Consider the following 56,463-nt stretch of genomic DNA (forward strand, 5'->3'; position numbering starts at 1 on the left):
ATTGCTGATGGCCAGCGCGGGCGCGGCGGTGTCCCGCTGAACGGCGGCCAGCAGCGAGCGGGCGACGCCGCGGCGCCGATGCGGCGGCGCAACCGCCAGTTCCGCGACGTCGCCGGCGGCGGAGTAAAGCGCGTAGCCCAGCAAATCGCCGTTCTGTTTCGCCGTCATCAAGAGCAGCGGCGGCCGCGCGCGCTCCAGGCTGTCGCGGCTATTGGGCACGGCGGGCTCGCTGTGTAGGGGCCAGCGCGGCCATTGCGAGCGGTCAGCGGCTTCGCAGCGCCAGCCGGGCGCGGCGTCCACGGCCAGCGCGTGTTCAATGCGGTAACAGTCCAGCCGGCGGCGTGGGCGGAAGCCCAGCTTCAGATAGGCGGCCATGGCCGCGGCGTTGTCGCTGATCACCTCCAGCTGTTGACGCTGTATGCCCCGGCTGGCCAGCCGCCGGCTGACCGCGGCGGCCATCGCCTGCAGCAGGCCTTGGCGGCGCGCGTCGGGCGTGACGCCGGTGGCGACGCAATAGCCGATCGGGCCGGCCTCGTCGCAGTGCACGCCGGCCAGCCACAGACCGACGAGCGCGCCGTCGCGCCAGGCGCCGATGCTCAACTCCGGGCGCCAGCCGCGCCGATGCAGCATGGCGGCCAGCTGTTCTTCGTCCATTTGCATGGGCAGCAGGTAGTCGCTGAATGCCAGCCTGAAGGCTTGATGGATGAGGGGGAAATCGATCAGGGACAGGCTGTGCAGGCGCATGGACGGGCTCGGGTCAATTAGGGATGGGCTGATTATGCGCGGCGACGGCGCGGCGCGGCCGGCGCTGTCGTGAATTGGATACAAAAGACTAAATTCAGCGATGACAGCCGACGACGATGCGTCTAGACTATAGCCATGCGCATTGTGCGTGTTTCAGAGGGAGGCGAAGTATGGATGGATTGAGTCAGATCAGCGGGCAGGGCGTGTCCAACAGCATCCAGATCTACGCATTGAAAAAAGCCATGTCGGCGCAGTCGCAGTCGGCTTTGAGCTTGGTGCAAGGCGCGTCCGACAATATGGCGCAGGCCCAGGCCAGCAATCCGGCCCATCTGGGGCAGAATATCGATACCCGCGCCTGAGACGGCGGGGTGACTGGAAAAGCGGCCTAGGCCGCTTTTTTTATTGCCGGGTTCAGAACCTGTTCACGATGCGCATATGAGCATTTCGAAGCGGTGCTCGCCGCGCCACGTCTCATGACGCGCAGCAGATCGTAAACAGGTTATCAGGCGCTGAGCGCCTGATCCCAGTCTTCCGGAAATTGCCGTTCCAGCCAGTTCGCCAGCCATTCCGCCGCGCTCTCCCAGCGCGTGTCCAGCATCATCATATGGCCAAGATGGGGCAGGATGTCCGCCGCCACGTCCAGACGCCGCGCGGTGGCCACCACATCTTCCGGCCCCACCAGCTGGTCTTCGGCCGCGCCCAGCACCAGCGCCGGCAGCCGCGCCAGCGGCCGGTTGGCCAGCGGGTTGATCAGGGTCATGTCCATCAGCGCTCGCTGGCTTTCCTGCTGGCAACGGCTGATCAGCAGTTCCACCGCCGATTCCGGCGCGTCCGGCGACAGCAGCATGTCCTTCAGTTCGATGAACTCCGGATCGTACAGGCCGTGCTGGTACATATTGAGCTTGAGAAACAGCGCCGGCGCCTGCGTCAGCAGCCGCAGGCTGGACGAGGCGAGCCCCCCGGGCGGGACCGAGGCCAGTAAGGCCGCGCCGGGCAGCTTGCGGCGGCTCAGGTATTGCTGCACCACGTAGCCGCCCATGGAGTGGCCCACCATCACCGGCGCGGCCGGCAATTGCTTGAGCGCCGCGTCGAGATTGCGCACATAGTCGTCGACGCCGATCGCGGCCAGGTAATCCCGGCCCTCGCTGCCGCCGTGTCCCTCCAGGCTCAGCGCCCAGCAATCGTAGCCTTGCCGGGCGAACCAGGGCATGAAGTATTCCCGCCAGCACCAGGCGCCGCAAAAGGCACCGTGCACGAACAACAACGGCGGCGCGAGACGCGCCGCCGTTGGCGCCGGGGCTTGATGCAGCAGCTCCAGGCGCGGGGACATCACAGCACTTCGGCGGCGTGGTCCGCCAGCCGCGAGCGCTCGCCGCGCTGCAGCGTGATGTGGCCGGAATGGCCCCAGCCCTTGAAGCGGTCCACCACATAGGTCAGGCCGGAACTGCCCTCGGTCAGGTAGGGGGTGTCGATCTGCGAGATATTGCCCAGGCAGACCACCTTGGTGCCGGGGCCGGCGCGGGTGATCAGGGTCTTCATCTGCTTGGGCGTCAGGTTTTGCGCCTCGTCGATGATCAGGTATTTGTTGAGGAAGGTGCGGCCGCGCATGAAGTTCAGCGATTTGACCTTGATGCGGGAGCGGATCAGGTCGCGGGTGGCGGCGCGGCCCCAGTCGCCGCCGTCGTCGTCGCTCTTGTTGAGCACGTCCAGATTATCCTCCAGCGCGCCCATCCACGGCGCCATCTTTTCCTCTTCGGTACCGGGCAGGAAGCCGATGTCCTCGCCCACCGGCACGGTGACCCGGGTCATGATGATTTCGGAGTACAGCTTCTGTTCCAGCGTCATCGCCAGGCCGGCGGCCAGCGTCAGCAGCGTCTTGCCGGTGCCGGCCTGGCCCAGCAGGGTGATGAAGTCCACCTCCGGGTCCATCAGCAGATTGAGGGCGAAGTTCTGCTCGCGGTTGCGCGCGGTGATGCCCCAGACATTGTTCTTGTGGTGGCTGTAGTCCTTCAGCGTCTGCAGTACCGCGGTCTTGCCCTCCACCTGGGTCACGCGCGCCTGCAGCGGCTGGGCGCCTTCCTGCCACAGCATCTGGTTGACGTAGAGGTTCTGACCGTCCGGGCCCTTGACCTGATAGTAGCTGCGGCCCTGTTCCTGCCAGGACTTCATGTCCTTGCCGTTGCGCTCCCAGAAGCTTTCGTCGATTTCCCGGGTGCCGGTGTAGAGCAGGTCGGTGTCTTCCAGCACCTTGTCGTTGAAATAGTCTTCCGCGTCCAGGCCCAGCGCGCGGGCCTTGATGCGCATATTGATGTCTTTGGACACCAGGATCACCGAGCGGCCTTGCTGCAACTCCTTCAGGGCCATCACGATGCCGAGGATCTGGTTGTCGGCCTTGCCCACCGGCAGAGACGGCGGCAGCACGCTGTGTATCGCCTGGGTCTGCAGGATCAGCTTGCCGGCGGCGGCGTCGCGGCTGGCGCTCTTCAGCGGAATGCCGGATTCGATCTTGGCTTCGGCCCCGCTGACGATCTCATCTAGGAAACGGCTGGCCTGGGGCGCGGTGCGCGCGGGCCCCCCCACTTCGGACATCCCCTTCTTGTGGGTGTCCAGTTCTTCCAGCGTGATGATGGGGATGAACACATCGTGTTCTTCGAAGCGATACAAGCAGGTGGGGTCGTGCAGCAGCACGTTGGTGTCGAGAACAAACAGCTTGCTGGCGCTGATTTTTTTGCGGCTGGCCATGATGATCCCCTGGTTTTATCGCGGGGCGGGCCGGGAATCGGCCGACCCCGTCGCGGTTTTTAGAGCGTCTTGACGAAGTCCAGCACCGCCGCGGCGTGGCCTGGCACTTTGACGCCGCGCCATTCGCGCGCGATGTCGCCGTTCCGGCCAATCACGAAGGTGCTGCGTTCAATCCCTCTGACCTGTTTGCCATACATATTCTTCATCTTGATGACGCCAAACAGATTGCAAACAACCTCCTCTGCATCGGACAACAATTCGAATGGTAGCTCCAGCTTGGCTTTGAAGTTCTCGTGAGACTTCAGGCTGTCGCGGGAAATGCCGACAACGGTGGCGCCGGCGGCGGCAAATTCGGCGTGCAGATCGCGGAAATCCATGGTTTCGTTGGTGCAGCCGGGGGTGTTGTCTTTGGGGTAGAAGTAGATCACCAGCGGCTTGGGGCTGCTGGACAGCTGAAACGAGACGCCGGCGGTGCCGGGCAGGGTGAAGTCGGGGCAAGCAATGCCGGACATGCAGTAACTCCTGTGGTGGAACTGGGTTGGTGCGTCCGCCTTGTTTTGAGATTAGCGGATTCCCGCCCGGTTAGACAATGGGAATGGGTAACGAAATTTTCACGGCGCGTGTTCCCGCCGCAGCAGCACCAAGAGCGCGCCGGCGCCGCCCATGGATTCGCCGGCCTCGCAAAAGGCCAGCACATCGGGATGGTGCTTGAGCCAGGCGCGCACCATGCGCTTGAGTACGGGCTGGCCGTTGGAGCCGAAGCCCTTGCCGTGTATCACCCGCACGCAGGGGCCGTGGCGCCGCGCCTGGTGCAGGAACAGCGCCAAGGCGTCCTGGGCCTGGTAGCGGTCGCAGCCGTGCAGGTCGAGCTGGCGGCAGACCGGCCAGAAGCCTGCGCGCAGCTTTTTCAGCGTGGCGGAGGGCATGCCGGGGCGGGCGAAATGGGCGTCGATCTCGGCCGGTTCGAACCAGCCCACCATCTGCTGCAGCAAGGCCTGTTGCACCGCTTCCGACGTCTGGCCGTGCTGATGGCGGCGGCGCGGATGCGGGCTGGGCTTGGGGCGAGGGCTGGCGTGGCGGTTGTCCGGCTTCAGTGGCTTGACGTCGCGGAACAGCTGGCGGAAATCCGGTTCCGGTTCGGCCGGCGGCGCGGCGGAAACGGAAACGCCAGCCGGCGCGCGGGAGTCGCGCACCTGCTGGCGCAGGCCTTGCAAGGCTTTCTTGAAGGCTTTCAAGTGTTTACTTCAGGCTGTCCAGGTAACGTTCCGCGTCCAGGGCGGCCTGGCAGCCGGAGGCCGCGCTGGTCACCGCCTGGCGGTAGATGTGGTCCTGCACGTCGCCGGCGGCGAACACGCCCGCCGCGCTGGTGGCGGTGGCGTTGCCCTCGCGGCCGCTCTTGGTGATCAGGTAGCCGGTGCCGTCCATTTCCAGCTGGCCTTTGAAGATCTCGGTGTTCGGCTGGTGGCCGATGGCGACGAAGAGGCCCATTACCTTGATTTCTTCGGTGGAGGCGTCCTGCATGGACTTCAGGCGCAGGCCGGTGACGCCGGAAGCATCGCCCAGCACTTCGTCCAGGGTGGCGTTCAGCTTCAGGCTGATCTTGCCTTCCTTGACGCGGTCCATCAGCTTGTCGATCAGAATCTTCTCGGCGCGGAAGGTTTCGCGGCGGTGGATCAGGGTCACGTGCTTGGCGATGTTGGCCAGATACAGCGCTTCTTCCACCGCGGTGTTGCCGCCGCCGATCACCGCCACGTCCTGGTTGCGGTAGAAGAAGCCGTCGCAGGTGGCGCAGGCGGACACGCCCTTGCCCTTGAACGCTTCTTCGGAGGCCAGGCCCAGGTATTTGGCCGAGGCGCCGGTGGCGATGATCAGCGCGTCGCAGGTGTATTCGCCGGCGTCGCCCACCAGGCGGATCGGTTTTTCATGCAGATGGGTGGTGTGGATGTGGTCGAACAGGATTTCGGTGCCGAAGCGCTCGGCGTGCTGCTGAAAGCGCTGCATCAGTTCCGGGCCCATCACGCCGGCGGCGTCCGCGGGCCAGTTGTCCACGTCGGTGGTGGTCATCAACTGGCCGCCTTGCGCCAGGCCGGTGACCAGCACCGGCTTCAGGTTGGCGCGCGCCGCGTAAACGGCGGCGGTGTAGCCGGCGGGGCCGGAGCCAAGAATCAGCAGGGGGCTGTGGCGAGTCGTGGTCATGATGTTTTCCTGTGTGAGAAGCGGGTAATGAAACCGATTGCGTCAAACCGGGGCGGCCGGTTGGGCGCCGAGGTCGAGTCGTTCAGTTCTGAAGTATGGTGTCTGTCCGTCGGAATCCAAGAGCAAGAGCGGACTATTCAGCCAGCGGGCCCGCGCGCGGGCGCCAGCGTTTCGGCTGACAATATACAAGAGCGGCGGGGCAAGGTTAAGCGTTGGCTTGATTGGAATATTCAACATTGCTGATTGAATTCCTTTATCGCCGTTCCCGGCCGTCCTATCGGCCGGGCTTGGTTCTGGCTGAAATCATTTGCGCATTCACGCGTCGATTCAAAAGCTTGCCGTTTTTCGGGGCGCCGTCATGCCGGAATCCGCGGCGGGGCTAGGCCCGCTTGGCCCGCCGCGGCCGCGCGGCGGCTACTTGCCAGCACCGGCCGCGTGCTATACTGTCCGTTTTCGCGTTGGGTGCGTGGTGTAACTCCGCGCAGCGCCACCTCTGAGGTGAGGCAATGTCCTTCGTGTCTGCCGATCCGTGGCGTCGTACCGTCCCAGATGACTAAACCTGTCACACACTTAAGGATTTAACATGCAAGTACAGCTGGAAACATTGAGCAATCTTGAGCGCCGCATGAATATCGCCCTGCCGATGGCGGCCATCGACACGCAAGTGGCCGAGCGCCTGAAGCGCGTGGCCCGCAACGCCAAGATTCAAGGTTTCCGCCCGGGCAAGGCTCCGCTGAAGATCGTGGAAATGAACTACGGCGCCCAGGTGCGTGAAGAAGTGATGGGTGAACAGGTTCAACAGGGTTTCTACTCCGCCGTGAGCGAGCAGAAGCTGCGCGTTGCCGGCTACCCGCGCTTCGAGCCGGTAGCCGCCGGCGACGACAAGGAAAACTTCAAGTTCGCCGCCACTTTCGAGGTTTACCCGGAAGTGAAGGTTGGCGAGCTGGCCGGCAAGGAAGTGGAAAAGCCGCTGACCCCGGTGACCGACGCCGAAATCGAGAAAACCATCGATATCCTGCGCAAGCAGCGCACCCGCTACAACCGCGTTGAGCGCGAAGCCGCCACCGGCGACCGCGTGATCATCGACTTCAAGGGCGCCATCGACGGCGTGCTCTTCGAAGGCGGTTCTTCCGAGAACTTCCCCTTCGTGCTGGGCCAAGGCCAGATGCTGGCTGAGTTTGAAGCGGGCGTCGCCGGCATGAAGGAAGGCGACATCAAGAGCGTGGAAGTGAGCTTCCCCGAGGATTACCACGGCAAGGATGTGGCCGGCAAAACCGCCGTGTTCGAAATCCTGCTGAAGAACGTGGCTGAAGCCGTGCTGCCGGAAGTGAACGAAGAGTTCGCCAAGCTGCTGGGCATCGCCGACGGCGACGTTGAGAAAATGCGCGCTGAAATCCGCAAGAACGTGGAGCGCGAAGTGAAGCGCCGTCTGCAGGCCCGCACCAAGGAAAACGTGATGCAGGCGCTGTTGGACGCCACCGAGATCGAACTGCCGAAAGCCCTGGTCAGCCTGGAAATCGGCCGTCTGGTCGAGCAAGCCCGTCGCGACATGCAGCAACGCGGCATGAACGTCAAAGACATGCCGTTCCCGCCGGAACTGTTCGCTCAGCAAGCCGAGCGCCGCGTGGCTCTGGGCCTGATCCTGTCCGAAGTGGTGGAATCCAACAAGCTGGAAGCCAAGCAGGACCAAGTCAAGGCCATGATCACCGAGTTCGCCGACAGCTACGAAGATCCGGCTGAAGTGCTGACCTGGTATTACGCCAGCCCGGACCGCCTGGAAGGCCCGACTTCCATGGTACTGGAAGACAATGTGGTTGAATTTGTGCTGTCCAAGGCCAATGTTGTAGAGAAAGAACTGTCCTTCGACGCCCTGATGGGCAACAACGCCTGATAACAGCTGGAGTGGCCGATGAAATCGATGATGGAACCTCAAGGTCTGGGCCTGGTGCCCATGGTGGTGGAACAGAGCGGCCGCGGCGAGCGCGCGTATGACATCTACTCGCGTCTGCTGAAGGAACGCATCGTGTTCCTGGTGGGCCCTGTCACGGATGAGTCGGCCAACCTGGTTGTGGCGCAGATGTTGTTCCTTGAATCGGAAAATCCGGACAAGGACATCCACTTCTACATCAACTCGCCGGGTGGGTCGATTACCGCGGGCATGTCCATTTACGACACGATGAACTTCATCAAGCCGGATGTTTCCACCTTGTGTATTGGCCAGGCCGCCAGCATGGGCGCCTTCCTGCTCGCCGCCGGCGCGCAGGGCAAGCGCTTCGCGCTGGCCAATAGCCGGGTGATGATTCACCAGCCGCTGCTGTACGGCGGCGGCCTGTCCGGCCAGGTCACCGATATCGAGATCCATGCTCGCGAACTGGTCAAAGTCAAGGCCAAGATGAACGAGCTGCTGGCCAAACATAGCGGCCAGCAACTGGAGCGGGTGATCGCCGACACCGAGCGCGACAACTTCATGTCCGCCGACGAGGCACAGGCCTACGGCTTGATCGACAAAGTGCTGACGTCCCACAAGGACGTGAAAGCTTAAGGAGCGATGGAATCCGCCAATGGCTGATAAGAACAGCAATGAAAAGCTTCTCTACTGCTCTTTCTGCGGCAAGAGCCAGCATGAAGTCCAACGCCTGATCGCCGGGCCGCAGGTCTTCATCTGCAACGAATGCGTCGAGCTGTGCAACGACATCATTCGCGAGGAGCTGGAGAAGGGCGTCGGCGACGCCGCGTCCTCCTCCGAAGACAGTCCGCTGCCTACGCCTCAGGAAATCCGCGCGGATCTCGACCAATACATCATTGGTCAGGATTTCGCCAAGAAGACCCTGTCGGTGGCGGTGTACAACCACTACAAGCGTCTGAGCAGCCCGGCAAGCAAGAGCGAGGTCGAGCTGGCCAAGAGCAATATCCTGCTGATCGGTCCGACCGGTTCCGGCAAGACCTTGCTCGCCCAGTCTCTGGCCCGCCTGCTGGACGTGCCCTTCGTCATCGCCGACGCCACCACGCTGACCGAAGCGGGTTACGTGGGCGAGGATGTCGAGCACATCATCCAGAAGCTGCTGCAAAAATGCGACTACGACGTGGACAAGGCCCAGCGCGGCATCGTCTACATCGACGAGATCGACAAGATCTCGCGCAAGTCGGAAAACCCGTCCATCACCCGCGACGTATCGGGCGAGGGCGTGCAGCAGGCTTTGCTGAAGCTGATCGAGGGCACCGTGGCCTCGATTCCGCCGCAGGGCGGCCGCAAGCATCCGAATCAGGAATTCATCCAGGTGGACACCACCAATATCCTGTTCATTTGCGGCGGCGCTTTCGACGGGCTGGAGAAGATCATTCGCCAGCGCTCGGAAAAGGGCGGCATCGGCTTCGGCGCCGACATCAGCTCCAAGGACGACGGCAAGAGCTTGTCCATGTTGTTCCAGGAAGTGGAGCCGCAGGATCTGATCCGTTTCGGTCTTATTCCCGAGCTGATCGGTCGGCTGCCGGTGGCGGCCACGCTGGAGGAGCTGGACGAAGAGGCGCTGGTCACCATTCTGACCCAGCCGAAGAACGCGCTGATCAAGCAGTATCAGAAGCTGTTCTCGATGGAGTCGGTGGAGCTGGAAGTGCGTCCGTCCGCCTTGCGGGTGATCGCCAAGCAGGCGCTGAGCCGCAAGACCGGCGCGCGCGGTTTGCGCTCCATCCTGGAACGGGCGCTGCTCGACACCATGTACGAGCTGCCGTCCATGGCCGACGTGGAAAAAGTCGTGGTGGATGAAAAGGTTATCGACAAGGGCGACAAACCGCTGTTCATTTATCGCGACAAGGACGACAAGGCGCAATCGGCCTGATTGTCCGCCGCGACTCCGGAGACCGCCCAAACCGGGCGGTTTTTTATTTGTAGAGCCGGAAATCTGATTTAGTATGGGGGTGTTGAATTTTACTGTCCGCCCCCCATCTCCCAAGCATTGTTTCATAAGCAAGGTTAGGTGATATGCCGCAACCCGCAGAACTCAAAGAAGAAGCCACGCTGCCATTGCTGCCGCTGCGCGACGTGGTGGTCTTCCCCCATATGGTGATCCCGTTGTTCGTCGGCCGCGCCAAGTCCATCCGCGCGCTGGAACTGGCGATGGACGAGGGCAAGCAAATCCTCTTGGTGGCGCAGCGTTCCGCCTCCAAGGACGAACCGTCCGCCGACGACCTGTATCAAGTCGGCACCATCGCTTCGGTATTGCAGATGCTCAAGCTGCCGGACGGCACCGTCAAGGTGCTGGTCGAAGGCCGTCAGCGCGCGATGATCGAATCGGTGGGCGAAGAAAACGAATGCTTCGTCGGCGCCTTCAAGCCGCTGAGCCCGGAGGCCGAGGAATCGACCGAAACCGAGGCGATGCGCCGCGCGCTGCTCGCGCAGTTCGAGCAGTACGTCAAGCTGAACAAGAAGATTCCGCCGGAAGTGTTGAACTCGCTGGCCGGCATCGACCGCGCCGGCCGCATGGCCGACACCATCATCGCCCACCTGCCGCTGAAGCTGGAACAGAAGCAGGAAGTGCTGGAGATGTTCGACGTACAGCAGCGTCTCGAGCACCTGATGTCGCAGCTGGAAGGCGAAATCGACATCCTGCAGGTGGAAAAACGCATCCGCGGCCGCGTCAAGCGGCAGATGGAAAAGAGCCAGCGCGAGTACTATCTGAACGAGCAGGTCAAGGCGATTCAGAAAGAGCTGGGCGAGATGGACGAGGTCAGCGACCTCGACGAGCTGGAAAACAAGATCAAGGTCGCCGGCATGAGCAAGGAGGGTCGCGAGAAGGCGATGTCCGAGCTCAAGAAGCTGCGCATGATGTCGCCGATGTCGGCGGAAGCCACCGTGGTGCGCAACTACATCGACACCCTGCTCGAACTGCCGTGGAAGAAGAAGACCAAGATCAGCAAGGACGTGGCCAAGGCCGAGGAAGTGCTGGACGAGGATCACTTCGGCCTGGAGAAGGTCAAGGAGCGGATTCTGGAGTACCTGGCGGTGCAACAGCGCGTCGACAAGCTCAAGGCGCCGATTCTGTGCCTGGTGGGGCCGCCGGGCGTGGGCAAGACCTCGCTGGGCCAGTCCCTGGCGCGCGCCACCAACCGCAAGTTCGTGCGCATGGCGCTGGGCGGGGTGCGCGACGAGTCCGAGATCCGCGGCCATCGCCGCACCTATATCGGCTCCATGCCGGGCAAGGTGCTGCAGAACATGAGCAAGGCGGCGGTGAAGAACCCGCTGTTCCTGCTGGACGAAGTGGACAAGATGGGCGCGGATTTCCGCGGCGATCCGTCGTCGGCCTTGCTGGAGGTCTTGGACCCGGAGCAGAACCACTCCTTCATCGACCATTACGCCGAAGTCGAATTCGACTTGTCCGACGTGATGTTCGTGGCCACCGCCAACTCGCTGAACATTCCGCCGGCGCTGCTGGACCGGATGGAAATCATTCGTCTCGCCGGCTACACCGAGGACGAAAAGGTCAATATCGCCACCAAATACCTGCTGCCCAAGCAAATGAAGGCCAACGGCGTGCAGGAGGGCGAGCTGGCGGTGCAGGAGACCGCGCTGCGCGACATCGTGCGCTACTACACCCGTGAAGCCGGCGTGCGCAGCCTGGACCGCGAAATCGCCAAGATCTGCCGCAAGGTGGTGACCAGCGCCTCGCTGAAGGCCGGCAAGGCGAGCAAGGTGACCGTCAGCGGCCGCAACCTGGACAAATTCCTGGGCGTGCGCCGTTTCGATTACGGCATCGCCGAGGACGAGAACCGCATCGGCCAGGTCACCGGCCTGGCGTGGACCGAGGTGGGCGGCGAACTGCTGACCATCGAGGCGGTGTCGCTGCCGGGCAAGGGCAATATCATCCGCACCGGTCAGCTGGGCGAGGTGATGCAGGAGTCCATCACCGCGGCGATGAGCGTGGTGCGCAGCCGCGCGCGTTCGCTGGGCATCAAGCCGGACTTCTACGAGAAGAGCGATATGCACATCCACGTGCCGGAAGGCGCGACGCCCAAAGACGGGCCCAGCGCCGGCATCGCGATGACCACGGCCCTGGTGTCCATCCTGACAGGCATTCCGGTGCGCGCCGACGTGGCGATGACCGGCGAGATCACGCTGCGCGGCGAGGTATTGCCCATCGGCGGCCTGAAAGAGAAGCTGCTGGCGGCGCATCGCGGCGGGATCAAGCACGTGTTGATCCCCAAAGGCAACGAAAAAGATTTGGTTGAAATTCCCGCCAATATCAAGCATAAAATCGAAATCCATGCCGTTAAGTGGATAGACGAAGTCTTGGCTTTGGCCTTGGAGCGGCAACCGGAGCCTTTGTCGGAAGAAGAAAAGCCGGCGGAGGAGTTGCGAGGGACGCAGGAGGCAGCGCAAGGCGTGTCCGTGATGAAGCATTAAGAATCATGGTCTTAGCCGAACGCTGAATAACTTGTGTTCAAGCGGCTTTCCAGTGTGTTTGCGAAATGGCAAAATGCCCGTCAAAGCCGCTTGACACAAGGATTTCGCCCTTGCTATAAAGCAAGCGGTTTTTATCCGAATTACGTAGACCGAGAACGACGAAAGGGGACTTACGTGAACAAGTCTGAACTGATTGACGCTATTGCCGCTGAGGCCGATATCTCCAAAGCCGCCGCCGCCAAGGCGCTGGACGGCATGGTGGCCGCTGTAACCGACGCTCTGAAAAAGGGCGACACCGTGACCCTGGTGGGCTTCGGCACCTTCTACGTTGGCGAACGCGCTGAACGCAGCGGCCGCAACCCGAAGACCGGCGCCACCATCAAGATCCCGGCAGCTCGTTCGCCGAAGTTCCGTGCTGGCAAGGCACTGAAAGACGCGCTATAATTAGCGGCCTTGGCAGCCCCTAGCGGCTGGCAAGGTGTTTCGAGGGGCGTTTAGCTCAGTTGGTAGAGCGTCTGCCTTACAAGCAGAATGTCGGCGGTTCGACTCCGTCAACGCCCACCAAAGTTTCGGTTGGAGTGGTAGTTCAGTTGGTTAGAATACCGGCCTGTCACGCCGGGGGTCGCGGGTTCGAGTCCCGTCCGCTCCGCCAGAACTCACAAAAAGGTGAACGAAATACAGCGTTCACCTTTTTTTTTGACAAGGGTGGCTCAAGCCAATCGCCATGTTCGAGTTTGTCCAGAACAATAAAGTCTTCATTCAGGTTGTATTGGGAGCTGTTGCGTTGACCTTCGTGGGCTTCGGCGTGGGCAGCTATGAAGCAGCTTCCGACGACCCTTATCTCGCCAAGGTAGGTTCCGCCAAGATTTACAAGCGCGATCTGGATCGAGCCTTGGAGGGCCAGCCCACCGATCCGGCCAGCCGCCAGGCCGCGCTGGAAAACCTGATCCGCCAGGAACTGCTGCTGTCCGACGCACATGACCGCGGCGTCACCGTCAGCCCCGAGCAGCTGCGCAAAGTCATCGCCTCCATTCCCGCCTTCCAGGACAACGGCAAGTTCAGCCCGGAACGCTATCGCGAATTCCTGCAAAACCGCTACCCGTCTCCTGAAGCCTTCGAAACCCAGGTCAAGCGCGACATCGTGCTGCAAAGCCAGCTGACCGGCATCGCCGGCACCGAGTTCGTCGCCGGCACCGTGGTCAACCGTCTGGCCGGCCTGTTGGGCGAGGGCCGCGAAGTGCGCTCTTTGCTGTTGAAGCCGGCGGATTTCGCCGCCGAGGTCAAGACCGACGACGCCGCGCTCAAGGCCTTCTACGACGCCAACCTGAAGCGTTTCCGCGTGCCGGAGCGGGTCAAGCTCGACTACGTGCTGCTGTCCCAGGACGCCTTGGCCCAAGGCCTTAAGCCCAGCGACGCCGAGCTGCAGAAATACTACGAAGAACACAAGGCCGAGTTCAGCAACGAACAGCGCCGCGCCTCCCATATCTTGCTGACGGTGGCCAAGGACGCCAAGCCGGAGCAGAAGGCCAAGATCAAGGCCGAAGCCGAGGCCTTGCTGAAGGATGTGCGCGCCAATCCGGCCCGTTTCGCCGAACTGGCCAAGGCCAAGTCGCAAGATCCGGGCTCCGCGGCCAATGGCGGCGATCTGGGTTTCTTCGGTCACGGCATGATGGTCAAGCCTTTCGACGACGCGGTGTTCCGCATGAAGCCGGGCCAGATCAGCGAAGTGATCGAAACCGAGTTCGGTTATCACATCATCAAGCTGGACGAAGTGAAGGCTCAGGACTTCGCCGAAGTGAAGGCGGCTATCGCCGAGAAGCTGCAGCGTCAGCAGGCGGGCAGCCTGTTCCGCAGCCAGGCCGACAAACTGACCGAACTGGCCTACCAGCAGGGCGATTCGCTGAAGGCGCTGCAAGAGCAGCTGAAGCTGCAGCCGCAGCATTCCGATTGGCTGAGCCGCGGCAAGCCGGCGGCGGACCCGCTGCTCAACAGCCCCAAGGTGCTTGAGGCTGCGTTCAGCGAAGACGTGCTGAAGAAGAAGCACAATAGCGAGCCGGTGGACATCGGCAACAGCCGCCTGTTGGTGGTGCGCGTGGCCGAACATCAGCCGGAGCGTCAGCAGACGATGGACGAGGTGCGCGAGGTGATCAAGGCCGAGCTGGTGGCCAAGGAAGGCGCCAAGCTGGCCGAGAAGAAGGGCCAGGCGCTGTTGGCTGAGCTGAAGGCGGGCAAGGGCGAGGGCAAGGCTTGGAGCGAAGCCAAGACCCTGCTGCGCCGCGATCCGGCCGGTCTGCCCATCGCCGACGCGCGGGCGGTGTTCGCCGCTCAGGCGGGCAAGCTGCCGGCCTTCGCCGGCGCCAAGCGCGACAACGGCGAATACGCGCTCTATCGCATCGACAAGGTGATTCCGGCGCCGACGGCCAGCGAGGCCGAACGCGGCCAGCTGAGCGCGATCCTGGGCGAGATGAACGCCAACGCCCAGCTGTCCAGCTATCTGGACACCTTGCGTCAGAAGTACAGCGTGACGATGGGCAAGCAGGGTTTGTCCGACGCGCAATAAGTCCGGTTTGAATGATGTCCGATCGCCGCCGTCAGCGTTTGCTGGCGGCGGTTTTTCATATGCCGCGCGCTGATTTTCTTATAAGTTTGAGCGCTAAGCGGACGATTTTTTTGAGCGGGATGAGATAATTTCAATCTTTTTTAGTCGGAACTATTGACTGGAAACGAAAATAGATGTTCAATCATAAACAAATTTAGTCGCCGATTTGAACACAGCTTGCGGGCGTAAAACAGCTAAAGCGTGGGTAAGCAGCCCCAGACGTGATCCAGCATCTGCTTACAGTAATCTCGATTCCGCAGTGATTCCGAAGATTCCCATGCAAGGCCCGCCAAGTTCATTGGCGGGCCTTGTGTTTTTGGAGTATTTGGAATGATTCATCTGCAAAATGTTCGTAAGCGTTTCCGTCACCCCGAGGGGGGCTGGTTCGATGCGGTCACGGACACCTCTCTCACGATTCGTCCGGGCGAAGTCTTCGGGCTGATCGGCTTTTCCGGCGCCGGCAAATCCACCTTGCTGCGCCTGATCAATCTGCTGGAGCGTCCGGACCACGGCGCCGTCATCGTCGACGGCGAAGACCTGACCAGCCTGTCCGCCAAGGCCTTGCGCCGCGCGCGCCAGAATATCGGCATGGTGTTCCAGCAATTCAATTTGATGGCCAACCGCACCGTGGCCGGCAACGTCGCCTTCCCGCTGGAAGTGGCGGGCTGGGCCAAGGCGGATATCGACAAGCGCGTCCATGAATGCCTGGAAGTGGTGGCCCTCTTGGACCGCGCCAATCACTATCCGGCGCAATTGTCCGGCGGCCAGAAGCAGCGCGTCGGCATCGCCCGCGCGCTGGCGCCCAATCCCAAAGTCATCCTGGCCGACGAGCCCACCTCGGCGCTGGACCCGAAAACCACTCAAGCCGTGCTGGATTGTCTGAAGGACATCAATCAACGCTTTGGCGTCACCATCGTCATCGTCACCCACGAGATGGGCGTGGTGAGGGCGATCTGCCATCGCGCGGCGGCCCTGGACGCCGGCCGGGTGGTGGAAGTGGTGGATGTGTCGAATAACGAGGTGGCGGCGGATTCCGATCTGGCGCGCTCGCTGCTGGAGGCCGCGTAATGGATGCCGCAACCCTGAACGAAGCATTGCAAAACCTGGTGAGCATGGGGCCGGAAATCTGGCAGGCTTTCCAGGAAACGCTGGTGATGCTGGGCATAGGCCTGAGCGCGGCCGTCTTGCTGGGCGGTCCGCTCGGCATCGTGCTCTACCTGACCCAGCCGGGCCAGCAGTTCGCCAACCGCGCGCTGAACGGCGTGCTGGGCTGGGTGGTGAACCTGGTGCGTTCCTTCCCCTTCATTATCCTGATGGTGTCGCTGGTGCCGCTGACGCGAGCGCTGGTGGGCAGCACCATCGGTCCGGTGGCGGCTTCGGTGCCGTTGGCCTTTGCCGCGATTCCGTATTTCGGCCGTCTGGTCGAGCAGACGCTGCGCGAAATTCCGCGCGGCGTGGTGGAGGCGGCCGAGGCGATGGGCGCCAGCCCGCTGCAGATCATCTGCAAGGTCTTGCTCAACGAGGCGCGCTCCGGCCTGATTTCCAGTCTGACCATTCTGACCATCAGCTTCCTGAGCTATACCGCGGTGGCGGGAGTGGTGGGCGGCGGCGGCATCGGCGATCTGGCCATCCGTTACGGCTACTACCGTTATCAGACCGATGTGATGGTGGCCATGGTGCTGATGCTGGTGGCGCTGGTGCAAGTCATCCAGCTGCTGGGCAACCGGCTGGCCGCCAAGCTGGACAAACGTTGACATCCGCCGGCGCCAGGCGCCGGCAGGGCTAAGCTTTTACCTATCAATGGACAAGCAGGAGAAACAAATGCGTAGATTCGTGATCAAGGCAGTGGCGGCGTCGGTATTGGGCTTGGCGACGGCGGGCGCGGCGCTGGCGGCGGACCCGGCCAAGAAGGACATCGTGATCGGCACCACCGTCGGCGATTTCGGCGATATGGTCAAGCAATCGATCAAGCCCATCCTGGAAAAGCAGGGTTACAAGGTCAAGCTGGTGGAGTTCACCGATTACGTGCGTCCTAACCTGGCCTTGCAGGAAGGCGCGCTGGACGTGAATGTGTTCCAGCACAAGCCCTATCTGGACAACTTCGTCAAAGAGCACAAGCTGAACCTGAAAGAAGCGTTCCAGGTACCGACCGCGCCGCTGGGCATCTACGCCGGCAAGATCAAGGCGCTGAAAGACGTCAAAGTGGGTTCCACCGTGGCCGCCCCCAACGATCCGTCCAATTTCGCCCGCGCGCTGGTGATGCTGGCCGATCTGGGCTGGGTCAAGCTGAAGCCGGGCATCAACCCGCTGACCGCTTCCGAGCGCGACATCGCCGTCAATGTGAAGAAGATCAAGATCATTCCGCTGGAAGCCGCGCAACTGCCGCGTTCGCGCAGCGATGTGGACTTCTCGGTGATCAACGGCAATTACGCCACCAGCTCCGGCATCAAGCTGACCGAGGCGATCTATCAGGAAAAGAGCTACGCCTACGTCAACTGGGGCGCGGTGCGCACGGCGGACCTGGCCAAGCCCTGGGCCAAGGACGTGGTGGCGGCTTACAACTCGCCGGCGTTCAAGGCTTTCGCCAAGCAGAAGTACGCGGGCTACAAGCTGCCGCAGAATTGGAACTAAGCGCAGGCGCTTATTCGCGCGCCGGCAGACGGCCGGCGGCGCAGGATTTCTTGTAACACTCCTGGCTACAAGACTTGATGGGAGGGCTTTGCCCTCCCAATTTTTTTGCGCGCTTAAAACGTGTTTACGATCTCGCGAGCGAAGGTGAGACAAGGCGAAAACCGCTGAGAAAGCGGAGTGTACACACGGTACATGAGCATTTCGAAGCGGCACTCACCGTGTAACGCTCCACAACGCGCAGCAGATCGTAAACAGGTTCTCAGGCCCGCTGACAAAACCTCTGATCCTGCATTGCGCCTCCTTGTCGTACTACTGGTACTGTCTGCGTCGGCGCGCCTTGGCTCAGGTGCGCTGCGCGGTTTTGTTAAGGCTCTTATTTCAGATAGGAGCGCAAGACGCCCACCACCTGTTCCAGGTCCCGGCTGCGCTGCAGCGGGTCGTCGGCCTCAGGGCCCAGATGTTCGCGCAGATGGCCCTCCATCACTTCCATCATCAGCCCATTGACGGCGCCGCGCACCGCGGCGATCTGTTGCAGCACGGCCGAGCAATCGACTTCCTGTTCCAGCGCGCGTTCCAGCGCTTCCGCCTGGCCCTTGATGCGGCGGACGCGGGTCAATAATTTCTTCTTGTCTTTCACGGTATGCGGCATGCGCGCGGCTTCCTTCTATTGATAATATACTGGGGTATAGTATATTGACGCCAATCCGCCGCCGGACGCGTTGATTCCAATCGTTCACGGCGGCCAAATGGAACTCATTGTAAAGAAGGTCAAAGATGCCGCCAATCGCCGAGCTGATCCAACAGGGCAACATCAATCTCTGGCTGTTCATTCCGTCCGCCATCCTGTTAGGCGCGCTGCACGGGCTGGAGCCCGGGCACTCCAAGACCATGATGGCGTCTTTCATCATCGCCATCCGCGGCAGCATAGGCCAGGCGGTGCTGCTGGGCTTGTGCGCGGCCTTGTCGCATTCGCTGATCGTCTGGCTGCTGGCGGCGCTGGCGCTCCAATACGGCAATCAGTTGATCGCCGAACAGGCGGAGCCGTATCTGATGCTGTTTTCCGCCGTAGTGGTTTTGGCGGTGGCGGCCTGGATGTTGTGGCGCACCCGGCGGGACAATCTGGCGGCGCGGGCCATGCGGCGGCCGCCAAACGGCGGCAGCATGATAGACACCGGCCATGGTCTGGTCGAGGCCTTGCTTCTGCGCGAGGACGGTCTGCGCGTGGCCTTGTACCAGTACGGCGCCGGCCTGCGACGGCTGAAACCCGATGGGCGCGGCTTGGCTCTGGCGTGGCAAGGCGAGGAGGAGGCCGGGGAACTGGCTTTCGAAACTGAGGGGGAGTATCTGCTCAGCCCGCTCTTGCCGGCAGGGGCGATGGCGAAGGCCTTGCTCCTAAGCCATGGCGGTCACGTTCATCGCTATCCCGTGCGTTTCGCGCCGGCGGCCGGCGCCGAGGGAGCGGGGACGTATCGCCGGGCGGTGAGCGCGGGACCGGCCAAGCCGGCGCGAAGAGCGACGGCGACGCTGCCCGCCTATCAGGACGCGCATGAACGCGCGCACGCCGAGCACATCCAGCGGCGCTTCGCCGGCAGGAAGGTGGGTAATGCGCAGATCGCCTTGTTCGGCCTGACCGGCGGGCTGATACCGTGTCCGGCCTCGGTGACCATTTTGCTGCTATGCCTGCATCTGAAGCGCTTCTCCCTGGGCGCCACCATGGTGGCTTCGTTCAGCCTGGGGCTGGCCTTGGCGCTGGTCAGCGTCGGCGTGCTGGCGGCCTGGGGCGTGCGCCAGGCGGGCGCCCGCTTCGGCGGCCTGGGCGAGTGGGCGCGGCGCGCGCCCTATCTGTCCGCCGGCCTGATGTTCCTGGTGGGCTTGGCGATGGCCGCGCAGGCCGCGCGCGGCCTCGCCGCTTAGCGCTTGTTCAAGGTCTGCCGCGCTTCGTGGGGCGCGGCGCGGCCCAGGTAACGTCCCAGCCAGCGGTCTTGTTCCCACAGCATGTGCAATATCGATTCGCGAGCGCGGTAGCCGTGGCTTTCCGCCGGCAGGGTCACTAGCCGCGCAACCGCGCCCAGGCCTTGTAGCGCCTGGTATAGACGCTCGCTTTGCAGCGGGAAGGTGCCTGGGTTGTTGTCCATTTCGCCGTGGATCAGCAAGAGCGGGTCCTTGATCTGATTGGCGTAGTTGAACGGCGACATGGCTTGATAAACCTCTTTGGCCTGCCAGAAATTGCGTTCCTCCGATTGGAAGCCGAAGGGCGTCAGCGTCCGGTTGTAGGCGCCGGAGCGGGCGATGCCGGCATGGAACAGCCGGGTGTGCGCCAGCAGGTTGGCGCTCATGAAGGCGCCGTAGGAATGGCCGCCGACGGCGATGCGGGCCGGGTCGGCCACGCCCAGGCGCACCACTTCGTCCACCGCGGCCTGGGCGTTCATTTTCAGCTGCGGCAGATAGCTGTCGTTCGGCTCTTTCTCGCCTTCGCCGACGATGGGCATGCCCGGATCGTCCAGCACCGCGTAGCCGCGCGCCAGCATGGCCAGCGGTCCCCAATAGCTGATCCGATTGAAGCGGTAGGGCGATTCCGTCACCTGGCTCGCCGCGGCGGCGGTTTTGAACTCGGTGGGATAGGCCCACATCAGCAGCGGCAGTGGGCCGTCGCGCTTAGCCTCGTAGCCGGGCGGCAAATAGAGGGTGGCGGTCAGCGCCACGCCGTCGGCGCGCCGGTAGCGCAGCAGTGTCTTGGCGACGTCCTTCAATTGCGGCGCCGGGTGCGGCACATGGGTCAGCGCCAGCGGTCCGGACGCTTGCCCCAGCGCCAGACGGTAGAGATTGGGCGGCTGGCTGACGGATTCGCGGCTGAGCAGCAGGTCCCGGCCTGCGTCGTCCAGCAGCGCCGCCGGCCGTTCGAACCAGGGCGCTTGCGATTGCCACAGCCGCGTGGCGCGTTTGTCGTCCAGCGCGTAGCGGTCGACGAAGGGGCGGTCGCCTTCGGGGCCGGCGCCTTCGCCCAATAGATAGATGGCCTTGCCGTCCGGCGTGGTTTGCAGCACGGATTGTCCGTTGGCGTTGCTGATCATGGCCGCCTCGCCGGGGTCGCTGTAGCGGTCTTCCGATTTGCGGCTGCTCAGCAGTTCCGGCGGCCGGTCCTGGTCGGGGCGCGCGCGCCAGACTTTCAGTTCACGGCTTTTCCACCAGTGTTCGCGCACCAGGGCCAGGTCGCCGCGGCCCCAGCGGACGTCGGCGAAGCGGCTGGCCAGCCGCTGCAGCTGCCGCGGCGCTTGCTGGAAGGGCGCGGCTTGCAGATAGAGCGCGTCGCGTTCGGCGGCGTTTTGTCCGGGGTCGCCGCCGTCCAGCGCTTCGACCCAAAACAGGCTGGCCGGCGCGTCGGCGCGCCAGGCGATTTCGCGCGGGCCGGTCTCCACCGCGTCGTTGCCGGAAGGCATGCGTTCCAGCAGCGGCCGCTGGGTCACGGTATGCGCGATGCGGCCTTGCCGGTCCAATACGTCGACGCGCTTGGGGAAGCGGGAGATCGGCACCAGGCCGGAGTAGGGGCGTTGCAGGCGGGTGGCCAGCAGGTATTGGCGATTGGGCGAAGCGCTGACGCCGAGATAGCGGTCGGGTTGGCCGATGGGGCTGAGCTTGCCGTCCAGGCTGAGCAAGGCCAATTGGCTTTGCAGCTGGTAGTCCAGCAGGTCGGCGTCGTAGGGGGTCTTGAGCAGGTCGGGATAGGTCCGGGTCTGGGACGGCGCGCCACCTTCGCTTTGCTGGATATTGGGGCCGCTCGGAGCCTGGGGCGGCCGCGGCGCCGGGCCCTGTTTCGCCGGCACGCGCTTGATCAGCAGCTGTTCGCCGAACCAGGCGAAGCCGGGGCCGGTGGCGGCGTTGAGGTGGACCTCGCCCAGCCGGCGCGCGCGGGCGTCGGCCACGTCCAACAGCCACAGCTCCACGCCCTTGGCGCCCCATAGGCTGAAAGCCACGCGGCTTTCGTCGGCGGACCAGGCGCTGTCGGCGATGCGGGCCCCGGCGGGCAGGCCGCGCACCGCGCGGCTGCGGCCCTGTTTCACGTCCAGCAGGCTTAGCGCGTTGCCGAAGTCGAAACGGCTGGCGGCGCGCATGGCGGGGTTCAGACGCAAGCCGGCCAGCTTGAGTTCGGGCTGGGCGACGTCGGCGATGCCGGGCAGACCGGGGCGATGGATTTGTAGCAGGGTCCGGCGCTTGGGGCCCAGGCTTTGCAAGGGCGGGCGCGGCGCGTCCACCAGGGCGCGCAATTCGGCGGGCGGGGTCTGATAGCCCTGTTCGGTGGCGCTTGACGGCGCCGCGGCCAGCAGGCCGGCGATCAGCGGCGCGCCGGCCAGCAGCGGAATACGAGGGGGCATGCGGGGCTCCTGTGAGGGATGGCGGGCAAGCGGAAAAACTTGCCCTAGTCTCGCAGGAGCGTCAAGGCGCGCCGCGCGCGGGCGGCGGAAGGCGCGAGCGCCCTAGAGCGGCGCGGGAACGCTAAGTAGTTCTTTTTGTTGCGGATTGGCCGGCGTCACCGGGTAGTCGAAGAACTGCAGCGTCAGGCCGCCGCCGTCCGCGCTGAAGCGGGCCGGGAAGCCCAGCGGCAGCGTGGTCTTGTCGTGGACATGACCAAAAGGAATGCCTGTCAGCACCGGAACGCCGGTCAGACGGCGGATTTCCGCCAGCACCGCGTCCAGGGTGTAGCCGGGGTCGTAGAGGTCGACCTGGCGGCTCATATTGAAATCGCCGATGAAAATGGCGCGCTGTTTGGCCAGCACGCCGGCCAGATGCAGCTGCTGCAGCATGCGTTCGATGCGGTAGGGCTGTTCGGCGACGTCCTCCAGGAACAGCAGGCCGCCCTTGATGTCCGGCAGATAGGGTGTGCCGACCAGGCTGCTGAGCACGCTGAGGTTGCCGCCCCAGAACACGCCTTCGCCGCTGGCGTTGTGGCGCTGCGGCGCGTCGACGCGCAGCTGGCGGTTGGCCGTGGTGGTGGTGGTCAGGAATTCGTTGAGGGTGAAGGCGCTGGGTTGTTTGGCGCCGAAGTCGCTGACCATGGGGCCGGCGAAGCTGCCCAGCCCGCCCTTGGCCAGCAAGGCCAGCTGAATGGCGGTGAAATCGCTGTAGCCGATCAGCTGGCTGCCGGATTCGCGCAGCAGCGGGCAGAGCCGGCCGTAGTCGATGTGGGGCAGCAGCCGCGTGGCGCCGTAGCCGCCGCGGCCGGCCACCAGCAGCTGCGGCGCGCTGCGGCGCGAGATCAGCTGATTGAGGTCGGCCAGCCTTTGCGCGTCGCTGCCGGCGAAACGCTGATGGCGGCGGTCCAGCGCCTGGACATTTTCCAGCTGATAGCCGGCCAGGCGCAGCCGCTCCACGGCTTGCTGCTTTTGGCGCGCGTCCGGCAGCGGGCCGGAGCAGGCGGTGAAATAGAGGCTGCTGCCGACGGCTGCCGGCGCGGGAAGGGATTGGTCAACCATGGTGCGACATCCTTGCAAGAGGCCAAGGCCGGCGCTGAGCGCGCCCATCTGGAGTAGTTGGCGACGAGAGTATTGAATGCGGGCAGTCATTGAATCCGGGGCCGAAGGGCCGGTGCAAACGGGGTTCGACAGCGCGAGGCTGCGTGAGTTGCGTCAGTATACGGCAAACGCCGCGACGGCGCAGAGCGCCGCCGCCGGCGTCGCCGCGCTCAAGCCAGCAGATTGGCCAGGCTGGAGGTGGACTGCTGCATGGCCGACAGCTCGCTGTTGAGCGCGGTGTATTCGTTCAGCAGCGAGCTTTTCTCGTTGGCCAACTGGTTGTTGAGCTGAGCCTGCAGATTGGTTTCGTCGTTGATCTTGACGTTGATGTCGCCCTGATCGGCGGTGATCATGCCGTTGGGGCCCAGCAGATTGTTGATGGCGGTGTTGAAGGCGTTGGCGTAGCCGTTGTTCTGGGCGTTGCCGAACAGATTGGCCACAGCGCCGGGATCGGCGTTCAGCGCGGTGGTGAAGGCGCTGGAATCCAGTTTCAGCGTGCCGTCCGCCTGCTGGGTGATGCCGACCTGGGCCAGATAGGCGTAAGAGGAGGAGGCGTTGACGCCCGGCACCGGCGTGCTGAGCAGGCCGGACAGCTGCTCTTGCAGGCCGATGACGTCGCTATTGTTCTTCATGCTGCCGTTGAGGGCGGCGTTGCTGGCGCTGATCACCTGGTTGTAGGCGCTGACGAAGGTTTGCAGCGTGGAGGTGACGTTGGCGGTGTTCTGGCTCATGTTCAGCGTCACCTGGCCCAGCTTGTTGAGGTTGACCGTGGCGCCGTTGATCACATTGCTCAGGGTGTTGCTGCTGCTGGACACATTGACGCCGTTGACGGTGAGCAAGGCGTCCTGGGCCGCCGCGGATTCGCCGGCGGCCGCGCCGCTCTGGCTCAGGCCGGCCAGAGTGTTGCCGGACGCGGCGCCGCTGTCGCTGCCGCCGGCGGCGATGCTGAAGGCGTTGGCGGGGCCGGATTGCGCGGAGGCCAGTACCAGCGAGAACTTGCTGTTGTACTCCACCACCGAGGCGTTGACGCCGATGCCGGCGCTATTGATGCTGTCGGCGATGGAGGACAGCGAGACGGCGGAGCCGTTCTGGCCCAGTTGCACGGTGCTGGTGGTCCCGTTGACGGTGAAGCTCAGCGCGCCGGGCGCGCCGGCCAGCGCGGCGTTCTGGTCGGTGATGGCTTGCCCGCCCGAGGTTTGGTCGAACACCAGTTGTCTCGGCTGGGCCAACTGGGTGACGTTGAGCGCGTAATTGCCGGCCACGCCGCCGCTGGTGGCGCTGGCGCTGGCGATGGTGTTGTCGGTGGAGGCGATCTGAAATTGCTGCAGAAAGCTGCCGGAGGCCATGGCGGTGGAGGCGGTCTGCAGGCTGGACAGCGCGGAGCTGATCTGGCCGATGGAGCTGAGCTGGGACTGATAATTGCTGACCCGGCTCTGGCTTTGGGTCAGCGGTTGCGAGTCCACTGCGATCAGCTGGCTGACAATGCTTTGCACGTCCAGCGGCCCTACGCTGGTGGTGATGGATGCCATGACGACGCCTCCCTGGCGCACCGCTGCCGCTGGCGCGCTTGTCTTGCGAGAAAATCAAGCGTTGTGGTCGTTGCGTGTTCCATCACGGGGCCGCCGGCTGCCAGCCGGCGGGGGAATACTGTCATGTTATCGGCCGTTTGGCTGTCAACTTTAATCCCCGGCCCGACACTCGCAATAACGCGGGCCGGGCCGGGCGGTTGACGGCCCTGCGGCGGCTCAAGAGTGGTTTTTGAGCTCGGCGGCGGCGTCCGCGGCGGCGTCTTCCTGCGCGACGGTCTTGGGCGGCAGGAAGAAGGACAGCGGCGCGCTGAGGAAGCGCTTGAGCAGCATCGGCACCAGCGGCCACAGCAGGCTGCCGGACAGCTTGCGCGAGCGCAAGGCCACCCACAAAGCCAGCGAGAAGCTGACCGCCAGATTGGTCAGGCCGATCAGCGCCACGCCGGCGCAGCCGAGCAGCACGGTGGCCAGGGGCAGCTGGAAGTCCTGCGCCACGGTGGCGAAGGCCAGATTGGCGGCGGAGAAGGTGATGTGGCGGATATCGATGGGCAGGCCGAGGATGAAGCCTATGGTGCCGGTCAGGCCCAGGAACATGCCGAAGTAGAAGTTGCCGGCCAGCGCGCCCAGATTGTGTTCGATATAGTTGCCCAGTCTCCAGGCGCGGTTTTCGCCCAATAGCCGCTTCAGCCCGGCGTGGGAGGCGATGCGCTCAGGAATGCGGCGGTAGATCGCCTTGTTGTCGTAATAACCGGCGATCAGGCCGGACAGGAACAAAAACACCCCGGCGATGGCGGCGTGAGGCAGCGCCAGGCTGTGGATGGGGTCGATGTCGTGCAGCAGGCTTTGCGCCTTGACCACGTCCACCACCGGCGCGCCGAAGGCGGCCTGCCAGGCGAAGGCGATCAGGCCGGCGGTGGGGATGGCCAGCAGCACATTGCCGAGGATGGCGACGAACTGGGTGCGCATCACTTTGACCACCAGGTCGGCCAGGTCCTCCAGCTGCTTCTTTTGTCCATTGTTTTCGTGCAGCACCGCGGCGATGCGCGCGGCGGTCATCGCCGGCTGCTTGGTGGCGATGGTCAGGTGCAGGATTTGCACGATGATGAAGCCGATCGCGTAGTTGAGGCCGAAGGCGATGCCTTCCCACAGCGGCGGCAGGTGGCCGCGGCTGAGCATCAGCTTGATCAGCGCCATGAAGCCGACGATGAGGCCGGCGCCCATCGCCGCCTTGGCCATGGCGGACCACTCCTTGCGGCTTTCCGCGATGTAGTGCTCGCCGTGGCGGCCGGCGTGCTCGGTGACTTGCAGCGCCAGCAGCTCCACATTGGATTTGAACAGATCGCGCAGGCTGTATTTGCGGTTTTCCGCGCGCGCGAAGGTGACGATGAGCTGGAACAAGTGCGGTTCCGCGGCCGGGTCGTGTTCCGGGTCCAGGATGGCCAGCAAGGCGCGGATGCGGGCGATGCTCTGCGCCAGCCGCAGGCCGTGGTAGGTGAGGTTGACCGAGATGCCGAAGCGGCGCGCGTTCTTGCGCACCTTGTTGAGTATGCTTTCGCACTGGTCCAGCAGCACCAGCACGTGCTTGTCGTCCTCGGCGCGCGGCAGGCCTTCGATCAGATCGCGGCGGTAGCCGTCGACGTAGCGCTGCACTTCGGCGTTCAGATTGAGAAACGGCGATTCGAAGCGTTCGATGTCCGGATTGATGCGCACCAGCTCCGGCTCCAGGCCGATGGCGGTGATCTGGGCCGACAGCACTTGCACCGATTCCAGCAACTGCAGGCGGGTCTGCTGCCAGCCGTCGGCGTTGTCGTTCTCCTGCCAGGCCATCGCCCGCCACAGCGCGTGCCAGGTGGCGTCGGGGATGGCCGCCAGCCAGATGTAGTCCTGCTTCCAGCTGAACAGCCGGCTGAAGCGGTCCTGCAGCGAATCCGCCTTATAAGGCATGGGCAGAATGCGTTCGCCGACGCGTCGCAGCAAGGTGGAGCCGAAGCCTTCGTTGGCCAGGATGCCGCATTCGGTGTACAGCGGAATCTGCCGGGTTTCGGTCAGCAATTGCAGCAGCGCCTTGCGCAGGGCCGCGCGGTATTCGGCATGGTGTTCCAGCAGATAGGACAGCGCCTGCAGATTGACGACGGCTTGTTGCGGCTTGCCGGCGTCGTCGGGGCGCAGGCACTGCAGCAGCGCGGACAGGGCGTCGAGCTGGGCCGGCGCTTGGCTGATCTGGCGCAAGGCCTGCTCCAGGCTGGGGGACTGATTGTTTTCGCTCATCTAGGGTGCTGGTTAGGGGGCTAGTGGGTGATGGGGGCGCGATTCCGGCCCATGACCTTAATGGTAGGCGCAAGCGGGCTGATTTTCCGACGCGGCGCGGACGGCCGGCGGCGCGTGGAATCGGCATCGGGGTTTAGAGATGGGGACGATTGATTCAGTTTCCAGCTTTGCTTGCAAAATCGCGCAATTGACACCTTACTGACCAGTAAGTAGAGTGCTTCGCATGACTCAAGGCCCAGATCCCAAGACCGACACCCGCAAGCGCATCCTGGACATCGCCGAGCAATTGCTGCTCAGCCGGGGCTTCAACGCTTTCAGCTACCAGCACATCAGCTCGGAGCTGGGCGTGCGCAACGCCGCCATTCATTATCACTTCCCCAAGAAAAGCGATCTGGGCGTGGCCTTGATCCAGCGTTACCGCCGGCGTTTCCAGCGCTTCATCGACCAGCAGGCGGCGCTGGATCCCCAGGCGCAGCTGGAGGCGTATTTCGGTCTGAGCGACAGCTATTACCGGCAGCACCGGCAGATCTGTCCCAGCGGCATTCTCAGTACCGAATTCCTGACGCTGCCGGAGGAAATGCAGCGGGAAGCGGCGGCCTTCATCGACGAGATGCGGCTGTGGGCGGTGGACATCACTAGGCGCGGCGCGGCCAGCGGCCAGATGCGTTACGCCGGCACGCCGGAGGCCATCGGCATGATGCTGTTCTCCGCCTTGCAAGGGGCGCTGCAGCTGGCGCGCATAGATCAGCACGCGCTGGAGACCATCAAGCAGCAAGTGCGCGCGGTGCTGGGCCTGGGCGGGCATTGAGTGCCGGAATCACGACAACAACAGAGGGGCGCTACATGGAGTACAAGAAAAACAGCATGAGCCGCATTGCCGACAAAGTGGGCAAGCTGCCGGCGGGAATGCGCAGTACGGTATTGAGCATGATGTTCGGCAAGATCGTGCCGTTTCTGTCCACCGCGGGCCTGCGTTTCGAGGAGGTGGGCCATCAGCGTTTGACGGTGTCCATCCGCAACCGCAAGAAGGTGCAGAACCACATCCGCGGCGTGCATGCCGCGGCGATGGCGCTGCTGGCGGAGACCTCGACCGGCTTCGTCGTCGGCATGAATATGCCGGACGACAAGCTGATGCTGCTCAAATCGATGAAGGTCAACTACGTGCGCCGCTCGCAAGGCGATATGCGCGCGGTGGCCAGCCTGAACGCGGAGCAGATCCAGCTGATGCACGACACGGAAAAGGGCGAGGTGCTGGTGCCGGTGCTGGTCACCGACGAGTCCGGCGAATCGCCGATCGAATGCGAAATGCTGTGGGCGTGGATTCCCAAGAAACGTCCGGAACAAGGAGCGGCGGCATGATCAATCTGGAAACGATACGGATCGAGCTGAACGAACATGTGGCCTTGATCCGCCTTAATCGCGCGGACAAGGCCAATGCGCTGAACCAGCGGATGTGGCAGGACTTGCGGGCCGCTTTCGAGTGGCTGGACGACACACCGGCCGCGCGCGTGGGCGTGCTGGCCGGCGAGGGCCGTCATTTCTGTTCCGGCATCGACCTGGGCATGCTGATGGGCGTGCAGGCGGAGATCGCCGACGATTGCGAGGCGCGCAAGCGCGAGAAATTGCGCCGTCTGATCCTGGATCTGCAGGGCTGCGTCAATAGTCCGGAGCGTTGCCGCAAGCCGGTGATCGCCGCGGTGCACGGCGCCTGCGTCGGCGGCGGCCTCGATATCGCGCTGGCGGCGGATTTCCGCTTCGCGGCCGCGGACGCGGTATTTTCGGTGCGCGAGATCGACGTCGGCATGGTGGCGGACGTGGGCTCGCTGCAACGGCTGCCGCGGGTGGTGGGCGAAGGCCTGGCGCGCGAGCTGGCCTTGACCGGCCGCGACGCGACGGCGGAAGAAGCGTTGGCCATCCGCCTAGTCAACCGCGTGCTGCCGGATGCGGACGCGGTGCTGGCGGCGGCGTTGGAATCGGCGCGGCTGATCGCCGGCAAGTCGCCGCTGGCGATGCGCGGCTGCAAGGAGGTGCTCAATTACAGCCGGGACCACTCGGTGGCGGACGGCCTTGAATATGTGGCGAACTGGAACGCGGCGATGCTGATCTCCGAAGACATCCAGAAGGCCGGCATGGCCATCCTGACCGGGCACGCGGCGCAGTTCCGCGACTGAGCGAGGCTTGTCTCGCGGGTTTCCAATGGCGCCTTAGGGCGCCATTGTTCGTTCTTGGCCCCGTTCACCCGCCGCCGCGCTTCGTGAGCTGCGGGGCGAAAAAAAAGAGGCGCGGAGCGCCTCTTCGGTTCAAGCGGTAGGACTGGGCTTACTGGGCGGCGCTGGCGGCCGGCGCGGCGGCGGCTTCGCCGCCGACGGTGGACACCACTTCCCACTTGCCGCCCTTGACCTGGTACACGGTCACCGCGCCGTTCTTGATGTCACCCTTGTCGTCAAAGGCGATCTTGCCGGTCACGCCGGTGTAGCCGGTCTTGCCCACTTCGGCCAGATAGGTTTTGGGGTCGGTGGATTTGGCGCGTTTCATCGCGTCCACCAACACCATCACCGCGTCGTACTCATACGGCGCGTAGATCTGCACCTCGGTGTTGAACTGCTTCTTGAACTTGTCGTTGAACGCCGCGAAGCCCGGCATCTTGTCGCGCGGCACGCCGCAGCTGGACGCGTACTGGCCGTCGGAAGCCTCGCCGGCCAGCTTGATGAATTCCGGCGTTTGCCAGCCGTCGCCGCCCATCAGCTTGGCCTTGAGGCCCAGGCGCTGCATCTGCTTGGCCAGCGGGCCGGCTTGCGCGTCCATGCCGCCGTAGAAGATCAGGTCCGGCTTGCTGGCCTTGATCGAGGTCAGAATGGCGTTGAAGTCGGTGGCGGTGTTGGTGGTGAACTCGCGTTTCACCACTTCGGCGCCCTTGCCCTTGACCGCGGCCTCGAACTGATCGGCCAGGCCCTGGCCGTAGGCGGTGCGGTCGTCGATGATGGCGATCTTCTTGGCTTTCAGACCGGTGGCGGCGAATTCGCCCAGCGCGCGGCCTTGCTGCACGTCGTTGGCGATCACGCGGAAAGTGGTCTTGAAGCCTTGCTTGGTGTAGTCCGGGTTGGTGGCGGACGGAGAGATCTGCGGAATGCCGGCGTCGGAGTAAATCTTGGACGCGGGGATGGTGGTGCCGGAGTTCAGGTGGCCCACCACGCCGGCCACGCCGGCGTCAACCAGGCGCTGCGCCACTTGGGTGCCGATCTTCGGGTCGCCCTGGTCGTCTTCCGACACCAGTTCGAATTTGAGCTTCTTGCCGCCGATCTCCACGCCGGCGGCGTTCAGGTCGGCAATGGCCAGCTTGGCGCCGTATTCATTGTCCTTGCCCAGATGGGAAATCGGACCGGACATCGGCGATACCTGGCCGATCTTGACGACGGCGCCGTCGCCTGCGGCTTGAGCCGGGGCCGAAGCCGCCTGATTGGCGGCCGGTTGCTCTTGCTTGCCGCAGGCGGCCAGGGTCATGGCGGCAGCGGCAATGACGCTGAGGCGGACATATTTGTTCATGTGATGTATCCCCTGATTCTCTATTCTGTAGACTCTAGTCATCTCTTTGTGGCCAACGGTATTTGGTGAAAATGACCATTGGTTGCGTTTGATTATGGGTAGCTGTTTGCGCGAGTGTCAATGTCAAAACCGGGGAGGGGTGCAACTATTTGTAAACTTCTTGGGTAATGGTGTGTCTAAAGCGCAAACGCCACCTGGAATAACTGCCAGGTGGCGTTTCTTGTTTTTCAAGTTTTTGAATTTAAACGACTTGTTCGGATTTTTGCCGGCAGTCCGGTTTCAGGTTTTGGCGCCCAAGGCCTTGGCTCGTTCTTGGCGCAGCGGGGCGTTTTCCTCCGGGGCCTCGCACCATCCCGCCAGATTCTGTTTGATCATAGTCGAGATTGCGTGAATCCATTGCGGGTTTTCATTCAAACACGAAATGTATCGATATTCGCCGCCGCCATGGCTGAGAAAGGTCTCCTTGCCTTCCATCGCGATTTCTTCCAGCGTTTCCAGGCAATCGGCGATAAAGCCGGGACAGAGAATATCCAGCTTGCCGGTCTTGTCTTTGCCCAACTGAGCCAATACTTCGCTGGTATAAGGCTGCAGCCATTCCGCGCGGCCGAAACGGCTTTGGAAACAGACTTGGTACTCCTGTTGCGTCAAGCCCAGCGCTTCCGCCAATAAGCGTCCGGTTTTCTGGCATTCGCAGTGATAGGGGTCGCCCTTGTCGCGGGTGAAGCGCGGCACGCCGTGGAAGCTCATCACCAATTTGTCGCCGCGGCCGTGCTCGCGCCAATGCGCGCGCACTTGTTCCGCCAGCGCGCGGATATAGCCGGGGTCGTCGTGGAAATGGCGAACGGTGCGCAGCTCCGGCATATTGCGCAGCTTCATCAGCGCGCGGAAGACCTGATCCAAGGCGGTGGCGCTGGAGGAGGCCGCGTATTGCGGATACAAGGGCAGCACCAGCAGCCGTTCCACGCCTTGTTCGCGCATGCGGGCGATCACATTTTCCACCGAAGGCTCGCCGTAGCGCATGGCGAAGTCCACCACCAGATTGCGCAAGCCCATCTCGCCCAACTGGCCCTTGATCAGCGCCGCCTGTTGGCGGGTGTGGGTGTAGAGCGGCGAACCGTCCTTTTCCCAGATCGCCGCGTATTTCTTGGCGGATTGGGCCGGGCGGGTGTTCAGGATCACGCCGTTGAGGATCAGCCACCAGAGCGCGCGCGGGATTTCGATCACGCGGCGGTCGGACAGGAATTCTTTCAGGTAGGGGCGCAGCGCCTTGGCGGTGGGCGCTTGCGGCGTGCCCAGATTCATCAGCAGCACGCCGGTCTTGGGCGCGTAGTCGTGACGAAACGGGGGTTCGGGCTTGAAATTCGCCATGCGGGACCTCTTGGTTGAGGCCGGGCGGCATGGCGCCCGGCCGGGTTTGGTGGCTTGTCTTAGTCTTCGCGGGACGGCGCCAGCACTGCGCGGTTGCCGTTGCTTTCCATCGCCGAAACCAGGCCGGCGGACTCCATTTGCTCGATCAGCCGCGCGGCGCGGTTGTAGCCTATGCGCAGATGACGCTGCACCGAGGAGATGGACGCCTTGCGCGTCTTGAGCACGATGGCGACGGCTTCGTCGTAAAGCGGGTCGGCTTCGCCGTCGGATTCGCCGTCGAGGCCGGAGGACGCGCCGTCGTCGCCCTCGCTTTGGCCGGTGAGAATGCCTTCCACGTAGTCCGGTCCGCCGGTGCTTTTCAGGAACTCCACCACATGGTGGACTTCCTCGTCGGCGACGAAGGCGCCGTGCACCCGCACCGGGTAGCCGGTGCCCGGCGGCAGATAGAGCATGTCGCCCTGGCCCAGCAGGGTTTCCGCGCCCATCTGGTCCAGAATGGTGCGGCTGTCAATCTTGCTGGACACCTGGAAGGCGATCCGCGTCGGGATATTGGCCTTGATCAGGCCGGTGATCACGTCCACCGACGGCCGCTGGGTGGCCAGGATCAGATGGATGCCGGCGGCGCGCGCCTTCTGCGCCAGCCGCGCGATCAATTCCTCGATCTTCTTGCCGGCCACCATCATCAGGTCGGCCAGCTCGTCGATCACCACCACGATCAGCGGCAGGGTGTCCAGCGGTTCAGGCGTTTCCGGCGACAGGCTGAAGGGGTTGGGGATCTTCTCGCCGGCCTTGTCCGCATCCTTGATCTTCTGATTGAAGCCGGCCAGATTGCGCACGCCCAGCTTGGACATCAGCTTGTAGCGGCGCTCCATCTCCGCCACGCACCAGTTCAGCGCGTTGGCGGCCTGTTTCATATCGGTGACCACCGGGGCCAGCAGATGCGGAATGCCTTCGTAGATCGACAATTCCAGCATCTTGGGGTCGACCATGATCAGCCGCACTTCCTTGGGCGTGGACTTGTAGAGCAGGGACAAGATCATCGCGTTGATGGCCACGGACTTGCCGGAGCCGGTGGTGCCGGCCACCAGCACGTGCGGCATCTTGGCGAGGTCGGCGGACACGGGCTGGCCGGCGATGTCCTTGCCCAGCGCCATGGTCAGCCGGGAGGCCATGTTCTGGTAGCCGTCGGAGCCGACGATTTCCGACAGACGCACGATCTGGCGTTTGGGATTGGGCAGCTCCAGGCCCATATAGGTTTTGCCGGGAATGGTCTCCACCACGCGGATGGACACCAGGGACAGCGCGCGCGCCAGGTCCTTCATCAGGTTGACCACCTGAGCGCCCTTGACGCCCACCGCGGGCTCCACCTCGTAGCGGGTGATCACCGGGCCGGGATAGGCGGCCACCACTTTGACGTCGACGCCGAAGTCGGCCAGCTTGCGTTCGATCAGCCGCGAGGTGTATTCCACCGTGTCCTGCGATACCGGCTCCTGCTGCTCCTTGGGCGCTTCCAGCAGCGTCAGGCCGGGCAGCGCGCCGTCCTTGGGATCGGCGAATAAGGAGTGCTGCACCGGCTTTTGCGCCTTGGTGGACAGCGGCACGTCCAGCACCGGCGGTTCGATGCGCAGAGGGATTTTCTCTTCGTTCTTCTTTTTCTCGGTGGTGATCTTGGCTTCGCGCTTCTGCGCGGTTTCCTTGCCGATTTCCCTGTCCTTGCGCGCCTGCCAGCTGTGCCACAGCTTCAGGGCGCCGTCTTCCAGCGCGCCGCCCAGGCGTTCCATGATGTCCAGCCAGGACAGGCCGGTGAACAGGGAGAAGCCGATGGCGGCCAGCACGCTGAGCAAGAGATAGGCGCCGGACAGGCCCAGGCCGTGGGCGATGCCTAGGCCGATGAAATGTCCCAGCATGCCGCCGGCGGACAGCGGCAGATTCAGCGCTTTTTCGGCCAGGATGATGGCTTCAATGCTGGCGCTGGAAAACAGCAGCAGCAGAAAGCCACCGATGGCGGCGACGGTGATGGGATTGAGCTTGAAGCCCAGGGTTTCCATCCGCTGATAGCCCCAGGCGATGGCCACCAGGCAGAACACCACCAGCCACCAGGCGGACAGGCCGAACACATAGAGCAGCATATCGGACAGCCAGGCGCCGAAAGCGCCGCCGTAGTTGCGCACCGTGGGGTCGGAAGAGCTGTGGGACCAGGAGGGGTCGAGCGGGGAGTAGCTGGCCAGCACCAGCACCAGATAGACGGCCAGCACGGCCATCAGCAGCCACCACGCCTCGCGCAGCAGCGAGGCCAGCTGCGGCGGCAGCGGCGTCTGGCTGTTTTTGACTACGGCTTTGCGCTTGAAAAGTCGCATTTTTCTCTTGTTCGGCTATGACTGTCGCTGATTATAGCCTGACACGCCCGGTTTAAGCGTGTCGGAATGTATTCAGCTCCGCTGACAAGACTTGATGGCGTTCCCTATTGAAACGCTTAGCGGGGATACAGCGCGCCGAGCACGCGTCCGCCGGCGGCGCCGGTCACTTCCGGCAGGTTGCCGTCCAGGCGGCGCAAGAAGCGCCAGCCCAGCCAGGCGAAGGCGGCGGCCTCCACTTGGTGCTCGGGCAGGCCCAGCGCGGCGGTGCCGGCGATGGCTTGCTCCGGCAGCAGCGCGGCCAGCCGGCGCATCAGCGCGCCGTTGCGCGCGCCGCCGCCGCAGACGAAGACCGTCTGATTGCCGGGGCAGTGCAGGGCGATGGCCTGAGCGATGCCGCGCGCGCTCAGTTCCAGCAGCGTGGCTTGCACGTCCGCGGCGGGCACATGGCGGCCCAGCAGCTTTTGCTCCAGCCAGGGCAGGTCGAACAGATCGCGTCCGGTGCTCTTGGGCGGCGGCAGACGGAAGAAGGGTTCGTCCAGCAGCGCTTGCAGCAGCGAGTTCTCCACCGCGCCCTGGGCCGCCCACTGGCCGTCGGCGTCGTAAGGCCGGCCCTGGTGGCGCAGGCACCAGGCGTCCATCAGCATATTGCCGGGGCCGCAGTCGAAGCCGACCACCGCCTGGCCCGGATGCAGCCGGGTCAGATTGCTGATGCCGCCGATGTTCAGGATTACGCGGTTTTGTTCCGGCGCGCCGAACACCGCCTGGTGGAAGGCCGGCACCAAGGGCGCGCCTTGGCCGCCGGCGGCCAGGTCGCGGCTGCGGAAGTCGGCGATCACGTCGATGCCGCTCAGTTCGGCGAGGCGGGCCATATTGCCGATTTGCCAGGTGTAGCCGGCGTCCGGCGCGTGACGTATGGTCTGGCCGTGGCTGGCGACGGCGGCGATGTCGGCCGGCTTCAGCCCCTCGGCCGCCAGCAGGCCGTTGACGGCCTGAGCGTAGAGTTCGGCCAGTTCATTGGCCAGCCGGGCGGCGCGGTCCAGTTCGTTGTCGCCGATCGCCTGCAGCGCCAGCGCCTGTTCGCGCAGCCGCGGCGGATAGGCGACGAAGTGGTCGGCTTCCACGCTGGGCGCGCCCTGTTCGTCGAAGCGCACCAGCACGGCGTCGACGCCGTCCAGGCTGGTGCCGGACATCAGTCCGATCAAGCGTTCATTCATCAGCCTAGCAATGCGATATTGGTGGGCAGTTCGCGCAGCAGTTTCAGGTGCGCGGTCAGCGATTGGTTGCCGGATTTGAATTCGGCCAGCTGGGTGGCGCTCAGGCCCGGGGTCGGCAGCGCGTTGGTGGCCGGGTCCACCGCCTGGCCGTTGATCCGCACTTCAAAGTGCAGATGCGGGCCGGTGGAGCGGCCGGTGCTGCCGACATAGCCTATCACCTCGCCGGCCTTGACGCTCTTGCCGGAGCGGGCGCCTTGGGCGAAGCGGCTCATGTGCGCGTACAGCGTGGTCATTTTCTGATTGTGGCGGATTTCCACCATATTGCCATAGCCGTTTTGACGCTCCACCTTGACCATGGTGCCGTCTGCCGGGGCGATGATGGGGGTGCCGGTGACGGCGGCGTAGTCCACGCCGGAATGCAGGCGCAGCGAGCGCAGGATCGGGTGTTTGCGGAAGCCGAAGCCGGAACTGATGCGGGCGTTGGCCACCGGCTGGTGGCTGAAACCCTGTTTGATCGGCTTGCCTTGCGCGTCGTAATAGGCGCCGGATTCGCTGTCGTGGGCGAAGTAGAACGCCTGGTGCAGCTTGCCGGAGCGCTGGATTTCCACTGCCAGCAGGTTGCCGGCGGCGATGGGCGCGCCGTTGTAGAGCAGGGTTTCGTACACCAGATTGATGCGGTCGCCCTTGCCCAGGGAATTGATGTTGAACTGATCGGCGAAGATTTCCGTCAGCTGGGCGCGGATGTCGCGCGGCACCTGGGCCTTGGCCAGCGCGGCGCCGACCGAGCGGGTGATCAGCAGCGAGCGCACCGTCTGCACCGCCTCGGTGGCGATCGGGTCGGCGCTGGCCTGCCATTCGCCTTTGACCTTTTCGATGGCCACCAGCACCTGTTCGCCGTTCTCGTCGTCATTGAGGAAGCGCAGGCCGAAGAGTTCGCCCAGATCGTTGGTTTGCACCGACAGCGTGGCGCCGGTCTTCAACTTGAGCAGGTCCTTGGACAAGGGGCTGGAGTGCAGGAAGCGGTTGGCTTCGCTGTCGCGGATGCCCAGCCGGTTCAACACGCGGGCGATGGTGTCGCCTCGCTGTATCGCCTCGTCCCGCCAATAACGGGTGCCGCTCTCGCTGAAGCTGAAGGCGGGCAGGCTGAGTTGTTCGGTCACTTCTTTTTGCTGGATGTCCGCGGCGGCGGGTTGGGCGCCGTTCTGAGCCACGGCGAAAGCGGTGGCCATGCCGAACAAGGGCAGGGAGGCGGCCGCGCCGATCAAGCTCAGATGGTGGTTCATCAGCTTGTGGAAGCATTTTTGCGGGATATGTAGCAGTTTGCGATAATCCATCGTTCACTATAAAAGGCTGGCCATGAGCCAACCTTATGTAAATTCCGTATTTGCCAATCACAGGCCTTGCGGCCGCGTCTCAACATTTGGGGAGCTTGCGCGGCATAAGTTCCTGTGCAAACTGTAAATTATAGCCGCGATTCCAGATGCTATCCGCCTGATTTCGCCGGGCGCCCATGCCAGGGCGTTTTTGCAAGGCTTTGATATTACTTCGATCTTGTCATCCATGTGTAGCGATAAATGAAATTGACATTGTTGTTGCCCGGTCTGCTCTGGCTGGACGGCCACGACGGCGCCGATGTGTGCAAGGGCCTGGATTTGCCCGCCTTGCAGCGTCTGCTGGGCCAGGGCGAACGCGCCGCCAGGCCGGCGGCGCTGAGCGAACTGTTGACCGCGCCGTGGCGCGGCTCCGCGGCGGGTCTGGCGCGGCTGCGGGCGCGCGGCGCCGGCCTGCCGGCGGAGCGGGGGGACTGGCTGCTGGCCGATCCGGTGCATGTGCGCGTGGACCGCGACCGCGCCTTGCTGGCCGATATCGGCGTGATGAGCCTGAGTCAGACCGAAGCGGACGAATTGGCCGCCGGGTTGAACCGGCATTTCGCCGAGGACGGCTGGCGCATTCACCCGCTGGAACCGGGGCGCTGGCTGCTGCAGTTGGAGGCCGCCGCGGCCGCCAGCTTCACGCCCTTGCCGGACGCGGTGGGCGAGGACGTCAACGCCCACCTGCCGCAGGGCGAGCGCGGCCTGGATTGGAGCCGGCTGATGAATGAAGTGCAGATGCTGCTGTACACCCATCCGCTGAACGACGCGCGCGAGGCGCGCGGCGAGCTCAGCGTCAACAGCCTGTGGCTGTGGGGCGGCGGGGCCGAGCCGGGCTGGCGCGCGCCGGCCGAGCAGGTGTTCGCCGACGAGGACTGGCTGGGCCTGATCGCCGCCGAGGCCGGCGCGTCTTGTCTGCCGGCGCCATATGACTTTGCCGGCTTCATCGACCAGGCCGGCGGCCGCGACAGCCTGCTGCTGCTGGACGCGCTGCAGGCGGCGGCGCAATACCGCGACGCCTGGGGCTGGCGCGACGCGCTGCTGCGGCTGGAGCGCGACTGGTTCGCGCCGCTGTTGCAGGCGCTGCGCCAAGGCCGCATCGACAGCCTGACGCTGCGCGCGCACGGCCCCAAGGGTCTGGAATTGAGCATCCGCCGCAATGATCTATGGAAATTCTGGAAGCGGCCGTTGCCGTTGTCCGCCTTGTACTGAGAAAACATGTCCCGAATCGTCCCCCGCGCCATACCGGCCGACACCCAGGAACAATTGCTGCGCCAGGGCTTGAGCCCGCTGATGGCGCGGCTGTACGCCGCGCGCGGCATCTGCGACTGCGCCGAGCTGGATTACGGCCTCAAGGCCTTGCTGCCCTATCAGGATCTGAAAAATATCCAGCCAATGGCCAGCCGGCTGGCCGACGCCGTCGCCGCCGGTCAGCGCCTGCTGGTGGTGGCCGACTACGACGCCGACGGCGCCACCGCCTGCGCGGTGGCGGTCAAGGGCCTGTCCATGCTGGGCGCGCGCGTGGATTTCATCGTGCCCAATCGCTTTGAATACGGTTATGGCCTGACCCCGGAAATCGTTGAACTGGCCGCGCGTCAGAACCCGGACATCATCGTCACCGTCGACAACGGCATCGCCAGCGTCGACGGCGTGCTTGCCGCCAAGGCGCGCGGTATCGAGGTGCTGGTCACCGATCACCACCTGCCCGGCGATGTGCTGCCGGAGGCGTTGATCGTCAACCCGAATCAGCCCGGCTGCGAGTTCCCGTCCAAGAATCTGGCCGGCGTCGGCGTGATGTTCTACGTGCTGCTGGCCTTGCGCGCCGAAATGCGCCGACGCGGCGTGTTCGACGAACGCGGCCAGCCCAATCTGGGCGAGCTGCTGGACTATGTGGCGCTGGGCACGGTGGCCGACGTGGTGCGGCTGGACCAGAACAACCGCACCCTGGTGGAGAACGGCCTCAAGCGCATGCGCGCCGGCCGCATGACGCCGGGCATCGCCGCGCTGTTCCGCGTCGCCGGCCGCGCCCATTACAAGGCGAATGCCTTCGACCTCGGCTTCACGCTGGGCCCGCGGCTGAACGCCGCCGGCCGCCTGGACGACATGAGCCTGGGCATCGCCTGCCTGCTGGCCGCCAATGAGGAGCAGGCGATGCGGCTGGCGCAGCAGCTGGACCAGCTCAACCGCGAACGGCGCAGCATAGAGCACGGCATGCAGGACGAGGCGCTGGCGGCGCTGTCCGGCATCGACGCCGACAACCGCTATACGCTGAGCCTGTTCCGCGACGATTGGCACCAGGGCGTGGTCGGCATCGTCGCCTCCCGGCTCAAGGAGCGCTTCCACCGCCCGGCCATCGTGTTCGCGCCCGGCGACAACGGCGAAATCAAGGGCTCGGGCCGCTCGATTCCCGGCTTCCATCTGCGCGACGCGCTGGACCTGGTGTTCAAGCGTCACCCCGGCCTGATCCTCAAGTTCGGCGGCCACGCGATGGCGGCCGGCCTGAGCTTGTCGCAGACGCGCTTCGATGAATTCCAGCGCGCCTTCGAGGCGGTGGCGCGCGAACTGCTGGAAGAGCGTCACCTGACCCGCACCATAGAAACCGACGGCAGCCTGGCGCCGCGCGAATTGAACCTGGCGTTCGCCGAGCAATTGGCGGCCGAAGTGTGGGGCCAGGGCTTCCCGGTGCCGTATTTCCACGACCGCTTCGCGGTGATGAGCCAGCGCGTGGTCGGCGACAAGCATCTGAAGCTGCGGCTGGCGCGTGACGGCGAGGAGTTCGACGCCATGCTGTTCAACCAGGTGGAGTGGCTGCCGGACAATGTCGACGCGGTCTACCAACTGATCGCCAATGAATGGCAGGGCCGCAAGGAGCTGCAGGTGTATTTGCAGCATTGGACGGCGGTGTGAGCCTGCGGGCAGATTCGCGCTTATTGGTGCTGACCGGTGGTCCGGGCGCCGGCAAGAGCGCCTTGCTGGAAGCCTTGCGCGCCGCCGGATATTCGGTGATGGACGAGGCTGGCCGCGCCATCATCCAAGATCAGGCGCTGATAGGCGGGCGCGCCCTGCCCTGGGTGGACCCCTGTGCCTTTGCCGAGGCGATGCTGGGCTGGGAACTGCGCAGCCTGCGGCTGGCGGCGGGCTTGCCCGGTCCGGTGTTCTTTGATCGCGGTCTGCCCGATGTGTTGGGCTATCTCGACTTGCAGGGCTTGCCGATACCCGCGCATATGCAAGCCGCCGCCGAGCGTTTTCCCTATCATCGCCATGTGTTCTTGCTGCCGCCGTGGCGAGAGATTTTCGTGCAGGACCAGGAGCGCAAGCAGAGTTTCGCCGAGGCGGAGCGTACTTGCGCCGCGATGGAGCGGACCTATCGGCGTCTGGGTTATCACATCATCGAAGTGCCGCCAGCGCCTTTGGAGCAACGGCTGCGCTTCATCATCGAACAGTCGCTGCCGGACCGCGGGATGCGGGCCGGCCAATTTGAGGCCATGTAATGGAAATGTTGGTGATCGGCTTGTTGCTGGGGCTGCTGGCCGCCGGCGCGGCCGCGGCCTTGCTGCGCGGCCGTCTCGCACGGCAGGCTGCGGAGCTGCAGGCGCAGCAGGAAATGACGCGCCTGCAATTGGATGAATGCCGGCAGCGGGAACGGGCCGCGCTGGCTCAAGCGCAGCAACAAGGGCAGCAGCTGGGCGATATCCAGACCCAGCTGGGCGCTTATGTGGCGCGCGCTCAGCGCGTGCCGGAACTGGAGCGGCAGGCGCAGGAGCGGGATAGGCAGTTGGACCAGTTGCAAGCGGAGCTGCGCCGTGTTGGCGCGCTGCTGGCCGCTAGCGAAGAACAGGGCAAGATGTTGGCCGCGCTGCAAGGGCGGGCGCAGACGCAGGGCGAGGAAATCACCCGGCTCACCGCGCGCGAGCAGGAATTGACGACCTTGCTGGAGCAGGAGCGCGGCCAGAACGCTGAAAAACTGGAGCTGCTGCGCGAGGCGCGCGAAAGCATGGCGGCGCAGTTCAAGGCGCTGGCCGGCGACATCCTGGAAGAGAAGGCCAAGCGCTTCACCGAGCAAAACCAGCAGAATCTGGATCACCTGCTCAGCCCCTTGCAGCAGCGCTTGCAGGATTTCGGCAAGCTGGTGCAGGACAGCTATGAAAAAGACAGCCAGGGGCGCTTGTCGCTGGAGGCGGAGCTCAAGCGCCTGCAGGAGCTCAATAGCCGGCTGGGCGACGACGCTGCGGCGCTGACCAATGCCTTGACCGGCGCCAGCAGCAAGGCGCAGGGCACCTGGGGCGAGATGGTGCTGGAGCGGGTGTTGGAGACTTCCGGTCTGCACAAGGACCGCGAGTACCGGGTGCAGGTGTCCGATGTGGTGGCCGGCGAGGACGGCGTCCGCCGCTACCAGCCCGACGTGGTGATTGATCTGCCGGAAGGCAAGCAGCTGGTGGTGGATTCCAAGGTGTCGCTGAACGCCTATGTGCGCTACACCGCGGCCGAGGACGAGGCCGAGCGCGCGGCGGAAATGAAAGCCCATGTCGCGGCCATCCGCGCCCATATCCGCACTTTGTCGGAAAAGCGCTATCAGGATCTGTACCGCCTGAACACCCTGGATTTCGTGTTCATGTTCATCCCGGTGGAGCCGGCCTATCTGCTGGCGGTGCAGCAGGACATGAGCCTGTTCAGCGAGGCTTTCGAGCGCCGCATCATGATAGTCGGTCCCAGCACCCTGCTGGCGACGCTGCGCACCGTGGCCAGCATCTGGCGCTATGAATACCAGAACCAGAACGCGCAGGAGATCGCGCGCCAGGGCGGCGCCTTGTACGACAAATTCGTCGGCTTCGCCGGCAATCTGGAGAAACTGGGCAAGCAGCTGGACAATGCGCGCGACAGCTTCGGCGACGCGATGAAACAGCTGTCCAGCGGCCGCGGCAACCTGGTGGCCAGCGCCGAGCGTCTGCGCAAACTGGGGGTGCGCAATAACAAGCAATTGCAGCAGCATCTTAAACTGGGCGCCGAGGAAGAACCGGGCGAAGACGAGGTCGGCGAACCGCTTCCGGACTGACGGAAGTCAGTTGGAGATGACCGTTTCGTGATAGAATACAGGCTGTCATTACTTATGCTGGCCGCCCTGCGGCGGGCGCGTGAATGCACCCGCAATCGCAGGGCGGCCTGTTCATCCTTACGAATCAAGAAACTATGACCGATAACCAGTTCGCCAAGGAAACCATCCCCATCAGCCTCGAAGAGGAGATGCGCCGCTCTTATCTGGATTACGCGATGAGCGTGATCGTGGGCCGCGCCTTGCCTGATGTGCGCGATGGCCTGAAGCCGGTGCACCGTCGGGTGCTGTACGCCATGCACGAGCTGTCCAACGACTGGAACCGCGCGTACAAGAAATCGGCGCGTATCGTTGGCGACGTGATCGGTAAATACCACCCGCACGGCGATAGCGCGGTATACGACACCATCGTGCGTCTGGCGCAGGATTTCTCGCTGCGCTACCCCTTGGTGGATGGTCAGGGCAACTTCGGTTCGGTGGACGGCGACAACGCCGCCGCGATGCGGTACACCGAGATCCGCATGGCGCGCATCGCCCACGAGCTGCTGGCCGACATCGAGAAGGAAACCGTGGACTTCGGTCCCAACTACGACGGTTCCGAGCACGAGCCGCTGATTCTGCCGGCCAAGATCCCCAATCTGCTGATCAACGGTTCCTCCGGCATCGCCGTGGGCATGGCCACCAATATTCCGCCTCACAATCTGAACGAGGTGGTGGACGCCTGCCTGGCCTTGCTGGCCAACAGCGAGCTGACCATTGACGAGCTGATCGACATCATTCCGGCGCCGGACTTCCCCACCGCGGGCATCATCTACGGCACCGCCGGCGTCAAGGAAGGCTACCGCACCGGCCGCGGCCGCGTGATCATGCGCGCGCGCGTTCATTTCGAAGACATCGGCAAGGGCGACCGCCAGGCCATCATCGTCGACGAGATCCCGTACCAGGTGAACAAGGCGCGGCTGCTGGAACGCATCGGCGAGCTGGTGCGCGACAAGCAGATTGAAGGCATTTCCGACCTGCGCGACGAATCCGACAAGTCCGGCATGCGCGTGGTGATCGAGCTCAAGCGCGGCGAAATGCCGGAAGTGGTGCTCAACCACCTGTACAAGCTGACCCAGCTGCAAGACAGCTTCGGCATCAATATGGTGGCGCTGGTGGACGGTCAGCCGCGCTTGCTGAACCTGAAGCAGATCCTGGTGGAGTTCCTGCGTCACCGCCGCGAAGTGGTGACCCGCCGCACCATCTTCGAACTGCGCAAGGCGCGCGAACGCGGCCACATCCTGGAAGGCCTGGCCGTCGCGCTGTCCAACGTCGACGAAATCATCGCGCTGATCAAGGCGTCTGAAACCCCGCCGCAAGCCAAGATCGCGCTGATGGAGCGTGAATGGCGCTCGCCGCTGGTGGAGGAAATGCTGTCCCGCGTGGATCAGGACAAGGCGCGCCCGGACGGGCTGGCGGAAGAGTTCGGCCTCAAGGCCAGCGGCTACCGCCTGTCCGACGCCCAGGCCCAGGCCATCCTGGAAATGCGCCTGCAACGCCTGACCGGTCTGGAGCAGGACAAGATCGTCGCCGAATACCGCGACATCATGGCGGTGATCCTGGACCTCCTGGACATCCTGGCCAAGCCGGAGCGCATCAACCAGATCATCAGCGAAGAACTGACCGCCATCCGCGCCCAGTTCGGCGACGCGCGCCGTTCCGAGATCGAGCCTTTCGGCGGCGACATCAATATCGAGGACCTGATCACCCCGCAGGACATGGTGGTCACCATTTCCCATACCGGTTACATCAAGGCCCAGCCCATCGACGACTACAGCGCCCAACGGCGCGGCGGCCGCGGCAAGCAGGCGGCGGCCACCAAGGATGACGATTTCATCGACACCTTGTTCGTGGCCAATACCCACGACTTCGTGCTGTGCTTCTCCAGCCGCGGCCGTTGCTACTGGCGCAAGGTTTACGATCTGCCGCAGGGCGGTCGTCAGAGCCGCGGCAAGCCCATGGTCAACGTGCTGCCGCTGGAAGAGGGCGAGAAGATCAACGCGCTGCTGCCGGTCAAGGAATTCCGCGACGACCAGTACGTGTTCATGGCCACCGCCGACGGCACCGTGAAGAAGACGCCGCTGCGCGCCTTCTCCAAGCCGCGCGCGGCCGGCATCATCGCCATCAATCTGGACGAAGGCAATTATCTGATCGGCGTGGCGCTGACCTGCGGCAAGAGCGTGGCCGGCCAGGGCGACGAGGATGACGAGGCCATCGTAGAAGAAGACATCGCGGTTGAAGGCGAGCTGATCGAGGACGGCCTGCCGGTCGAGGGCGATCAGGTGATGCTGTTCTCCGACGCCGGCAAATCGGTGCGCTTCAGCGAAAGCCAGGTGCGGCCGATGGGACGCACTTCCAGAGGCGTGCGCGGCATGAAGCTGGGCGAAGGCCAGAAGCTGATCTCCCTGCTGGTGACCAACTCCGAAGACCAGATGGTGCTGACCGCCAGCAACGGCGGCTACGGCAAACGCACCCGCACCGGCGACTTCCGCCTGACCAGCCGCGGCACCCAGGGCGTGATCGCCATGGACCTGACCGACAAGACCGGCTTCAAGCTGGTGGCCGCCAGCCTGGTGGAGGAAACCGACGACGTGATGCTGATCACCACCGGCGGCGTGCTGATCCGCACCAAGGTGGCCGAAGTGCGCGAAACCGGCCGTTCCGCTCAGGGCGTGCGCCTGATCAATCTGGACGAAGGCGAGCAGCTGATCGGCCTGGAGAAAGTGGCCGAGGGCGATAGCGACGACGAGGCGGACGCGCTGGAAGGCGAAGACGGCGTCGAAGCCGCCGACGAGGGCGGCGAGGCATGATTCCGACGCCGGCCAATCCCGAAGTGCTGGAGGCGATGAGCCAGCTTTTCGTCTCCTTTCCGCACTGTCGCGCCCTGGGTTTCCAGTACATCGGCACCGAGGGGCGCCGGCCCACTCTGAAAGTGGACTGGCGCGAGGACTTGGTCGGCAATCCGGTCACCGGCATCCTGCACGGCGGGGTAATCACCTCGTTGGTGGACACCTGCAGCGCGGTGGCGGTGACGGCGCATCTGCCGGAGATGGAAACCATCGCCACGCTGGATTTGCGCATCGACTACCTGAAGGCGGCCACGCCGGGCAAGCCCATCTTCTGCCGGGCGGAATGTTATCGCCTGGCCAGCCAGATCGCCTTTACCCGCGCCGTGTGCTATCACGAATCGCCCAGCGATCCGATCGCCCACGGCGTGGCCACCTTCATGCGCGAATCCAGCCGCACGCCGATGTTGCCGGAGGCCGCCGCATGAGCCGCTTCATGGAACGTTTCAACGCGCTGCGCGATCAAAAAGCCTATGCGCTCATCGTGGAAGAACTGCCCTACATCAAGCTGATGGGGGTGGAGCTGGGCGAGGACGAGGCCGGCGAGCTGTTGTTTCAGCTGCCCTTTTCCGAGCGCAACGTCGGCAACACCGCCTTGCCGGCGCTGCACGGCGGGCTGATCGGCGGCTTTCTGGAAAGCTCGGCGATGCTGCACCTGATGTGGAACCGCGAATCGCTGGAAACGCCGAAAATCGTCGATTTCTCGCTGGACTATCTGCGTCCGGGCCGGCCGCAAACCCTGTACGCCAAGTGCGAGATCACCAAGCAGGGCAAGCGGGTGGCCAATGTGCTGATCGAAGCCTGGCAAGAAGACCGGCGAAAGCCGGTTGCCGTGGCGAGAGCCCACTTCCTGCTCAGTCAGTAAGCTATAACAAAGGCCCGGCGCTTAGCGATCGGGCCTTGTCGCATACCAAGGCCCGAAAGTTCGCCGGTGCGGGCGCCAAGGGCCGTCAACGCAAATAGAGGATGAACATGGCCAAAGTGTACAACTTCTCCGCCGGCCCCGCCGTGCTGCCGCACCAGGTGCTGGCCGAAGCGCAAAGCGAAATGCTGGACTGGCACGGCTCCGGCATGTGCGTGATGGAAATGAGCCATCGCGGCAAGGAGTTCATGGAGATCATCCATGACGCCGAGCACGATCTGCGCGAGCTGATGGGCATTCCCGCCAACTACAAAGTGCTGTTCCTGCAAGGCGGCGCCTCGCTGCAGTTTTCCCAGGTGCCGCTGAACCTGCTGGGCGAGCGCGACAGCGTGGACATCGTCAATACCGGCCATTGGTCCAAGCTGGCGATCAAGGAAACGCGCCGCTACGCCAAGGTGAACGTGGCGGCCAGCAGCGAAGACCGCAATTTCGCCTACGTGCCGGACGAAGCCGGCTGGCAGCGCGATCCCAAGGCGGCCTATCTGCATTACACCTCCAACGAGACCATAGGCGGCCTGCAATTCCCCTTCGTGCCGCAAAGCCTGCCGGACGTGCCGCTGGTCTGCGACATGTCCTCGGACTTCCTGTCGCGGGAAGTGGACGTCAGCCAGTTCGGCCTGATCTACGCCGGCGCGCAGAAAAACATCGGCCCGTCCGGCCTGGTGGTGCTGATCGTGCGCGAAGACCTGCTGGGCAAGGCGCGGGCCGATTTGCCCACCATGCTCAACTACCAGGTGCACGCCGACGCCGATTCCATGTACAACACGCCACCCACCTTCCCGATTTACATCTCCGGCCTGGTGTTCAAATGGCTGAAGGAGCAGGGCGGCGTCAAATCCATCGCCACCCGCAACGAGGAAAAGGCCGGCTTGCTCAATCATGTGATCGAGTCCAGCGGCGGCTTCTACCACACTCACATCGACGCGCCGTTCCGCTCGCGGATGAACGTGGTGTTCCGCTTGAAGGAAGAAGCGCTGGAGGAGACCTTTTTGCTGGAAGCGCGCAAGAACGGCCTGATCCAGCTGAAAGGACACCGCGCGGTGGGCGGCATCCGCGCCTCCATCTACAACGCGATGCCGATCGAGGGCGTCAAATCGCTGGCCAACTTCATGCAGGACTTCGCCCGCATGCACGGCTGAGCCGTCGCGCACGCCTTCCAGCCCGCCGTCAGGCGGGCTTTTTCATGGCGGAGGCGAACGAAGCCGCCGCGTCGCGGTCTATCCCCGGTCGCCGCCGAATGGCCGGCGGCCGGCAGCCAAGAACAGGAGTGAAATGATGAAATCCGCCGTATTCGCCGTACTGGCCCTGAGCAGCGCGGCCGCGCTGGCCAAACCGCTGGCCTTGCCGGAGATCCCGGCCGGACAGCGCCAGATCGTCAACTACGTCTGCGCCGACGGCGCCAAGCTGACGGTCAGGTATTACAACGTCAAGAACGGCCAGAGCTTCGCCGTATTGCCGATCAAGGGCAAGACCATGCTGCTGAGCAATGTGCTGTCCGGTTCCGGCGCCAAATACGCGGCCGAGCAATACAGCTGGTGGACCAAGGGGCCGGAAGGCTCGCTGCGCGACGAAATCGCCGACAAGGCCTTGCTGGACGACTGCAAGGAAAGCCGGCGCTAAGAGCCGGGCCTCAGACGCGCGGCAGATCGTAAACAGGTTCTAAGGCGCCGCGTCGGCGTCGGACGCCGCCGCCCGCGCGGCGTCCAGTTCCGGGCGCAGCAGAAACTCGCGCAGCGGCATCGGCCGCGCAAACAGATAGCCTTGCAGCCAGCCCACGTCCAGGCGGGTCAGGTAGGCGCGCTGGGCCTCGGTTTCCACCCCTTCCGCCACGATTTCCAGTTTCAATTTGTGCGCCAGTTCCGCCACGCTGTCGACAATGTGGCTGGACGGCGCGTCCGCGCCTATGCTGGCGGTGAAGCTCTTGTCTATCTTGATGCCGTCCAGCGGCAGCTGTTGCAGATAGACCAGGCTGGAATGGCCGGTGCCGAAATCGTCTATCGCGATCTTCACCCCCAGCTCGCGCAGCCGCGCCAGCCGCGCGCAGGCTTCCGGCGTGGGCTCCACCATCTCTCTTTCCGTCAGCTCCAGCACCAGATTCAGCCCTCCGGGCGGGAAGTGGGCGAGAAATTGCCGGCAGTCCCCCAGCAAGACGTCGTCGCGCAGATGAGCGGCGGTGATGTTGATGCCCAGGTGAAATTGAGGCGGCAGCCGGCTCCGTCCCAGGGTCCGCGCCAGTTGGCGCATCATCTGCCGCGTCATCGGCACGATCATGCCGCAATCTTCGGCGCGCGGAATGAACAGGTCCGGCCGGATCAGGCCGTCGCGCGGATGGCGCCAGCGCATCAGCGCCTCCGCGCCTTGCCAGCCCAGCCCGTCCGAGCGCACCACCGGTTGCAAAAAGGGCTCGAACTCGCCGTTGTCCAGCGCGCGCTGCAATTCCACGGTGGGCGAGGCCGGCCGGTTCAGCTGCCAGCGCAGCGCGGCGGCCAGCACCAGGCCCAGGGCCGCCATGCTGAGAAACACCAGCTCGTAGCTGTTGGCCATCTGGCGGTACAGGTCGCGGTGGTTGAAGCCGCTGATCACGGCATAGGGGTGGCGGGGGGAGGCGCGTTCTATGGTGAGCAGATCGAAGGACGGGCTGGGGTTGAGGTGTACCGCGTGGTCCGGCCCTATCCAGTGCGGACCTACGCGCATATAGACCGGACTGTAGTCGCTGGCCATGTCCAGGCTGAACTGCAGATGCACGCCGTCGATGGCGATGTAGATGGCCGTCGGACCCGCTTGCTTGCGGTAGATGATCAAGGGCCGGTCCGGCGTCAGCTCGTTGCCGGACATCAGGCGCAGTTCGGTGGCCGACCGCGGCGTGTCCGGCGGCGAAATCTGCCGGTGGTAGACGCCGAACAGCGAAGAGCAATAGAGAATGCCGTCGCGTTCCAGGGTGACGCTGCGGATGAAGGGCACGATGGTGACTTGTTTGCGCAGCGCCTGTTCAATCCGCGAACACGGCTGGCCGGTCAGCGGGGCGACGGTGACGGTGGCCTGCTCCGCGTAGTCCAGCATCAGATCCAGCATGTTTTCCGCCTGGCTCGTCTGCAGGGTGGCCTGCTGCCGCAGCCGGTTGCTCTCCTGCCAGTAAACGATGGGGGTGATCACGGCCAGCGGCAGGAGCGCGGCGACGCCGATCAACAGCCAGCGGCTGATGCGGGCGGGCAGGGTGAGGCGGCGGGACATCATGGCGCGGATGCGGAAGTCGGCATGGTTCATGATATACGAGGGCCGCCGCCGTTGCCGGGCCGGCTAGCGCTCCGCCGCTTCCGGTTGCGACAGGTAGACCAGGCTCAGCAGGATGAAGCCGATGAAGGCGTAGGCCTTCATCTGGCCGTTCCACTGGCTGGCCCACATCGCGAAGTATTCTCCGCCTATCACCGCGAAACCGGTGTACCAGACCAGCAGCGCCGGAACGCAGCCCAGCGTGAACAGCGTCTTGCCGCGCAGATAGGCGTCCTCGCGTCCGCATAGCGCGCCGCGCAGCATGGCGCCGCCGCCCCAGGCGCAGATCAGGCCGAACAGCAGCTCGCCGGCGATGATGGCCAGATAGGCGGCCTGCTGCAAGCCGGGATCGGTGATGGCCCGGCTTTTCAACGCGTGGCCGCTAAACCAGGGTTCCATGCCGTCCATGGCCAGCACATGGCGGACGAACTGCCAATTGCTGTCGTAGTCCAGCATATTGCCGCTGGCCGCCAGCAGGCCGAACAGGGCGATGGAGAGCGCGAGCAGGCTTTTCAGGCCTTGCTGGGCGCGGCGCAAAGAGGGCAGATGCATGGGATTTCCTTATCGTGAGGGATGGGGCGATTGTGCCAGCGCGGCAAGACGCTGGGAATGGCCGGCGCCGGCGTAAAAAAACCCCGCGCAAGCGGGGTTGGGACGGCTTTGGAGCACTGGCTTAGAACCAGCGGCCGTAGCGTTTGATGTAAAGGGTTTTGACGATCTGGGTCAGCGTCATATAGCCCAGCATGGTCGCCAGCAACCACCAGAAGTAGCTGGGGTCCAGCTTGACGAAGCCGATGCTGTCCGCCAGCGGCGAGAACGGCAGGTAGCAGCCGATGGCGATGGCCACCGAGGTGGACAGCAGGACCGGCAGCGAGGCGGTGCTTTGCAGGAAGGGGATCTTGCGCGTGCGCAGCATGTGCACCACCAGGGTCTGCGACACCAGGCCTTCGATGAACCAGCCGGAGTGCATGATGCTGGCGCCGCCGTCGCTGACGCCGTGGGCCAGGCCGGCGTAGTAGGCCGCGCCGGCGCCGAACACCGTCCACATCAGCGTATAGGTGGTGATGTCGAACACCGAGGAGGTGGGGCCCAGCCACAGCATGAAGCGCTTGATGTTGTTGGCTTCCCACTTGCGCGGCTTCTTCAGGAACTCCGGATCCATCTTGTCCCAGGGCAATACCATCTGCGATACGTCGTAGACCAGGTTCTGGATCAAGAGGTGCATCGCCAGCATCGGCTCCCAAGGCAGCCAGGCCGAGGCCACCAGCACCGAGAACACATTGCCGAAATTGGAGCTGGCGGTCATGTTCAGGTACTTGAGGATGTTGCCGAAGGTTTCCCGGCCTTTGATCACGCCTTCTTCCAGCACCATCAGGCTCTTTTCCAGCAGGATGATGTCGGCGGTTTCCTTGGCGATGTCCGCGCCGCTGTCCACCGAGATGCCGACGTCGGCGTCGCGCAGCGCCGGCGCGTCGTTGATGCCGTCGCCCAGGAAGCCCACGGTGTGGCCGTTGGCCTGCAGGGCCTTGACCACGCGGGACTTCTGCAGCGGAGTCAGCTTGGCGAAGATGGTGGTGTGCTTGACCGCGCTGCACAGCGCCACGTCGTCCATCGCCTCGATGTCCTTGCCGATCAAGGGCACGCCGGGGCTGAGGCCGACGTCGCGGCACACTTTGGCGGTGATGATGGGATTGTCGCCGGTCAGCACCTTGACCGCCACGCCGTATTCCTTCAGCGCGCGGATGGCCGGCGCCGCGGAGTCCTTGGGCGGATCCAGGAAGGTCAGGAAGCCGCGCACCACCAGCTGGGCCTCGTCATTGGTCTTGTAGTTGCGCTTGGCTTCTTCGGCGGGGATGTCGCGGGTGGCGACCAGCAGCACGCGGTAGCCTTCGGCGTTGTAGTCCTGGCTGCGCTTGAGCAGGGCGGCGCGCTCCTCGGCGGTCAGCGGCTTGATCTGCGAACCGTCCTGAACATGGCTGGAGACGGCCAGCATTTCCTCCACCGCGCCTTTGGAGATCATCAACTGGCGGCCGCGCTGGTTTTCCACGATCACGGACAGGCGGCGGCGCACGAAATCGAACGGCATTTCGTCCACCTTGTTGTAGCCGTCCGGCTTGACCCGGCTGCCCAGTTCGTCCGCGTGCTCCACCACGGCAATATCCATCAGGTTCTTCATGCCGCTCTGGTGGAAGCTGTTCAGCCAAGCCAGTTGCAGCACGCCTTCGTCTTTGAGCCCATGGATATTGTAATGGTGTTCCAGGATGATCTTGTCCTGGGTCAGGGTGCCGGTCTTGTCGGTGCACAGCACGTCCATAGCGCCGAAGTTCTGCACCGAGTTCAGCCGCTTGACCACCACCTTGCGCCGCGCCATCGCCACCGCGCCCTTGGCCAGGTTGGCGGACACGATCATCGGCAGCATTTCCGGGGTCAGGCCCACGGCCACCGCCAGCGCGAAGGTGAGGGCGGACATCCAGTCGCCCTTGGTTAGGCCGTTGATCATGAACACCACCGGCACCATCACCAGCATGAAGCGGATCAGCAGCCAAGATACGCTGTTGACGCCGCGGTCAAAGCTGGTCTCCACGCGCTTGTGGCTGACCACGCTGCGCGCCAGCGAACCGAAATAGGTGTCGGTGCCGGTGGCCACCACGATGGCGGACGCCTTGCCGCTGACCACATTGGTGCCCATGAAGCAGACATTGGGCAGGTCCAGCAGATCGGCGTCGCCCTTGGCCTGACCGTTGGCGGATTTCTCGGCCACCGCGCCCAGGGTGTCGTACTTCTCCACCGGCAGCGCTTCGCCGGTCAACACCGCCTGGCTGATGAACAGATCGCGGGATTCGATCAGCTTGATGTCGGCCGGAATCATGTCGCCGGCCTGCAGGTGGACGATGTCGCCCACCACCAGCTCGCTCATCGCGATTTCCTGGCGAATCGGGCTGCTGCCGTTGGCCGGGCGCCGCTGCGCGGTGGCGGTGTTGCGCACCAGCGATTTCAGCTTTTCCGCCGCCTTGGCGGAGCGGAATTCCTGCCAGAAACGTAGCAGGCCGCTGATGCCGACCATGGTCAGCAGAATGATGATGCCGGTCCATTCCTCGTCGCCGGGGCTGGCGAAATAGACATCGGTGAAATAGCTGATGGCGGCCAGCACCATCAGCACCACGACAAAGGGGTTCTTGAACGCTTGCGCCAGCTGGATCAGCGGGTGCGGAGCCTTGTCGTGGGCCACCTCGTTGGGTCCGAACTGGGCGTAGCGCTGATGCGCCTCCGCCATGGTCAGACCGTCCTGGTGGCCGCGCACGCGTTGCAAGGTTTCTTCCACGGAGCTTTCGGCTTCCTGTACCGCGCGGATAACCGGTTTTTCCTGTTTTGCGCCTGGGGTGGCGACATAGCCTTTCAGCTTGTGTCGGCTGCTAGTGTGTTTCGTCATTGTTTCGTCTCCTGCGCGCCTGTTTCGCGCAGAGCGGTCGGGCCTGTTCAGGCCGGCCTGGTGTCTGGCGGACGCAGCACGGCGGGTGTTGCGGATGTTCCGGGTTGTTGTTTTGCGCCCGCCTGCGTTGTTGTCGGTGTGTGCAGGGCGGGCGGTAGCGGGTAACTGTCGTCGGTCATGGTGTTTCCTTCATGTGGGCTTGAAGCCCGCGCCGCCGCGGCTGGGCGGCGCGGGAGGGTGAATCAGGATTGGGCCAGCGGACGGACTCCGGCGGACCATTCGGGCCGGACCTGGCCGGGCAGGATGTCCAGCCGGACCCGGGCCAGCGGCAGGTTGCCGAGCCGCTGCATGACGGCTTCCAGGAAATGCATGGAGGCGTCGCCGCGGGAACGGAACTCGGTGGCCAGCATCCAGTTGGCCGGCGCGCCGGAGGCGTGGCATTCGCCGGCCAGCAGGGTTTCGTTCCAGCTGGACACTTTCAGCCCGTGGCCTTGGGCGGCGGCGCGGATTTCCCGGCGCGCGGCCTTGACCGCTTGCGTGGGGCAGATGACCGACAGTTGATAGCGCTGCGGCCGGATGTTGTGGCGGATGATGTCGTTCATGGCGATCTCCTTGCGATCCGGCTTCCGTCGCGTGCGGACGTGCCGGCCCCTGCCTGGCGGCATGCGATGACAGGGTTGTTTTTGACGGTGGCGAGGCGCGCGGGCCTATCCCGCCGCCGTCAGGCGGAGGAGATCAGGCGGTGCGGGCGGCCTCGGGTCTGCAAGATCGGGGTTCCGGTTCTTCAGACATGGCTGGCCTTTCTTGGCGGTGGGGTTGAACTCAATGGACGCTCAGGCGCTGGCCGCCCAGCGACGGGGCGTGGCCCGCGTCTCCGGCTTGCGGCGTCCCCAGCGGACGCGGTGAATCTCCGGCATCTTGCTCAGGCGCAGCGCCATTTCATTGAAGGCGCGGCGCAGGGCGACCGGGCAATCCAGGCGCACGCTCAGGCAGGCTTGTCCGGAGGCGGCGGCCGGGGTGATGGCGACGTGGGTCGCCGCCAGGCCCAGGGTGTGCATTTCCCAGAAGAGTTGTTTGCGCAGCGCGGTAATGACCGGGATGTCGCAAATCACATTCAGGTGGCAGCTGGTTTCGTCTTGGCGTTTGCTTGGATTGCGCGCGAGATAATTGAATAACCAAGCCAGTTTATTGTGGCGCATATTTCACTCCCTCATTTTCATTTTGAAAATGCGACGGACAGCATTATTCCCTTTCTGTGTTTTATAGACGCAGAAATAAAAATAATTTAATGGTCGATTGCGATGGTCGGCGGCGGCTAATTGGCCGGTCCCGTTGTCGCAATAAGGGAGGGGCTCAGATCAGCAATTCGCCAAGGGCCGGCGCGGTCGCGGTTCAGGGTCTTCTATCAACATCGGAACCTCCTGCTGGCTGGCAGCGTTTGCGTTTAGTGGGATCGCGCGGACATGGCCGCGCGCGGGAAGTCGGGGTGGGTTCAGTGCGCCAAATGAGCCCGTTGGGCCAGCAAAAAGGCGCGGTTGGGCACGCGCGGGCGCTGCGCGTGGCGCGCCCAGTGAACCCGGTTGACCTGAGGCAGCTGGCAAAAATGCGCGGCTAGCTGGTTCAGGCAACGGCTGGCCACGTCCGGACAGGCGAAGAGCACGCTCAGACAGGCCAGGTCGTTGTCGCCGGCGGTCAGGGCGATGCGTTCCACCTCCAGGCCGCGGGCGTGCAATTGCTTGGCCGCTTGCACGCGCAGCATGGTCAGGTCCGCATGGACGCAAAAAATGTTCAACTGGTAAACGGCGGCCGGGGCGGTGGTTTTGCCTGGGCGCAGCAGGGCTGCCAGTTTAGTGATCAAGCGCATGATGATTCCTCCCATTGGCGATGCAAGGAGGACGCGACGAAATCCGAAGGCAAACGCCGTCAAAGGGAATCCGTGCGCAATCAGGCGGCAAGCCGCCTGCGCGGCGCGAATCTGGGGATGTCTGAAAAGCTTGGCCGTTCGGCCTGGGGTCCGGCTCGCACTGGGCCGCGCGCTAGGCGGGTCGCTGATGTGCGTTGTTGCCGAATTTTAGACACCACACCCTGTCATTGCAGGATGTGGCAGAGAAAAGGGTCTGCTAAATCCTGCAAGACGGCGTTGCGATACAAGATCGACTACTTCCGTCGTTGTCCACGATGAACCTTTGCAGTATTTGAGATGCCCGGATTATAGGGGGCTTTACGAGGATAGGCAATCCTGAATCAAACTTTTTTACATTTTTGTGTGCGGCGCAACACTAAATAAGCCATGGGCATGGGATGGAATGAAAAACGGCGTCGCAATGCCTGAAGCCGGGTCTTCAATGCGGCGGATATTCGCCGTTTATTAATATAAGAAACGGTTCAAAGTCTCGCGAGCCAGAACAAGACAAGGCGAAAACGAGCGTAAGAGCGGAATTGCTCGTGGCGCATGAGCCTGTTGAGCTCGCACTCACCCTGCAAGGCTTCACGAAGCGCGGCAGACTTTGAGCCGGTTTCAGCAGGAATCAATCGTCGCCGTAAGCGTAAGGCCCGCCTTTTTCCAGCGCGGCCCGATAGGCCGGCCGCGCATGGACGCGGCGCAGGAAGTCCAGCGCATGCGGATGTTCCCGATTCAGATAACCGCGCGCGCGCGCGGCTTCCAGCGGAAAACTCATCTGGATGTCGGCGGCGCTGAAGACGGGGCCGGCGAACCAGCCGTGGCGGGCCAGGCAGCGGTCGGCATGGCTGAGCAGCGCGTCCAGCTGCGGTTGCAGATAGGCGCGACGGACGCCGGCGGCCAGTTTGCGCGCCAGCGGCCGCAGCAGCCAAGGGACCGGTGGCCGGTCCAGCCGCGAGAACACCAGGCTCATCACCAAGGGCGGCATCAGCGAGCCTTCGGCGTGGTGCAGCCAGAACAGGTAATCGCTGTGCTCCGGCGCGCCGGCGGCGGGCTTGAGCCGGCCTGAGCCGTAGGTGTCCACCAGGTAGTCGACGATGGCGCCGGATTCGGCCAGGGTCAGCTCGCCGTCGCTGATCACCGGGGACTTGCCCAGAGGGTGCACCGCCTTGAGTTCCGGCGGGGCGAGCAGGGTGAGCGGATCGCGCTGGTAATGCTGAATGCGGTAGTGCAGGTTCAGCTCCTCCAGCAGCCAGAGCACGCGTTGCGAGCGGGAATTGTTCAAGTGGTGGACGGTGATCATGGGCGGGTTCTTCCATTGCGCCGGAGCGCGCTAGATGGGGAGCCGGCTGCCGGCCTTGACTTCGCGCAGCGCCAGGCTGGAGTGGATGGAGTGCAGGCCCGGGGTGCGGCGCAGCACGGTTTCGATGAAGTCGCTGTACGCGTCCAGATTGGGCGCGACCACTTGCAGCAAATAGTCGGCGTCGCCGGTGATCTTGTGGCAGGACAGCACCTCCGGGCGCTCCCGCATCCGGTCTTCAAAACGATTGGGCGCGTCGTCGGCGTGCTGGCCGAAACTGAGCCGGACAAAGGCCAGCACATCATAGCCCAGCTTGCGGCGATCCAGATTGGCCTGGTAGTCCTTGATGTAGCCGGCTTCCTCCAGCCGCTTCAGCCGCCGCCAACAGGGGGTGACGCTGAGGGACAGCCGTTCGGCCAACTTGGGGTTGGACATCGCTCCGTCCTGCTGCAGCAAGCGCAACAGAGTCAGATCCGTATCATCCAGCGGAGTTTTGAGTCTATTCATGCTCAACAATCGCTTTCAATATTGCTTTCTTGCTCCAGATTAGCGCCGAAGGCGGGGCAAAAGCAAAACTATTCCAGCGGCCGCGGCGCATACTGGGACCTTGCCTTATTCAAGCGAGAAACGAGGAGGGACGGCGATGTTGACGATTTACAGCGATGCGCACCATCTGCACCATGGTTGCGAGTTGAAAGACGGGGTGTTGATGCCCTGTTTCGAGCAGCCGGGGCGCGCCGACACCATCTTGGCGCGAGTGAGGGCGACGGGGCTGGGCCCGGTGGCCGCGCCGAGCGAATACGACAGCGAACGTTACGCCCGCGTGCACAGCCGGCGCTATGTACGTTTTCTGGAACGGGCCTGGGACGAATGGACCGCCGCCGGCCGCAGCCACGACGCCTTGCCGCTGATCTGGCCGGTGCGCGATCTGCGCGGCGACATCGAACCCGAATTCATCGACGGCAAGCTGGGTTTTTACGCGATGGACGCCGGGGTGGCGATCACCGCCGGCACCTGGAGGGCGGCGCGCGCCAGCGCCGACGTGGCCTTGACCGGCATGGACGCCTTGCTGGCGGGAGAGAAGAGCGCCTTCGCGCTGTGCCGGCCGCCCGGCCACCACGCGGCCGCCGAGTATATGGGCGGCTACTGCTATCTGAACAACGCGGCGATCGCGGCGCAGTCCTGCCTGGACGGCGGCGCGGCCAGGGTGGCCTTGCTGGACGTGGACTACCATCACGGCAACG

At 64.0% G+C, this 56,463-nt stretch carries 48 protein-coding genes and 2 tRNA genes (2 of these 50 only partly in view); 26 read left to right on the forward strand and 24 right to left on the reverse strand.

The window, feature by feature from the left end; all coding sequences use genetic code 11:
- Window positions 1–744: the 5' portion of a GNAT family N-acetyltransferase gene (locus tag ACODSD_RS08410; protein ID WP_107799218.1), read on the reverse strand. Its footprint begins 90 nt before the window's first position; the window shows 744 of its 834 coding nt (coding positions 1–744); the start codon lies at window positions 742–744; its stop codon lies off the left edge, out of view.
- Between the two features lie 170 nt (window positions 745–914).
- Here ACODSD_RS08410 and ACODSD_RS08415 point away from each other — a divergent pair, with 170 nt between their 5' ends.
- Window positions 915–1,103, forward strand: a complete 189-nt coding sequence (locus ACODSD_RS08415) for a putative motility protein (protein WP_048411033.1) — start codon at window positions 915–917, stop codon at window positions 1,101–1,103.
- A 143-nt stretch (window positions 1,104–1,246) separates the two neighbouring features.
- Here ACODSD_RS08415 and ACODSD_RS08420 read toward each other — a convergent pair whose 3' ends face one another.
- From ACODSD_RS08420 to trxB, 5 genes are all read right to left on the reverse strand, one after another.
- A complete protein-coding gene (locus ACODSD_RS08420) occupies window positions 1,247–2,074 on the reverse strand; it encodes an alpha/beta hydrolase (RefSeq protein WP_488877164.1) in 828 nt (275 codons plus the stop codon).
- Window positions 2,074–3,486, reverse strand: a complete 1,413-nt coding sequence (locus ACODSD_RS08425; RefSeq protein WP_488877165.1) for a PhoH family protein — start codon at window positions 3,484–3,486, stop codon at window positions 2,074–2,076. The genes ACODSD_RS08420 and ACODSD_RS08425 overlap by 1 nt, the downstream gene beginning before the upstream one ends.
- A 59-nt stretch (window positions 3,487–3,545) precedes the next feature.
- The gene (locus tag ACODSD_RS08430) at window positions 3,546–3,998 is read right to left on the reverse strand and encodes a peroxiredoxin (protein ID WP_488877166.1); all 453 of its coding nucleotides are present in this window, start codon (window positions 3,996–3,998) and stop codon (window positions 3,546–3,548) included.
- 99 nt (window positions 3,999–4,097) lie between these two features.
- On the reverse strand, window positions 4,098–4,721 hold the full coding sequence (locus ACODSD_RS08435) for a Smr/MutS family protein (RefSeq protein ID WP_227108205.1): 624 nt from the start codon (window positions 4,719–4,721) through the stop codon (window positions 4,098–4,100).
- 4 nt (window positions 4,722–4,725) lie between these two features.
- Window positions 4,726–5,682 carry a thioredoxin-disulfide reductase gene (gene trxB, locus ACODSD_RS08440; protein WP_235088794.1) on the reverse strand — a complete coding sequence of 319 codons (957 nt, stop codon included), beginning with the start codon at window positions 5,680–5,682 and terminating at the stop codon, window positions 4,726–4,728.
- 583 nt (window positions 5,683–6,265) lie between these two features.
- On the opposite strand from trxB, the gene tig reads away from it, so the two are divergent.
- The 11 genes from tig (at window position 6,266) to ACODSD_RS08495 (ending at window position 17,309) form a co-directional block, all read left to right on the forward strand.
- A complete protein-coding gene (gene tig / locus ACODSD_RS08445; RefSeq protein ID WP_107799213.1) occupies window positions 6,266–7,573 on the forward strand; it encodes a trigger factor in 1,308 nt (435 codons plus the stop codon).
- 18 nt (window positions 7,574–7,591) lie between these two features.
- Window positions 7,592–8,224, forward strand: coding sequence for an ATP-dependent Clp endopeptidase proteolytic subunit ClpP (gene clpP / locus ACODSD_RS08450; protein ID WP_107799212.1), 633 nt, complete (start codon window positions 7,592–7,594; stop codon window positions 8,222–8,224).
- 19 nt (window positions 8,225–8,243) lie between these two features.
- Window positions 8,244–9,518 carry an ATP-dependent Clp protease ATP-binding subunit ClpX gene (clpX, locus tag ACODSD_RS08455; protein WP_107799211.1) on the forward strand — a complete coding sequence of 425 codons (1,275 nt, stop codon included), beginning with the start codon at window positions 8,244–8,246 and terminating at the stop codon, window positions 9,516–9,518.
- Between the two features lie 143 nt (window positions 9,519–9,661).
- Window positions 9,662–12,079 carry an endopeptidase La gene (gene lon, locus ACODSD_RS08460; RefSeq protein ID WP_107799210.1) on the forward strand — a complete coding sequence of 806 codons (2,418 nt, stop codon included), beginning with the start codon at window positions 9,662–9,664 and terminating at the stop codon, window positions 12,077–12,079.
- 54 nt (window positions 12,080–12,133) lie between these two features.
- Entirely contained in the window at window positions 12,134–12,523 is a 390-nt protein-coding gene (locus tag ACODSD_RS08465; protein ID WP_474456863.1) for an HU family DNA-binding protein, read from the forward strand.
- Between the two features lie 44 nt (window positions 12,524–12,567).
- A tRNA-Val gene (locus ACODSD_RS08470) sits at window positions 12,568–12,643 on the forward strand.
- Window positions 12,644–12,654: 11 nt separating this feature from the next.
- Window positions 12,655–12,731 (forward strand) — tRNA-Asp (locus ACODSD_RS08475).
- 72 nt (window positions 12,732–12,803) lie between these two features.
- On the forward strand, window positions 12,804–14,639 hold the full coding sequence (locus tag ACODSD_RS08480) for a SurA N-terminal domain-containing protein (protein WP_488877167.1): 1,836 nt from the start codon (window positions 12,804–12,806) through the stop codon (window positions 14,637–14,639).
- 369 nt (window positions 14,640–15,008) lie between these two features.
- The gene (locus ACODSD_RS08485) at window positions 15,009–15,746 is read left to right on the forward strand and encodes a methionine ABC transporter ATP-binding protein (RefSeq protein ID WP_488877168.1); all 738 of its coding nucleotides are present in this window, start codon (window positions 15,009–15,011) and stop codon (window positions 15,744–15,746) included.
- Complete coding sequence (locus ACODSD_RS08490) at window positions 15,746–16,432, forward strand: methionine ABC transporter permease (protein ID WP_107799207.1); 687 nt, start codon at window positions 15,746–15,748, stop codon at window positions 16,430–16,432. Before ACODSD_RS08485 ends, ACODSD_RS08490 begins: the two co-directional genes overlap by 1 nt.
- A gap of 67 nt (window positions 16,433–16,499) precedes the next feature.
- Complete coding sequence (locus ACODSD_RS08495) at window positions 16,500–17,309, forward strand: MetQ/NlpA family ABC transporter substrate-binding protein (RefSeq protein WP_107799206.1); 810 nt, start codon at window positions 16,500–16,502, stop codon at window positions 17,307–17,309.
- 373 nt (window positions 17,310–17,682) lie between these two features.
- Here the strand turns inward: ACODSD_RS08495 and ACODSD_RS08500 are convergent, their stop codons facing one another.
- Window positions 17,683–17,958, reverse strand: coding sequence for a metal/formaldehyde-sensitive transcriptional repressor (locus ACODSD_RS08500; protein ID WP_107799205.1), 276 nt, complete (start codon window positions 17,956–17,958; stop codon window positions 17,683–17,685).
- Between the two features lie 125 nt (window positions 17,959–18,083).
- Here ACODSD_RS08500 and ACODSD_RS08505 point away from each other — a divergent pair, with 125 nt between their 5' ends.
- A complete protein-coding gene (locus ACODSD_RS08505; RefSeq protein ID WP_488877169.1) occupies window positions 18,084–19,223 on the forward strand; it encodes a HoxN/HupN/NixA family nickel/cobalt transporter in 1,140 nt (379 codons plus the stop codon).
- Here ACODSD_RS08505 and ACODSD_RS08510 read toward each other — a convergent pair.
- The 4 genes from ACODSD_RS08510 to ACODSD_RS08525 all read right to left on the reverse strand — a co-directional run bounded on the left by ACODSD_RS08510 (window position 19,220) and on the right by ACODSD_RS08525 (window position 26,610).
- Window positions 19,220–21,679 (reverse strand): S9 family peptidase, encoded by a 2,460-nt coding sequence (locus ACODSD_RS08510; protein ID WP_488877170.1) that lies wholly within the window; start codon window positions 21,677–21,679, stop codon window positions 19,220–19,222. The genes ACODSD_RS08505 and ACODSD_RS08510 overlap by 4 nt on opposite strands.
- Window positions 21,680–21,781: 102 nt before the next feature.
- Window positions 21,782–22,777: an LD-carboxypeptidase gene (locus tag ACODSD_RS08515; protein WP_235088790.1), complete on the reverse strand. Its 996-nt coding sequence runs from the start codon at window positions 22,775–22,777 to the stop codon at window positions 21,782–21,784.
- 209 nt (window positions 22,778–22,986) lie between these two features.
- Window positions 22,987–24,345, reverse strand: coding sequence for a flagellar filament capping protein FliD (fliD, locus tag ACODSD_RS08520; protein ID WP_253314233.1), 1,359 nt, complete (start codon window positions 24,343–24,345; stop codon window positions 22,987–22,989).
- A 216-nt stretch (window positions 24,346–24,561) separates the two neighbouring features.
- Entirely contained in the window at window positions 24,562–26,610 is a 2,049-nt protein-coding gene (locus ACODSD_RS08525; protein WP_488877171.1) for a site-specific recombinase, read from the reverse strand.
- A gap of 223 nt (window positions 26,611–26,833) precedes the next feature.
- Between ACODSD_RS08525 and ACODSD_RS08530 the strand changes: the two genes are divergently transcribed.
- Genes ACODSD_RS08530 through ACODSD_RS08540 form a run of 3 tightly spaced genes read left to right on the forward strand, consistent with a single transcriptional unit; the run spans window position 26,834 to window position 28,781 of the window.
- Window positions 26,834–27,418, forward strand: a complete 585-nt coding sequence (locus tag ACODSD_RS08530; RefSeq protein ID WP_107799199.1) for a TetR/AcrR family transcriptional regulator — start codon at window positions 26,834–26,836, stop codon at window positions 27,416–27,418.
- A gap of 56 nt (window positions 27,419–27,474) precedes the next feature.
- Window positions 27,475–27,969 (forward strand): DUF4442 domain-containing protein, encoded by a 495-nt coding sequence (locus ACODSD_RS08535; RefSeq protein WP_227108215.1) that lies wholly within the window; start codon window positions 27,475–27,477, stop codon window positions 27,967–27,969.
- A complete protein-coding gene (locus ACODSD_RS08540) occupies window positions 27,966–28,781 on the forward strand; it encodes a crotonase/enoyl-CoA hydratase family protein (protein WP_488877172.1) in 816 nt (271 codons plus the stop codon). Before ACODSD_RS08535 ends, ACODSD_RS08540 begins: the two co-directional genes overlap by 4 nt.
- Window positions 28,782–28,929: 148 nt before the next feature.
- Here ACODSD_RS08540 and ACODSD_RS08545 read toward each other — a convergent pair whose 3' ends face one another.
- The 5 genes from ACODSD_RS08545 to ACODSD_RS08565 form a co-directional block, all read right to left on the reverse strand.
- Entirely contained in the window at window positions 28,930–30,153 is a 1,224-nt protein-coding gene (locus tag ACODSD_RS08545; RefSeq protein ID WP_019101420.1) for a branched-chain amino acid ABC transporter substrate-binding protein, read from the reverse strand.
- Window positions 30,154–30,432: 279 nt separating this feature from the next.
- Entirely contained in the window at window positions 30,433–31,521 is a 1,089-nt protein-coding gene (hemH, locus tag ACODSD_RS08550) for a ferrochelatase (protein ID WP_488877173.1), read from the reverse strand.
- A gap of 59 nt (window positions 31,522–31,580) precedes the next feature.
- Window positions 31,581–33,878, reverse strand: a complete 2,298-nt coding sequence (locus ACODSD_RS08555) for a DNA translocase FtsK (RefSeq protein ID WP_235088788.1) — start codon at window positions 33,876–33,878, stop codon at window positions 31,581–31,583.
- 116 nt (window positions 33,879–33,994) lie between these two features.
- Window positions 33,995–35,092, reverse strand: a complete 1,098-nt coding sequence (locus ACODSD_RS08560; protein WP_488877174.1) for an anhydro-N-acetylmuramic acid kinase — start codon at window positions 35,090–35,092, stop codon at window positions 33,995–33,997.
- Complete coding sequence (locus tag ACODSD_RS08565; protein ID WP_488877175.1) at window positions 35,092–36,426, reverse strand: M23 family metallopeptidase; 1,335 nt, start codon at window positions 36,424–36,426, stop codon at window positions 35,092–35,094. Before ACODSD_RS08565 ends, ACODSD_RS08560 begins: the two co-directional genes overlap by 1 nt.
- A gap of 240 nt (window positions 36,427–36,666) precedes the next feature.
- Here ACODSD_RS08565 and ACODSD_RS08570 point away from each other — a divergent pair, with 240 nt between their 5' ends.
- The 9 genes from ACODSD_RS08570 to ACODSD_RS08610 all read left to right on the forward strand — a co-directional run bounded on the left by ACODSD_RS08570 (window position 36,667) and on the right by ACODSD_RS08610 (window position 46,939).
- Window positions 36,667–37,674: a hypothetical protein gene (locus ACODSD_RS08570; RefSeq protein ID WP_488877176.1), complete on the forward strand. Its 1,008-nt coding sequence runs from the start codon at window positions 36,667–36,669 to the stop codon at window positions 37,672–37,674.
- Window positions 37,675–37,680: 6 nt separating this feature from the next.
- Window positions 37,681–39,369 (forward strand): single-stranded-DNA-specific exonuclease RecJ, encoded by a 1,689-nt coding sequence (gene recJ, locus ACODSD_RS08575; protein WP_488877177.1) that lies wholly within the window; start codon window positions 37,681–37,683, stop codon window positions 39,367–39,369.
- Window positions 39,366–39,953, forward strand: a complete 588-nt coding sequence (locus ACODSD_RS08580; protein WP_488877178.1) for an AAA family ATPase — start codon at window positions 39,366–39,368, stop codon at window positions 39,951–39,953. Before recJ ends, ACODSD_RS08580 begins: the two co-directional genes overlap by 4 nt.
- Window positions 39,953–41,515 (forward strand): DNA recombination protein RmuC, encoded by a 1,563-nt coding sequence (locus tag ACODSD_RS08585; protein ID WP_488877179.1) that lies wholly within the window; start codon window positions 39,953–39,955, stop codon window positions 41,513–41,515. The genes ACODSD_RS08580 and ACODSD_RS08585 overlap by 1 nt, the downstream gene beginning before the upstream one ends.
- A gap of 134 nt (window positions 41,516–41,649) precedes the next feature.
- Complete coding sequence (gyrA, locus tag ACODSD_RS08590) at window positions 41,650–44,361, forward strand: DNA gyrase subunit A (RefSeq protein ID WP_227108243.1); 2,712 nt, start codon at window positions 41,650–41,652, stop codon at window positions 44,359–44,361.
- On the forward strand, window positions 44,358–44,825 hold the full coding sequence (locus tag ACODSD_RS08595) for a PaaI family thioesterase (protein WP_107799189.1): 468 nt from the start codon (window positions 44,358–44,360) through the stop codon (window positions 44,823–44,825). The genes gyrA and ACODSD_RS08595 overlap by 4 nt, the downstream gene beginning before the upstream one ends.
- Before the next feature lie 8 nt (window positions 44,826–44,833).
- Window positions 44,834–45,262, forward strand: coding sequence for a PaaI family thioesterase (locus ACODSD_RS08600; RefSeq protein WP_371926199.1), 429 nt, complete (start codon window positions 44,834–44,836; stop codon window positions 45,260–45,262).
- A 107-nt stretch (window positions 45,263–45,369) separates the two neighbouring features.
- On the forward strand, window positions 45,370–46,458 hold the full coding sequence (gene serC / locus ACODSD_RS08605) for a 3-phosphoserine/phosphohydroxythreonine transaminase (protein WP_107801767.1): 1,089 nt from the start codon (window positions 45,370–45,372) through the stop codon (window positions 46,456–46,458).
- Between the two features lie 136 nt (window positions 46,459–46,594).
- Window positions 46,595–46,939, forward strand: a complete 345-nt coding sequence (locus ACODSD_RS08610) for an MliC family protein (protein WP_488877180.1) — start codon at window positions 46,595–46,597, stop codon at window positions 46,937–46,939.
- Window positions 46,940–46,978: 39 nt separating this feature from the next.
- On the opposite strand, the gene ACODSD_RS08615 is transcribed toward ACODSD_RS08610, so the two are convergent.
- The 8 genes from ACODSD_RS08615 to ACODSD_RS08650 all read right to left on the reverse strand — a co-directional run bounded on the left by ACODSD_RS08615 (window position 46,979) and on the right by ACODSD_RS08650 (window position 55,726).
- Complete coding sequence (locus tag ACODSD_RS08615) at window positions 46,979–48,583, reverse strand: EAL domain-containing protein (protein ID WP_227108246.1); 1,605 nt, start codon at window positions 48,581–48,583, stop codon at window positions 46,979–46,981.
- Window positions 48,584–48,616: 33 nt separating this feature from the next.
- Window positions 48,617–49,141, reverse strand: a complete 525-nt coding sequence (locus ACODSD_RS08620; RefSeq protein WP_227108248.1) for a DUF2165 family protein — start codon at window positions 49,139–49,141, stop codon at window positions 48,617–48,619.
- Window positions 49,142–49,262: 121 nt separating this feature from the next.
- The gene (gene mgtA / locus ACODSD_RS08625; RefSeq protein ID WP_107799184.1) at window positions 49,263–52,019 is read right to left on the reverse strand and encodes a magnesium-translocating P-type ATPase; all 2,757 of its coding nucleotides are present in this window, start codon (window positions 52,017–52,019) and stop codon (window positions 49,263–49,265) included.
- 242 nt (window positions 52,020–52,261) lie between these two features.
- Window positions 52,262–52,621, reverse strand: coding sequence for a hypothetical protein (locus ACODSD_RS08630; protein WP_107799183.1), 360 nt, complete (start codon window positions 52,619–52,621; stop codon window positions 52,262–52,264).
- Window positions 52,622–52,852: 231 nt separating this feature from the next.
- A complete protein-coding gene (locus ACODSD_RS08635; protein ID WP_107799182.1) occupies window positions 52,853–53,218 on the reverse strand; it encodes a hypothetical protein in 366 nt (121 codons plus the stop codon).
- A gap of 293 nt (window positions 53,219–53,511) precedes the next feature.
- Window positions 53,512–53,883 (reverse strand): hypothetical protein, encoded by a 372-nt coding sequence (locus ACODSD_RS08640; RefSeq protein WP_048414716.1) that lies wholly within the window; start codon window positions 53,881–53,883, stop codon window positions 53,512–53,514.
- Window positions 53,884–54,547: 664 nt separating this feature from the next.
- Complete coding sequence (locus ACODSD_RS08645; protein WP_235088771.1) at window positions 54,548–55,222, reverse strand: glutathione S-transferase family protein; 675 nt, start codon at window positions 55,220–55,222, stop codon at window positions 54,548–54,550.
- Window positions 55,223–55,252: 30 nt separating this feature from the next.
- Complete coding sequence (locus tag ACODSD_RS08650) at window positions 55,253–55,726, reverse strand: Lrp/AsnC family transcriptional regulator (protein WP_227108254.1); 474 nt, start codon at window positions 55,724–55,726, stop codon at window positions 55,253–55,255.
- A gap of 136 nt (window positions 55,727–55,862) precedes the next feature.
- On the opposite strand from ACODSD_RS08650, the gene ACODSD_RS08655 reads away from it, so the two are divergent.
- Window positions 55,863–56,463: the 5' portion of a histone deacetylase family protein gene (locus ACODSD_RS08655; RefSeq protein WP_253314241.1), read on the forward strand. It continues 440 nt past the right edge of the window; the window shows 601 of its 1,041 coding nt (coding positions 1–601); the start codon lies at window positions 55,863–55,865; its stop codon lies off the right edge, out of view.

Source organism: Chromobacterium sp. FG22, assembly GCF_057809415.1.

What these genes read in the sequence shown, in the direction of transcription:
- ACODSD_RS08585 (WP_488877179.1), top strand. Translation starts at nt 39,953, where the DNA reads ATGGAAATGTTGGTGATCGGCTTGTTGCTGGGGCTGCTGGCCGCCGGC.
- ACODSD_RS08570 (WP_488877176.1), top strand. Translation starts at nt 36,667, where the DNA reads ATGAAATTGACATTGTTGTTGCCCGGTCTGCTCTGGCTGGACGGCCAC.
- ACODSD_RS08640 (WP_048414716.1), bottom strand. Translation starts at nt 53,883, where the DNA reads ATGCGCTTGATCACTAAACTGGCAGCCCTGCTGCGCCCAGGCAAAACC.
- ACODSD_RS08500 (WP_107799205.1), bottom strand. Translation starts at nt 17,958, where the DNA reads ATGCCGCATACCGTGAAAGACAAGAAGAAATTATTGACCCGCGTCCGC.
- tig (WP_107799213.1), top strand. Translation starts at nt 6,266, where the DNA reads ATGCAAGTACAGCTGGAAACATTGAGCAATCTTGAGCGCCGCATGAAT.
- hemH (WP_488877173.1), bottom strand. Translation starts at nt 31,521, where the DNA reads ATGGCGAATTTCAAGCCCGAACCCCCGTTTCGTCACGACTACGCGCCC.
- ACODSD_RS08555 (WP_235088788.1), bottom strand. Translation starts at nt 33,878, where the DNA reads ATGCGACTTTTCAAGCGCAAAGCCGTAGTCAAAAACAGCCAGACGCCG.
- ACODSD_RS08490 (WP_107799207.1), top strand. Translation starts at nt 15,746, where the DNA reads ATGGATGCCGCAACCCTGAACGAAGCATTGCAAAACCTGGTGAGCATG.
- ACODSD_RS08565 (WP_488877175.1), bottom strand. Translation starts at nt 36,426, where the DNA reads ATGGATTATCGCAAACTGCTACATATCCCGCAAAAATGCTTCCACAAG.
- ACODSD_RS08615 (WP_227108246.1), bottom strand. Translation starts at nt 48,583, where the DNA reads ATGAACCATGCCGACTTCCGCATCCGCGCCATGATGTCCCGCCGCCTC.
- ACODSD_RS08415 (WP_048411033.1), top strand. Translation starts at nt 915, where the DNA reads ATGGATGGATTGAGTCAGATCAGCGGGCAGGGCGTGTCCAACAGCATC.
- trxB (WP_235088794.1), bottom strand. Translation starts at nt 5,682, where the DNA reads ATGACCACGACTCGCCACAGCCCCCTGCTGATTCTTGGCTCCGGCCCC.
- ACODSD_RS08620 (WP_227108248.1), bottom strand. Translation starts at nt 49,141, where the DNA reads ATGCATCTGCCCTCTTTGCGCCGCGCCCAGCAAGGCCTGAAAAGCCTG.
- ACODSD_RS08595 (WP_107799189.1), top strand. Translation starts at nt 44,358, where the DNA reads ATGATTCCGACGCCGGCCAATCCCGAAGTGCTGGAGGCGATGAGCCAG.
- ACODSD_RS08635 (WP_107799182.1), bottom strand. Translation starts at nt 53,218, where the DNA reads ATGCGCCACAATAAACTGGCTTGGTTATTCAATTATCTCGCGCGCAAT.
- gyrA (WP_227108243.1), top strand. Translation starts at nt 41,650, where the DNA reads ATGACCGATAACCAGTTCGCCAAGGAAACCATCCCCATCAGCCTCGAA.
- clpX (WP_107799211.1), top strand. Translation starts at nt 8,244, where the DNA reads ATGGCTGATAAGAACAGCAATGAAAAGCTTCTCTACTGCTCTTTCTGC.
- ACODSD_RS08510 (WP_488877170.1), bottom strand. Translation starts at nt 21,679, where the DNA reads ATGCCCCCTCGTATTCCGCTGCTGGCCGGCGCGCCGCTGATCGCCGGC.
- ACODSD_RS08545 (WP_019101420.1), bottom strand. Translation starts at nt 30,153, where the DNA reads ATGAACAAATATGTCCGCCTCAGCGTCATTGCCGCTGCCGCCATGACC.
- fliD (WP_253314233.1), bottom strand. Translation starts at nt 24,345, where the DNA reads ATGGCATCCATCACCACCAGCGTAGGGCCGCTGGACGTGCAAAGCATT.
- ACODSD_RS08600 (WP_371926199.1), top strand. Translation starts at nt 44,834, where the DNA reads ATGGAACGTTTCAACGCGCTGCGCGATCAAAAAGCCTATGCGCTCATC.
- clpP (WP_107799212.1), top strand. Translation starts at nt 7,592, where the DNA reads ATGAAATCGATGATGGAACCTCAAGGTCTGGGCCTGGTGCCCATGGTG.
- ACODSD_RS08430 (WP_488877166.1), bottom strand. Translation starts at nt 3,998, where the DNA reads ATGTCCGGCATTGCTTGCCCCGACTTCACCCTGCCCGGCACCGCCGGC.
- ACODSD_RS08495 (WP_107799206.1), top strand. Translation starts at nt 16,500, where the DNA reads ATGCGTAGATTCGTGATCAAGGCAGTGGCGGCGTCGGTATTGGGCTTG.
- ACODSD_RS08515 (WP_235088790.1), bottom strand. Translation starts at nt 22,777, where the DNA reads ATGGTTGACCAATCCCTTCCCGCGCCGGCAGCCGTCGGCAGCAGCCTC.
- ACODSD_RS08645 (WP_235088771.1), bottom strand. Translation starts at nt 55,222, where the DNA reads ATGATCACCGTCCACCACTTGAACAATTCCCGCTCGCAACGCGTGCTC.
- ACODSD_RS08425 (WP_488877165.1), bottom strand. Translation starts at nt 3,486, where the DNA reads ATGGCCAGCCGCAAAAAAATCAGCGCCAGCAAGCTGTTTGTTCTCGAC.
- ACODSD_RS08420 (WP_488877164.1), bottom strand. Translation starts at nt 2,074, where the DNA reads ATGTCCCCGCGCCTGGAGCTGCTGCATCAAGCCCCGGCGCCAACGGCG.
- ACODSD_RS08480 (WP_488877167.1), top strand. Translation starts at nt 12,804, where the DNA reads ATGTTCGAGTTTGTCCAGAACAATAAAGTCTTCATTCAGGTTGTATTG.
- recJ (WP_488877177.1), top strand. Translation starts at nt 37,681, where the DNA reads ATGTCCCGAATCGTCCCCCGCGCCATACCGGCCGACACCCAGGAACAA.
- ACODSD_RS08530 (WP_107799199.1), top strand. Translation starts at nt 26,834, where the DNA reads ATGACTCAAGGCCCAGATCCCAAGACCGACACCCGCAAGCGCATCCTG.
- ACODSD_RS08630 (WP_107799183.1), bottom strand. Translation starts at nt 52,621, where the DNA reads ATGAACGACATCATCCGCCACAACATCCGGCCGCAGCGCTATCAACTG.
- ACODSD_RS08485 (WP_488877168.1), top strand. Translation starts at nt 15,009, where the DNA reads ATGATTCATCTGCAAAATGTTCGTAAGCGTTTCCGTCACCCCGAGGGG.
- ACODSD_RS08650 (WP_227108254.1), bottom strand. Translation starts at nt 55,726, where the DNA reads ATGAATAGACTCAAAACTCCGCTGGATGATACGGATCTGACTCTGTTG.
- ACODSD_RS08505 (WP_488877169.1), top strand. Translation starts at nt 18,084, where the DNA reads ATGCCGCCAATCGCCGAGCTGATCCAACAGGGCAACATCAATCTCTGG.
- ACODSD_RS08610 (WP_488877180.1), top strand. Translation starts at nt 46,595, where the DNA reads ATGAAATCCGCCGTATTCGCCGTACTGGCCCTGAGCAGCGCGGCCGCG.
- serC (WP_107801767.1), top strand. Translation starts at nt 45,370, where the DNA reads ATGGCCAAAGTGTACAACTTCTCCGCCGGCCCCGCCGTGCTGCCGCAC.
- lon (WP_107799210.1), top strand. Translation starts at nt 9,662, where the DNA reads ATGCCGCAACCCGCAGAACTCAAAGAAGAAGCCACGCTGCCATTGCTG.
- ACODSD_RS08560 (WP_488877174.1), bottom strand. Translation starts at nt 35,092, where the DNA reads ATGAATGAACGCTTGATCGGACTGATGTCCGGCACCAGCCTGGACGGC.
- ACODSD_RS08535 (WP_227108215.1), top strand. Translation starts at nt 27,475, where the DNA reads ATGAGCCGCATTGCCGACAAAGTGGGCAAGCTGCCGGCGGGAATGCGC.
- mgtA (WP_107799184.1), bottom strand. Translation starts at nt 52,019, where the DNA reads ATGACGAAACACACTAGCAGCCGACACAAGCTGAAAGGCTATGTCGCC.
- ACODSD_RS08525 (WP_488877171.1), bottom strand. Translation starts at nt 26,610, where the DNA reads ATGAGCGAAAACAATCAGTCCCCCAGCCTGGAGCAGGCCTTGCGCCAG.
- ACODSD_RS08540 (WP_488877172.1), top strand. Translation starts at nt 27,966, where the DNA reads ATGATCAATCTGGAAACGATACGGATCGAGCTGAACGAACATGTGGCC.